The sequence below is a fragment of the Enterovibrio qingdaonensis genome (assembly GCF_028683135.1).
Taxonomy (GTDB): Bacteria; Pseudomonadota; Gammaproteobacteria; order Enterobacterales; family Vibrionaceae; genus Enterovibrio; species Enterovibrio qingdaonensis.
In genome coordinates, this window is sequence record NZ_JAJUBB010000008.1 from 1 (window position 1) to 57,671 (window position 57,671).

At 48.5% G+C, this 57,671-nt stretch carries 45 protein-coding genes and 5 tRNA genes (1 of these 50 running past the window's edge); 28 read left to right on the forward strand and 22 right to left on the reverse strand.

From position 1 onward, the window contains the following. Positions 1–73 precede the first annotated feature (73 nt). Positions 74–367, reverse strand: a complete 294-nt coding sequence (locus tag LRP49_RS12260) for a SemiSWEET transporter (protein ID WP_274142497.1) — start codon at positions 365–367, stop codon at positions 74–76. A 108-nt stretch (positions 368–475) separates the two neighbouring features. Then, entirely contained in the window at positions 476–1,360 is an 885-nt protein-coding gene (gene ilvY / locus LRP49_RS12265) for an HTH-type transcriptional activator IlvY (RefSeq protein ID WP_274142498.1), read from the reverse strand. A gap of 155 nt (positions 1,361–1,515) precedes the next feature. On the opposite strand from ilvY, the gene ilvC reads away from it, so the two are divergent. Beyond that, positions 1,516–3,000 carry a ketol-acid reductoisomerase gene (ilvC, locus tag LRP49_RS12270; protein ID WP_274142499.1) on the forward strand — a complete coding sequence of 495 codons (1,485 nt, stop codon included), beginning with the start codon at positions 1,516–1,518 and terminating at the stop codon, positions 2,998–3,000. A gap of 74 nt (positions 3,001–3,074) precedes the next feature. Here the strand turns inward: ilvC and ubiK are convergent, their stop codons facing one another. From ubiK to LRP49_RS12290, 4 genes are all read right to left on the reverse strand, one after another. Then, positions 3,075–3,335, reverse strand: coding sequence for a ubiquinone biosynthesis accessory factor UbiK (ubiK, locus tag LRP49_RS12275; RefSeq protein ID WP_274142500.1), 261 nt, complete (start codon positions 3,333–3,335; stop codon positions 3,075–3,077). Positions 3,336–3,487: 152 nt separating this feature from the next. After that, the gene (locus LRP49_RS12280; protein ID WP_274142501.1) at positions 3,488–6,571 is read right to left on the reverse strand and encodes a multidrug efflux RND transporter permease subunit; all 3,084 of its coding nucleotides are present in this window, start codon (positions 6,569–6,571) and stop codon (positions 3,488–3,490) included. A gap of 9 nt (positions 6,572–6,580) precedes the next feature. Beyond that, positions 6,581–7,684, reverse strand: a complete 1,104-nt coding sequence (locus tag LRP49_RS12285; protein ID WP_274142502.1) for an efflux RND transporter periplasmic adaptor subunit — start codon at positions 7,682–7,684, stop codon at positions 6,581–6,583. After that, positions 7,681–8,271, reverse strand: coding sequence for a TetR/AcrR family transcriptional regulator (locus LRP49_RS12290; protein WP_274142503.1), 591 nt, complete (start codon positions 8,269–8,271; stop codon positions 7,681–7,683). The genes LRP49_RS12285 and LRP49_RS12290 overlap by 4 nt, the downstream gene beginning before the upstream one ends. Before the next feature lie 163 nt (positions 8,272–8,434). Here LRP49_RS12290 and rep point away from each other — a divergent pair, with 163 nt between their 5' ends. Further along, the gene (gene rep, locus LRP49_RS12295; protein WP_274142504.1) at positions 8,435–10,453 is read left to right on the forward strand and encodes a DNA helicase Rep; all 2,019 of its coding nucleotides are present in this window, start codon (positions 8,435–8,437) and stop codon (positions 10,451–10,453) included. A gap of 50 nt (positions 10,454–10,503) precedes the next feature. Here the strand turns inward: rep and LRP49_RS12300 are convergent, their stop codons facing one another. Beyond that, positions 10,504–10,926 carry a c-type cytochrome gene (locus LRP49_RS12300; protein ID WP_274142505.1) on the reverse strand — a complete coding sequence of 141 codons (423 nt, stop codon included), beginning with the start codon at positions 10,924–10,926 and terminating at the stop codon, positions 10,504–10,506. Positions 10,927–11,268: 342 nt separating this feature from the next. Between LRP49_RS12300 and LRP49_RS12305 the strand changes: the two genes are divergently transcribed. From LRP49_RS12305 to LRP49_RS12355, 11 genes are all read left to right on the forward strand, one after another. Next, positions 11,269–11,345, forward strand: a tRNA-Arg gene (locus LRP49_RS12305). A gap of 33 nt (positions 11,346–11,378) precedes the next feature. Continuing rightward, positions 11,379–11,454 (forward strand) — tRNA-His (locus LRP49_RS12310). A 2-nt stretch (positions 11,455–11,456) separates the two neighbouring features. Next, positions 11,457–11,533, forward strand: a tRNA-Pro gene (locus tag LRP49_RS12315). 118 nt (positions 11,534–11,651) lie between these two features. Then, positions 11,652–11,727, forward strand: a tRNA-His gene (locus LRP49_RS12320). Positions 11,728–11,729: 2 nt separating this feature from the next. Then, positions 11,730–11,806 (forward strand) — tRNA-Pro (locus tag LRP49_RS12325). A 1,109-nt stretch (positions 11,807–12,915) separates the two neighbouring features. Beyond that, positions 12,916–14,508 (forward strand): ABC transporter substrate-binding protein, encoded by a 1,593-nt coding sequence (locus LRP49_RS12330; protein ID WP_274142506.1) that lies wholly within the window; start codon positions 12,916–12,918, stop codon positions 14,506–14,508. Positions 14,509–14,588: 80 nt separating this feature from the next. Next, positions 14,589–15,602, forward strand: a complete 1,014-nt coding sequence (locus LRP49_RS12335; protein ID WP_274142508.1) for an ABC transporter permease subunit — start codon at positions 14,589–14,591, stop codon at positions 15,600–15,602. Positions 15,603–15,613: 11 nt separating this feature from the next. Then, positions 15,614–16,519: a dipeptide ABC transporter permease DppC gene (dppC, locus tag LRP49_RS12340; protein WP_274142509.1), complete on the forward strand. Its 906-nt coding sequence runs from the start codon at positions 15,614–15,616 to the stop codon at positions 16,517–16,519. Positions 16,520–16,528: 9 nt separating this feature from the next. Further along, positions 16,529–17,509, forward strand: a complete 981-nt coding sequence (gene dppD, locus LRP49_RS12345) for a dipeptide ABC transporter ATP-binding protein (protein WP_274142510.1) — start codon at positions 16,529–16,531, stop codon at positions 17,507–17,509. Further along, entirely contained in the window at positions 17,506–18,492 is a 987-nt protein-coding gene (locus LRP49_RS12350; RefSeq protein ID WP_274142511.1) for a peptide ABC transporter ATP-binding protein, read from the forward strand. The genes dppD and LRP49_RS12350 overlap by 4 nt, the downstream gene beginning before the upstream one ends. Before the next feature lie 120 nt (positions 18,493–18,612). Further along, positions 18,613–19,518 (forward strand): SPOR domain-containing protein, encoded by a 906-nt coding sequence (locus tag LRP49_RS12355; protein WP_274142512.1) that lies wholly within the window; start codon positions 18,613–18,615, stop codon positions 19,516–19,518. A gap of 565 nt (positions 19,519–20,083) precedes the next feature. Here LRP49_RS12355 and cspE read toward each other — a convergent pair. From cspE to LRP49_RS12380, 4 genes are all read right to left on the reverse strand, one after another. Continuing rightward, positions 20,084–20,302 carry a transcription antiterminator/RNA stability regulator CspE gene (gene cspE / locus LRP49_RS12365; RefSeq protein ID WP_274142515.1) on the reverse strand — a complete coding sequence of 73 codons (219 nt, stop codon included), beginning with the start codon at positions 20,300–20,302 and terminating at the stop codon, positions 20,084–20,086. Between the two features lie 373 nt (positions 20,303–20,675). Beyond that, positions 20,676–22,043, reverse strand: coding sequence for a hypothetical protein (locus tag LRP49_RS12370; protein WP_274142516.1), 1,368 nt, complete (start codon positions 22,041–22,043; stop codon positions 20,676–20,678). A 185-nt stretch (positions 22,044–22,228) separates the two neighbouring features. Then, a complete protein-coding gene (gorA, locus tag LRP49_RS12375; protein WP_274142517.1) occupies positions 22,229–23,584 on the reverse strand; it encodes a glutathione-disulfide reductase in 1,356 nt (451 codons plus the stop codon). Between the two features lie 138 nt (positions 23,585–23,722). Continuing rightward, entirely contained in the window at positions 23,723–24,562 is an 840-nt protein-coding gene (locus LRP49_RS12380) for a 23S rRNA (adenine(2030)-N(6))-methyltransferase RlmJ (protein ID WP_274142518.1), read from the reverse strand. 182 nt (positions 24,563–24,744) lie between these two features. On the opposite strand from LRP49_RS12380, the gene prlC reads away from it, so the two are divergent. After that, complete coding sequence (gene prlC / locus LRP49_RS12385; RefSeq protein WP_274142520.1) at positions 24,745–26,787, forward strand: oligopeptidase A; 2,043 nt, start codon at positions 24,745–24,747, stop codon at positions 26,785–26,787. 137 nt (positions 26,788–26,924) lie between these two features. Continuing rightward, positions 26,925–27,785: a hypothetical protein gene (locus LRP49_RS12390; RefSeq protein ID WP_274142522.1), complete on the forward strand. Its 861-nt coding sequence runs from the start codon at positions 26,925–26,927 to the stop codon at positions 27,783–27,785. A gap of 66 nt (positions 27,786–27,851) precedes the next feature. On the opposite strand, the gene LRP49_RS12395 is transcribed toward LRP49_RS12390, so the two are convergent. Then, on the reverse strand, positions 27,852–31,055 hold the full coding sequence (locus tag LRP49_RS12395) for a hypothetical protein (RefSeq protein ID WP_274142523.1): 3,204 nt from the start codon (positions 31,053–31,055) through the stop codon (positions 27,852–27,854). 313 nt (positions 31,056–31,368) lie between these two features. Here LRP49_RS12395 and traF point away from each other — a divergent pair, with 313 nt between their 5' ends. Beyond that, positions 31,369–32,523, forward strand: a complete 1,155-nt coding sequence (gene traF / locus LRP49_RS12400) for a conjugal transfer protein TraF (RefSeq protein ID WP_274142524.1) — start codon at positions 31,369–31,371, stop codon at positions 32,521–32,523. A gap of 60 nt (positions 32,524–32,583) precedes the next feature. On the opposite strand, the gene gppA is transcribed toward traF, so the two are convergent. Then, positions 32,584–34,068 (reverse strand): guanosine-5'-triphosphate,3'-diphosphate diphosphatase, encoded by a 1,485-nt coding sequence (gene gppA, locus LRP49_RS12405; protein ID WP_274142526.1) that lies wholly within the window; start codon positions 34,066–34,068, stop codon positions 32,584–32,586. A 21-nt stretch (positions 34,069–34,089) separates the two neighbouring features. Continuing rightward, positions 34,090–35,391: an ATP-dependent RNA helicase RhlB gene (rhlB, locus tag LRP49_RS12410; protein WP_274142805.1), complete on the reverse strand. Its 1,302-nt coding sequence runs from the start codon at positions 35,389–35,391 to the stop codon at positions 34,090–34,092. Positions 35,392–35,504: 113 nt separating this feature from the next. Between rhlB and trxA the strand changes: the two genes are divergently transcribed. From trxA to fre, 6 genes are all read left to right on the forward strand, one after another. After that, positions 35,505–35,831, forward strand: coding sequence for a thioredoxin TrxA (trxA, locus tag LRP49_RS12415; protein WP_078753266.1), 327 nt, complete (start codon positions 35,505–35,507; stop codon positions 35,829–35,831). A 185-nt stretch (positions 35,832–36,016) separates the two neighbouring features. Beyond that, positions 36,017–37,282, forward strand: coding sequence for a transcription termination factor Rho (gene rho, locus LRP49_RS12420; protein WP_274142529.1), 1,266 nt, complete (start codon positions 36,017–36,019; stop codon positions 37,280–37,282). Between the two features lie 233 nt (positions 37,283–37,515). After that, on the forward strand, positions 37,516–38,514 hold the full coding sequence (locus LRP49_RS12425; protein WP_274142530.1) for a hypothetical protein: 999 nt from the start codon (positions 37,516–37,518) through the stop codon (positions 38,512–38,514). Between the two features lie 97 nt (positions 38,515–38,611). Further along, entirely contained in the window at positions 38,612–40,495 is a 1,884-nt protein-coding gene (gene ubiD / locus LRP49_RS12430) for a 4-hydroxy-3-polyprenylbenzoate decarboxylase (protein WP_274142532.1), read from the forward strand. Continuing rightward, on the forward strand, positions 40,496–40,777 hold the full coding sequence (locus tag LRP49_RS12435) for a 2Fe-2S iron-sulfur cluster-binding protein (RefSeq protein WP_274142534.1): 282 nt from the start codon (positions 40,496–40,498) through the stop codon (positions 40,775–40,777). Then, positions 40,767–41,486, forward strand: coding sequence for an NAD(P)H-flavin reductase (gene fre / locus LRP49_RS12440; protein ID WP_274142535.1), 720 nt, complete (start codon positions 40,767–40,769; stop codon positions 41,484–41,486). The genes LRP49_RS12435 and fre overlap by 11 nt, the downstream gene beginning before the upstream one ends. A gap of 66 nt (positions 41,487–41,552) precedes the next feature. Here fre and LRP49_RS12445 read toward each other — a convergent pair whose 3' ends face one another. Continuing rightward, positions 41,553–42,431, reverse strand: a complete 879-nt coding sequence (locus tag LRP49_RS12445; protein WP_274142537.1) for a carboxylate/amino acid/amine transporter — start codon at positions 42,429–42,431, stop codon at positions 41,553–41,555. Between the two features lie 104 nt (positions 42,432–42,535). Beyond that, a complete protein-coding gene (locus LRP49_RS12450; protein WP_274142538.1) occupies positions 42,536–42,961 on the reverse strand; it encodes a universal stress protein in 426 nt (141 codons plus the stop codon). A 681-nt stretch (positions 42,962–43,642) separates the two neighbouring features. On the opposite strand from LRP49_RS12450, the gene uspB reads away from it, so the two are divergent. From uspB to LRP49_RS12470, 4 genes are all read left to right on the forward strand, one after another. After that, complete coding sequence (gene uspB, locus LRP49_RS12455) at positions 43,643–43,984, forward strand: universal stress protein UspB (protein WP_274142539.1); 342 nt, start codon at positions 43,643–43,645, stop codon at positions 43,982–43,984. Between the two features lie 135 nt (positions 43,985–44,119). Then, positions 44,120–45,244, forward strand: coding sequence for a mechanosensitive ion channel family protein (locus tag LRP49_RS12460; RefSeq protein ID WP_274142540.1), 1,125 nt, complete (start codon positions 44,120–44,122; stop codon positions 45,242–45,244). 74 nt (positions 45,245–45,318) lie between these two features. Next, positions 45,319–46,503, forward strand: coding sequence for a BaiN/RdsA family NAD(P)/FAD-dependent oxidoreductase (locus tag LRP49_RS12465; RefSeq protein ID WP_274142542.1), 1,185 nt, complete (start codon positions 45,319–45,321; stop codon positions 46,501–46,503). Positions 46,504–46,618: 115 nt separating this feature from the next. Then, complete coding sequence (locus LRP49_RS12470) at positions 46,619–48,616, forward strand: methyl-accepting chemotaxis protein (protein ID WP_274142543.1); 1,998 nt, start codon at positions 46,619–46,621, stop codon at positions 48,614–48,616. 54 nt (positions 48,617–48,670) lie between these two features. Here LRP49_RS12470 and LRP49_RS12475 read toward each other — a convergent pair whose 3' ends face one another. The 3 genes from LRP49_RS12475 to LRP49_RS12485 form a co-directional block, all read right to left on the reverse strand. Beyond that, positions 48,671–50,113 carry a coniferyl aldehyde dehydrogenase gene (locus tag LRP49_RS12475; protein WP_274142545.1) on the reverse strand — a complete coding sequence of 481 codons (1,443 nt, stop codon included), beginning with the start codon at positions 50,111–50,113 and terminating at the stop codon, positions 48,671–48,673. Between the two features lie 86 nt (positions 50,114–50,199). Further along, complete coding sequence (locus LRP49_RS12480; RefSeq protein ID WP_274142547.1) at positions 50,200–50,811, reverse strand: tRNA-uridine aminocarboxypropyltransferase; 612 nt, start codon at positions 50,809–50,811, stop codon at positions 50,200–50,202. Between the two features lie 42 nt (positions 50,812–50,853). Further along, positions 50,854–52,398, reverse strand: coding sequence for a COG3650 family protein (locus LRP49_RS12485; protein WP_274142549.1), 1,545 nt, complete (start codon positions 52,396–52,398; stop codon positions 50,854–50,856). 73 nt (positions 52,399–52,471) lie between these two features. Between LRP49_RS12485 and LRP49_RS12490 the strand changes: the two genes are divergently transcribed. After that, positions 52,472–52,936 carry an EVE domain-containing protein gene (locus tag LRP49_RS12490; RefSeq protein ID WP_274142550.1) on the forward strand — a complete coding sequence of 155 codons (465 nt, stop codon included), beginning with the start codon at positions 52,472–52,474 and terminating at the stop codon, positions 52,934–52,936. A 69-nt stretch (positions 52,937–53,005) separates the two neighbouring features. On the opposite strand, the gene LRP49_RS12495 is transcribed toward LRP49_RS12490, so the two are convergent. The 3 genes from LRP49_RS12495 to LRP49_RS12505 form a co-directional block, all read right to left on the reverse strand. After that, a complete protein-coding gene (locus LRP49_RS12495; protein ID WP_274142552.1) occupies positions 53,006–53,803 on the reverse strand; it encodes a Cof-type HAD-IIB family hydrolase in 798 nt (265 codons plus the stop codon). A 151-nt stretch (positions 53,804–53,954) separates the two neighbouring features. Then, complete coding sequence (locus LRP49_RS12500) at positions 53,955–54,965, reverse strand: alpha/beta fold hydrolase (RefSeq protein ID WP_274142553.1); 1,011 nt, start codon at positions 54,963–54,965, stop codon at positions 53,955–53,957. Between the two features lie 146 nt (positions 54,966–55,111). Continuing rightward, positions 55,112–56,713, reverse strand: coding sequence for an AbgT family transporter (locus LRP49_RS12505; RefSeq protein ID WP_274142554.1), 1,602 nt, complete (start codon positions 56,711–56,713; stop codon positions 55,112–55,114). A 235-nt stretch (positions 56,714–56,948) separates the two neighbouring features. Between LRP49_RS12505 and LRP49_RS12510 the strand changes: the two genes are divergently transcribed. Continuing rightward, on the forward strand, positions 56,949–57,671 hold the 5' portion of the coding sequence (locus LRP49_RS12510) for an acyltransferase (protein WP_274142555.1). 279 nt of this gene lie beyond the right edge of the window; only the first 723 of its 1,002 coding nucleotides appear in the window; its start codon is at positions 56,949–56,951; the stop codon falls past the right edge of the window.

Genomic DNA, 57,671 nt, shown 5'->3' on the forward strand with positions numbered 1-57,671 from the left:
CAATAGCAGGGCTTTCTTTCGTCTGCGATTTGTAAAAAACACTTAGCGTGCTTTTTACATGGCCGAATGTCGTCTAAAACGTTATCCCTACTCGCACAATGATCCCTGCCACCATGGCGAGATACATCAAAAAGCCTAGCCCGTTGCCAACCCAAATGGTCGGGTTCTTGTGGTAAAGTCCGTAAATAGTCCAAAGCATAGCGATAAATGAATAGAGCACCCAGGTCGTGAGTGACAAACCTGCGGCATGTTCGGTGTGCGAGAAGTAAAGTTTGTAGATCTGAGGTAGCGTTGCGATTGGGCTGACTAGCCCCATTACCAGCATCAACGGTTCTAATGCTTTTCCTATTCGTTCTATTACGCTCATGACCTACCTCTCTTATGCCTCGTTATAAAGAGAGGATAGTCATCAGTAATTTATATCGGTGTGGCTAAGAATCGCGATGCTGAGACAGTATCGAAAGTGAGCGAAAGGTTAGATGGACTTTTCCTCCGCCACCTCCCAAAGCGCGGCAATCAGCGGATTTTCCTTTTGTGAACGTAGGCAGCAAACGCCCAGCTCAAACGGTTTGATCGGCGCGACCTTTAAGCGCTCAATCTTTTCTCTGACTGGACTGTTATTGATCACCACATCCGGCGCAATACCGACTCCACAACCGAGAGCTACCATACTGACGATGGCTTCATGGCCGGACACTTGTGCGTAGATGCTTGGCTTTATCTTCATTTTCTTAAACCAAGTATTCGCACGCTCTCTTGCTGTTCCTGCCTCAGGCACAATAAACGGCACCGATGACCAGTCAGGTGTTGGACTGTGAAGCGTGTCAGCGAAGCTGCTAACGCCAGCTGGGGCGATTACTGACAATGGAATATCGCTGATAGGTTCGAACGCGATTTTCGCAGGTAGCTGCTCTGGGCGCGCGGAGATTGCTATATCTGCGTCATCTGACAGGACTTTATCAATCGCTTGTGCGGGATCACCGGTCGAGACTTTCAATTCAATGCGAGGATGACGAAGCCTGAACTCTGAAAGTAGCTCAGGAAGATGGCTATAGCTTGCCGTGACCGAGCAGAATAGGCGGATTTCACCGACGAGTTCGTTCTCTGATGTATTGAATTGGGCTTGGTATTGCTGCCACTCATTCAAAATTTTGAGTGCGATAGGCAGAAGCTTTTTGCCAGCAGCAGTAAGCTCGACACTGCGATTATCCCGTTGAAAAAGCTGTTGCTCAGCTTCTTGCTCCAGCCTTTGAATTTGACGGCTCAGTGCGGAGGGGCTGACATGCATCGCCGCTGCCGTTTTTGAAAAGCTTTTGCTGTCGCATAAATGTATGAACAACTGCAAATATTTAATGTTCATCGCAAGACTTCCATGTTGCAAAAAACGCAATTACTTGTTGTGAATATATCACTTTAAGCAACTAAATGCCTGATCTATGATGGGGACAATTCGATAACACAGCTTGTCATGTGGTTATCGCTCAAGGACAACATTTTCTTCACGGAGTATTCGACATGTCTAACTATTTCAATACCTTGAACCTGCGCGAGCAACTTGCTCAGCTTGGTGTTTGCCGCTTTATGGACAAAGCAGAATTTGCGAACGAAGCAGATTTCCTAAAAGGCAAAAAGGTTGTCATCGTAGGTTGTGGTGCGCAGGGTTTGAACCAAGGCCTTAACATGCGCGACTCGGGTCTAGACGTGTCTTATGCTCTGCGTCAGGCTGCGATCGACGAGCAGCGCCAGTCATACAAAAACGCCAAAGAAAATGGCTTCAACGTAGATAACTACGAAAACCTGATCCCGCAAGCGGATTTGGTTGTTAACCTTACCCCAGATAAGCAGCACACTGCAGTAGTTACCGCAGTCATGCCTCTGATGAAAGAAGGTGCAGCACTGGGTTACTCTCACGGTTTCAACATCGTTGAAGAAGGCATGCAAATCCGCAGCGATATCACCGTGGTGATGGTTGCACCTAAGTGTCCAGGCACTGAAGTACGCGAAGAATACAAGCGTGGTTTCGGTGTACCAACGCTGATGGCTGTTCACCCAGAAAATGATCCGAAAGGCGAAGGCCATGAGATCGCGAAAGCATGGGCGGCAGCAACTGGCGGACACCGTGCTGGTGTTCTGGAGTCTTCTTTCGTAGCGGAAGTGAAATCTGACCTGATGGGTGAGCAAACCATTCTGTGTGGCATGCTTCAGGCGGGTTCTATCGTATGTTACGAGAAGATGGTTGCTGACGGTATTGACCCAAGCTATGCCGGTAAGCTGCTGCAATTCGGTTGGGAAACTATCACTGAGGCCCTGAAGTTTGGTGGTATTACCCACATGATGGATCGCCTGTCTAACCCTGCGAAGATCAAGGCATTCGAACTTTCTGAAGATCTGAAAGATCTGATGCGTCCACTGTACAACAAACACATGGATGACATTATCTCAGGTCATTTCTCTTCGACCATGATGGCTGACTGGGCGAATGATGATGCAAACCTGTTGGGCTGGCGCGCAGAAACTGCTGAAACGGCGTTCGAGCAATACCCAGATTCAGACGTGAAGATCTCTGAACAAGAGTATTTCGACAACGGTATTTTGATGGTTGCTATGGTTCGCGCGGGTGTTGAGCTAGCGTTTGAAGCGATGACTGCTTCTGGCATCATCGAAGAGTCTGCTTACTATGAATCTCTTCATGAGCTGCCATTGATTGCAAACACCGTTGCACGTAAGCGTCTGTACGAAATGAATGTGGTTATCTCAGATACTGCAGAATACGGTAACTACCTGTTCGCAAATGTTGCTACACCTCTGCTACGTGAGAAATTTATGCCGGGTGTAGGCACAGACGTTATCGGTAAAGGCTTGGGCGATGTTGGTAATGATGCCGACAACGCAACCCTAATTGCGGTTAACGATGCACTGCGCAATCACCCAGTGGAGTGGATTGGTCAAGAATTGCGTGGCTACATGACTGACATGAAACGCATTGCTGTTGGTGATTAATCCTCAGTAAAGGCTAAGAAAAACCCGGCTAAGGCCGGGTTTTTTGTGTCTGTCTTTTTTAGCTGAAGCGGCGATTAGGCGTCGCTTTTCTCATTCAGCTTTTGCTCGAACTCGGCCAGTTTCTGTTCCATTTCTGTCAGCTTTTGACGGGTGCGAAGCAGAACTTGAGTTTGCACATCAAACTCTTCACGGCTTACTACATCCAGCTTCGAAAGTTGAGATTGAATTACTTCACGAACTTTCTGTTCAACATCGTTGCCCAGATCACGCACCGGCTTTGGCATAGATTCATGGATTTGCTTGGCAATTTGCTCCAATTTCTTTGGGTCGAACATGCGTTACTCCTTATTTTGATGTCGTTATTCTAAGCAACCCCCGACCTTTTGTCGAAAGTGTCTTGCATGCCTTATGGCGGCCTACAACACAGAAATGTACGTTTGAAAATGAAAAAGGCCTCAAACGAGGCCTTTTAGATCAGAACGCCAAATCAGTGAGCTGGCTTTTCCAGCTGTGCGATGTCTTGGTCTTCTTCAAATTCCGGCAACGGTTCATGCTTGCTAGCCAGGTAGGTATAAATGACGGGAAGTACAAACAGCGTAAACAGGGTGCCGATTGACAGGCCTGCCACGATTACGATACCGATACTGAAGCGCTGTGCGGCACCTGCGCCTGTCGCATACATCAGTGGAATTAGGCCCGCAATCATTGCCGCTGTGGTCATCAGGATTGGACGAAGACGCACCTTCGCTGCCTCCATGACTGCTTCCATCTTCGACATGCCACGTAACAATTGTTCCTCTTTGGCCACTTCACAAATCAAGATACCGTGCTTGGTGATAAGACCAATCAGGGTGATCAGGCCGACCTGAGAGTAGATGTTCATTGTTGCAGCGCCGGAAGCCAGAGCAATCAACGCACCACAGATAGCGAGAGGTACCGAAACCAGTATCACGAGTGGGTCACGCAGTGATTCGAACTGGATAGCCAGAACAAGGAAGATCACCGCCAGTGCCAACATGAAGGTACCGACCAGAGCACTGCCTTCTGTCACATACTGACGGGACTCACCCAAATAGTCATGTTGGTAGCCCGCAGGAAGCTTCTCTTTAGCGACGTTTTCGAACCAGGCAATGGCATCACCCATTGGCATACCTGCTGCTGCAACGCTGATAGTGGCAGAATTTAGCTGGTTGAAGTGTGGCAGAGCACGAGGTTCAGCAATAACATCAATGGTGACCAATGACCCCAGAGGGATGGCATCACCATTGGCTGCGCGTACATAGTACCCTTCAATCGACTCTGGATTCTGGCGGTATTTACGTTCTACCTGTGGAATCACTTCATACGAGCGGCCATCAAGGTCGATGCGGTTTACGTAACCATCTGCCATCATGGTGCCCAAGGTGATACCGATATCTTGCATGGTTACACCGTATGCGCCAGCTTTGTCCTTATCGATATTGATTTTCATCGTGGCAGAATCGAAGTTCAAATCCATGTCTGAATAAACAAACTGCGGATTGCTCTTCACTTCAGCTAGCACATCAGAGGCAACTTGGAACAGGCTTTCGAAGTTGTTCGGTGTGGTGATCACGAACTGAATAGGTAGACCAGATGAAGCACCTGGAAGCTCTGGCATTTGGAATGTCGTTACCGCCATGCCAGGAATGTCTTTCACTTCCTCTGCCATGCGGGCAACCACTTCGGCCTGACTCGCTTCACGCTCGCTCCATGGCACCAGTGATGCGATACCAAATGCCTGGTTTGACTTAGGTACACCTGAGAATACTTGAGAAAACGCCACTTCTGGCTGTTCGGCAAGCTTCTTGTTCACCTCATCCATGGTGTTTTCGATGTAATCAAGGTTAGCGGTCGACGGTGCCGTACCCATCATCACCAGTACGCCTTTATCCTCCGCTGGTGCTAACTCACTCGGGATGAGTTTGAATAGCATTGGAAGGCTAAGGAAGATAATTACTGCGAAGGTAATAACCACTGGGCGCATACTCATGATAGTACCCAGCATTTTCGCGTAACGTTCTGTCATTCCATCAAGGAAGTGGTGGACTTTCGATTCGAACTTGCTGGGTTTCTCATTGGCTTTCAGCATCTTCGAACACATCATTGGAGACAGTGTCAGTGCAATAATGCCTGAGACAAATACCGCCCCCGCAAGTGTCAGGGCGAACTCTTTAAATAGAGAGCCTGTAATACCGCCCATCAATGCGATTGGGGCATACACCGCAGCCAATGTCAGTGTCATTGAAATAACGGGCACTGCAATTTCACGGGTACCAATGATGGCAGCCCTGAAAGGTGATTCGCCAAGCTTTATGTGTCGGTCGACGTTTTCTAGAACAACGATCGCATCATCCACCACCAGACCGATGGCCAGTACCATGGCGAGCAGAGTCATCAGATTCAGCGAGAAGCCGAACAATTCCATCATCATTGCCACGCCAATCAATGAGAGTGGAATAGTGATGATAGGAATAAGTACGGCACGGAATGACCCCAAGAATAGGGTGATCACGACAAGTACAATCAAAGCGGCTTCAATGATGGTTTTAACCACCTCATGAATCGATTCATTGATAGCGACAGTGGAGTCATACATCACCTTCATGGTGATGTTTTCCGGCATATTGCTTTCTAACTCAGGCAATTTCGCCAGAATATCAGCGGCAATGTTGATCGGGTTGGCTGTCGGAGCGGCATTGATTGCTGCGACTACAGCTTCAGAGCCGTTTGCAGTCGCACGATATACATCATGGCTTTTCTCCAGAGATACTGAGGCAATATCACCCAGTCGAATGACCTGTCCTTCTTGTGTAGCCACAACCAGACGTTTCAGCTCATCAGTATCAGAAACCTGCGTGTCTGCCGCACCGTTATAAACCATGTAGGTGCCAACGGCTTGACCCGTCGCCGACTGGAAGTTGTTTGCATTCAACACACCCATGACGTCGGTTGCGGTGAGGTTAAACGCCGCCATTTTTGCGGGATCCAGCCATACACGCAATGCGTATTTCAAACCGCCGTACAAGTCGATACTGGCAACGCCACTAACGGTAAACAGCTGTGGTTTAGTCACACGCTCCAAGTAGTCAGTGATTTGGCTGGAATCGAGGTCTTTAGATGTAAAGCCAATGTACATGACAGCGGTTGTTGAACCTGTCGACATCGACACTGACGGATCTTCTGATTCACTTGGCAACTGTGCACGTACCGAGTTTACCTTGGCTAGAATATCTGCCAGAGCCGCATTTGGATCGGTATTGAGCTTCATGTATGCCGTAATGGTGGATTTACCCAATACGGATTCAGACGTCATGAAATCAATGTTGTCCGCTTGCGCCACTGCTTGTTCCAGAGGTGTGGTAATAAACCCCTGAATAAGGTCGGCACTGGCACCGTAGTACCCTGTACTAATGGTGACCACAGTGTTGGTCATATCCGGGTATTCCCGAACCTGCATCTTAAACATCGACTGCAGGCCAAGCAGGGCGATAAGAAAGCTTATCGAGATCGCCAATACCGGACGTTTTATAAATATATCGGTAAATTTCATTGCGATCCCTTACAGCTGTGGCAGCTCGGCTGGTGGGTTCAGTGCATCGCTCTCGACCATTCGCACTTTCGATTTGTTACTCAGACGTACTTGACCAGATGTCACGACGCGGTCGCCTGCTTTCAGGCCTTCCACAATGTGTGCGATGTGACCTTTACGTTCTGCTACCTTCACAACCTGCTGTTTCGCACGGGTTTGACCTTCTTCGTCTTCGTACAGCACGAACACATTATCGCCATACAGAGCAAAATTGATGGCAGTTTGGTCGACAACAATTTGATCTTCGACGGTCGGCAGAATGATGTTTGCGCGAGCAAACATGCCCGAACGAAGCTGTCCATGGTTGTTTGGGATACTCGCTTGAACCTGAATCAAACCGCTTTGGAAGTTAACCGCAGGCTCAATTGCGCTGATCTTGCCTGTAAATGGTGTATTCGGGTACGCGTCAACGGAGATATCAACTTGCTGACCCAGTGTGATTTTCGCGATGTCAGTCTGCGGAACGGTAAAGCGAAGACGCATCACTGAGGTATCTTCAAGGCGAACAATTTCATTGCCTGGTTGCAGATATTCACCCAAATAAACGTTACGCAGACCCACGATGCCGTCGAATGGGGCATCAATGGTTCGGCGTTCGATTGAGGCTTTCAGGCTTTCTACATCTGCTTGTAGCGAGCGGAAATTTGCTTCCGCTTCATCCAGTGCTTCTTTAGAGATGGAACCTTGACGGAACAGGCCTTGATAACGTTTAAACTTGGCTTCTGCTGCAGGTAAGCGGGCTTGCGTACTTTTTAGGTTCGCCACTTCTACTTTGGAGTCGAGTGTTAGCAGGACATCGCCTGTACGGACAGTTTGCCCTGATTCAAAGTTAATCTTATCGATGATGCCGCTCACTTCCGTAGTGAGGGTGACACCCTGATTAGGTTCAACAAAACCGATAGCTTCAATGGTTGGTACCCATTGAGCGGTTTCCAAAGTGGCAACGGTCACCGGGAATTCCGGTTCAGGCATGTTCTTAAACTGTTCAAACTTCGCCATGTTCTCATTCAATTTGTAGAGAACAGGTGCTGCCATAGCGGCAACAATAGCGAGCATGATTACCCATTTCTTCATTGTTTAGATAACTCCGATTCTGTATGAAGGCTGATAGCGTCCCAACAAGCGTTAATAACGGCTTCCAAAGAAGAAGCGTCAAGGTTTATAACCCCTCGAACCTGTTTGCGAGCTAAACAGATGGCAGGTTCTATGCCGATACTGGATAGCACGTCAGCGCCCAAAGGTTTGAATATTCCATTTGCGATGCCGTGTTGAAAAAAGTGGTGAATAGGGGAAAAGACTTCGCGCTCTGTCATTTTTTGTTCGCGCGTGTTCTCATACGGCAAGCTGTCGAACTGTTCACGGTTAATCGCGTTGTCGTCTCGACTGATTGTCAGTTCCCACGCGTTACGCCAAAAAATGTTGAACTGTTCACGTAGTGGTAGATCGTCTGAGTACCCGACCATCATCTTTGCGGCACAGTGGCTGACGACATGGGTACGCAGTTGAACCAAAAGGTCGTTTTTGTCTGTGAAGTAGCGGTATATCGTGCCTGCGGCAACCCCTGCTTCTTTGGCGACCATCTGCATCGATAGGCGATCAAAGCCATGTTTTGCCAGCAATCTTTCTGTTGCTTCCAGAATTTGTGTTTTTTTATCTGACATAAAACGAGACAAGTGAATGAACGTTCATTCATTGTATTAATATTGATACACACTTCAAGACAAAACTGTAAAAGATTTGTTCATTTTTTTTGAGTAATGAACTGAAGAACCTTTCCTTTTACAATACTCAAGCAAATCGCATTAAAGAGATGATGAGGACACCATGAAACTGAACCCTGCCCAGAATGATGCTGTGCACCATGTATCGGGCCCGTGCTTAGTGTTGGCAGGAGCGGGATCGGGTAAAACGCGCGTTATTACCAACAAAATTGCGTACCTCGTCCAGAAGTGCGATTACAAAGCACGCCATATTGCTGCAGTCACATTTACCAATAAAGCGGCAAGAGAAATGAAAGAGCGTGTCGCTCAGACCTTGAGTAAAGAGGAAGCTCGCGGCTTGATGGTCTCTACATTCCATACCCTAGGTCTGAATATTATTCGACGTGAATACAAGGTATTGGGATTAAAAGCGGGATTCTCTTTATTTGATGACCAAGACCAAATGGCATTGCTCAAAGAGCTGACGGAAGATGAACTGGACGGCGACAAAGATCTTCTGAAACAGCTTCTCCATAAGATTTCCAATTGGAAAAACGACATGATGACGCCCACGATGGCTGAATCGTCGGCGATCGGAGAGCAAGACCAACTCTTCGCGCACTGCTATGGCATGTATCAAAAGCAAATGAAAGCCTACAACGCGCTGGATTTTGATGACCTGATTTTGATGCCAGTGATCTTATTAAAAACCAACCAGGATGTTCGTGAGCGTTGGCAAAGTAAGATCCGGTACCTCTTGGTGGATGAGTACCAAGATACCAATACCAGCCAGTATCAACTGGTAAAGTTGCTGGTGGGCGAACGGGCGCGATTTACCGTGGTGGGGGACGATGACCAGTCAATATATAGCTGGCGTGGTGCTCAGCCTAAAAACCTGTTAATGCTGAGCCAGGATTTTCCAAGCCTGAAAGTCATCAAATTAGAGCAAAACTACCGCTCGACCAGCCGCATTCTTCGATCCGCAAACATTTTGATTGCCAATAATCCGCATGTGTTCGAAAAAACGCTGTTCTCAGCATTGCCTGATGGCGAAATGCTAAAAGTGCTGAAGGCCAACAATGAAGACCATGAAGCAGAGCGTGTAGTCGGTGAAATTATTGCGCATCGCTACATGCATCGCTCCGACTACAAAGATTACGCGATTTTGTATCGAGGAAACCACCAGTCTCGTTTGTTTGAAAAAGCCCTGATGCAAAACCGGATTCCTTATAAAATTTCTGGTGGGACGTCGTTTTTTGCCCGTGCAGAAATCAAAGACATCATGGCCTACCTTCGTCTCCTGACCAACCAAGACGATGACAATGCATTCCTGCGCATTGTGAACACACCGCGCCGAGAAATAGGACCGGTGACACTGGAGAAGTTGGGAACCTACGCTAACATGCGCGGTAAAAGCTTGTTTGCGGCTAGCTTTGAGTTGGGTCTTCAGCAACACCTCAATGGCCGAGGCCTAGAATCCCTCCAACGGTTTACGCGGTGGATTGTAGAATTGTCAGATGAGTTTGAGCGCGGTAATGCAGTCGAAGCCGTGCGCTCATTGGTGCGTGATTCACATTATGAAGATTGGCTGTATGAGACTGCATCGAGCCCTAAAGCTGCCGAAATGCAGATGAAAAACGTGTCTGATCTCTACAGTTGGATTGTTGCTGATCTTGAAGGTGATAACTACGACAACGAGCCTAAAACATTGCGTGAAGTGGTCCAGCGTTTGACGCTTCGCGACATGATGGAGCGGGGTGAAGACAGTGATGATGCCGACCAGGTGCAACTAATGACGCTTCACGCTTCAAAGGGGCTGGAGTTCCCGTTTGTTTATCTGATTGGGATGGAGGAAGGTCTGCTACCTCACCAATCCAGTATCGATGAAGACAATGTCGAAGAAGAGCGACGCCTTGCATATGTTGGTATCACTCGGGCGCAACGCGAAATGACGTTCACCCTTTGTAAAGAACGCCGACAATATGGCGAGCTAATTAAGCCGATGCCAAGCCGATTTCTTGAAGAGTTGCCTTACGACGATGTGGAGTGGGAAGAAAAGAAAAAGCCCCAGACACAAGAAGAGCGAATGGCAAAAGGGCAGGCGGCAATTGCGAACCTTCGTGCCATGCTGAAAAAAGACTAATCGAAGACTAAAAAAGCGACCTACCGGGGTCGCTTTTTTGTTCCGCTTTGCTACTGAGCAATCATGTAATCAATGGTCGCTATGATCTCGTCATCAGAGCAATCCATACAGGTGCCTTTCGCTGGCATCCCATTGAAGCCGTTGATCGCGTGATCATTTAGGATGTCGCGACCTTGAGCTAAACGTGGCTCCCATGCAGCAGCATCACCGATCTTAGGTGCGCCAGCAACGCCAGTAGAGTGACAGGCCATACAGAAGGTATTGTAAATGGCTTCGCCTGTTCGCGGACCGGATGGTGCTGCCGCTGTCTCGGTTACCGGTGCTTCACCATCTAAGTAAACAGAACCAACCGGGGCGATACGTTCAGCAATGGCTTCTTCGGACATATCGGCAGCGTGTGCTGCACCTATCAGAGACAGAGCAGTGACGGCTGACACGGCTAGACGACGTAAAAAAATTCCCTTTGCGCTCACGATTGCACTCCCAATTTCATTTATCGCTCCGATAGAACGGGCGTTTTTTATGCAGTTAGCTATTTTTATCACAATTTTTTTTACGGGATCCGTAAGTGGGACGACCTTTTTCACAATTGTGATGAAGTAAACGACGAAGTTAATCACAAATTACGTTAACTCCGTGTAAACATTAAGTGATTATAGCTCTTTAGATTGTTGCAGGGAACCGTTATGATGGCGACTCCCCGCACTGTTTTACGCCTGATTGTGTAAAATTGAACCGTTCAGGAAAAAAATTAAAAAAAGTGCTAGACGGCATGAGTCGATATCCGTAATATTCGACTCCGCCGACAGGGGCAAGCGCCCGTAGCTCAGCTGGATAGAGCGTTGGCCTCCGGAGCCAAAGGTCGCAGGTTCGAATCCTGTCGGGTGCGCCAATCCGGAAAAGAAATTTTGGCGAAATATTTGTGGTGGCTGTAGCTCAGTTGGTAGAGTCCCGGATTGTGATTCCGGTTGTCGCGGGTTCAAGTCCCGTCAGCCACCCCACTCGGTGAATAGCGCAGTTTGGTAGCGCATCTGGTTTGGGACCAGAGGGTCGGGGGTTCGAATCCCTCTTCACCGACCACATTCAGAGAGCCCGCTAAATTAAGCGGGCTTTCGTCGTTTTAGACTGTGTTTTGAGTGTTTGCTCGTAAATGCGGACGGGGAGCCAGCCCGGACAAGAAACTCGGCAAAATATTGTGGTGGCTGTAGCTCAGTTGGTAGAGTCCCGGATTGTGATTCCGGTTGTCGCGGGTTCAAGTCCCGTCAGCCACCCCACTCGGTGAATAGCGCAGTTTGGTAGCGCATCTGGTTTGGGACCAGAGGGTCGGGGGTTCGAATCCCTCTTCACCGACCACATTCAGAAAGCCCGCTCAGTAGAGCGGGCTTTCGTCGTTTTGAACCAATAGAAAGTCGTGAATTGTCATGCTTTCAGCAAGATGGGTCGGGTGCGGAAGGCCGCCCCGTACTAATCTCTCTTCATCGACCACATTTAGAGAGCCCGCTCAGTAGAGCGGGCTTTCGTCGTTTTGGGCAAATGGAAAGTAATAGATTGTCATGCTTTCAGCATGATGGGACGGGTGTGAAAGGATGATCTATCATCCTTATTAACCGTTACAATCCAATTTGCTTCAATCTTCCCTCTTTACTACTCAGCGAGTTTCTCTCTATTTATCCTAGACCGCGTTTTTACGTGCACTTACTGGGTTCGATATCGATGTTGTTAACACGTTAGTACAAGTGGTTAGCTGTCCTCTATCTCGTTCTTCAAATAGGCAGTGAAGAAATAGAATAAGTCATCATGGCTCTGGCTTGCTGTGACTGACAGACTCACGATGAGTGTTCTATTTTTGACCGCTTCAGTAGTGCTTTATAGGAAAATTGTCGTTTTTTTGAAGTGAGTCATGCTGAAAAAGCATCATTGATGGGGGTTTAATGCATAAACATCTCTCTATTTATGCATTAAGACACATTCACTTTTATCGAGTATTACTCGACCAGTTGGTTATAAACTGGCGAAAGATTCTGCAAATTATGTAAGAACTCATATCATTGATTAACATTTAAATATTTTATTCTGTTTCCTTCTCACTTCGTGACTGGTTTGTTTGGGTGGCGTCATTGTCGCGTGATTGTAACTAGTTAATCTGCAATGAAAACATATACATATATCCATTCGTGGCTTGTTTTTATGTGTTCTGTAATCGATTGCAATACTGACTAGTTATGCGATTCATTGGTTTAAATATCGAACTTTGTGCTGCTTTGTTGATTTTTTGTGAAATCTTTGCCAGATTCTTCTATCAACAAATTGCGTCGATTTTGCGCAATTTCTAACGGCCGCTACGCAGTATCAACCTTCCACCATTACATGTTTGATTGCATGGGAATGCGAAAATGTCATCCATTCCTGGATGTGGGTTGATCGGGCGGCCATTTATCGTTCAAACCACATGGAGTCAAACGATGAAAACAGGAATGTTGAAGCTGAGTGCAGCTTTAATTGCGTCAGCTCTGGCTGCTGGAGTTCAAGCGAAAACACTGGTTTATTGCTCTGAAGGATCTCCAGAAGGATTTAACCCATCGCTCTACACCTCTGGCACCACGTTCGATGCAAGTTCTCGCCAAATATTTAACCGATTAGTTCAATTTGAGCGCGGTACCACCAAAATTGTCCCTGGGCTCGCAGAATCCTGGACGGTCTCTGACGATGGTCTTACCTATACCTTCAAGCTCCGTGAGGGCGTGAAGTTTCACAAAACAAAAAACTTCAAACCGTCTCGAGACTTTAATGCCGACGATGTGATCTTCTCCTTTATGCGTCAGAAAGATGAAGGGCATCCTTACCACAAAGTTTCCGGCGGCTCATACGAGTACTTCAATGCGATGGAAATGGGCGATTTGATCGACTCCATCGAGAAGGTTGATGACTATACGGTGAAATTCAACCTGACTCGCCCAGAAGCTCCTTTCATCGCGAACTTGGCAATGGATTTCGCGTCAATCATGTCAGCAGAGCAAGCAGATCAAATGCTTGAAGCGGGTACGCCAGAAAAACTGGACTTTGAGCCAGTAGGTACGGGGCCATTTGCACTCGCTGGCTATAAGAAAGACTCAACCATTCGTTATAAAGCCCATCCTGAGTATTTCGAAGGCAAGGCACCTATCGATCGTTTGGTGTTCTCCATTACGCCGGACGCATCCGTTCGCTATGCAAAACTGCAAAAGGGCGAGTGTCATGTCATGCCTTATCCAAACCCTGCAGATCTCAAACGCATGCAGTCTGATGAAGTCGTGAACCTGATGAGCCAAGAAGGCCTGAATGTGGGTTATTTAGGTTTCAATACGCAGAAGAAACCGTTTGATGATGTACGTGTTCGCCAAGCGTTGAACATGGCAGTGAACAAAGGTGCGATCATTGATGCGGTATTCCAAGGTGCGGGTAAAGAAGCGAAAAACCCAATCCCACCTACGATTTGGTCATACAACGATGCGGTAGTTGATTACAACTACGATTTGGACAAAGCCAAAGCTTTGCTGAAAGAAGCGGGTTTGGAAAACGGCTTTGAAACCAATATCTGGGCGATGCCTGTTCAGCGTCCATACAACCCAAATGCACGCCGTATGGCTGAAGTTATTCAGGCAGACTGGGCAAAAGTGGGTGTGAAAGCGGAAATCGTGACTTACGAATGGGGTGAGTACCTCAAGCGTTCAAAGGCCGGTGAGCACGATACAGTGCTGTTAGGTTGGACAGGGGACAACGGTGACCCAGATAACTTCCTTGCGGTATTGCTTGGCTGTTCAGGCGTTGGTGGTTCTAACCGCGCACAGTGGTGTTACCAACCGTTTGAAGACTTGATCCAGAAAGCGAAGAAAACTGCAGACGTCGAAGAACGTACCAAGTTGTACGAACAGGCACAGGTGGTTTTCAAAGAGCAGGCACCATGGGTAACCATTGCTCACTCTGTTGTTTTCGAGCCTGTACGTAAAGAAGTGAAAGACTACAAGATTGACCCATTTGGTGGTCACATCTTCTATGGCGTAGACATCCAAGAATAATCACGTCATTCAAAAGTACACCGCGGTCGCAGGACGTGACCGCGGTTTTTGCGTCACCACGCAATTGAGCGAGTCGATTTATGTTGCAGTTTATTCTCAAACGATTGGGGTTGGTGATCCCGACGTTTATCGGCATTACCTTGCTGACCTTTTCCCTTATCAGGATGATCCCGGGAGACCCAATTGAAGTCATGGCGGGTGAGCGGGGTGTTTCTCCCGAACGTCATGCTCAGCTAATGGCAGAATTGGGCCTTGATAAACCTATGTTAGAACAGTACTTCATCTACATTGGTAACGTTCTACATGGGGACCTCGGTACCTCACTTATCACCAAAGAACCTGTCATGAAAGAGTTCATGACGTTGTTTCCCGCGACGATGGAGCTTGCGCTCTGTGCTGCTTTGTTTGCCATTGCTGTTGGGCTTCCCGCTGGGGTTATCGCCGCCGTTAAGCGAGGGACCTTCGTTGACCACTCGGTCATGGCTGTCTCGCTGACAGGTTATTCCATGCCGATATTTTGGTGGGCACTTTTGCTCATTCTCTTCTTTTCTATCGGGCTAGATCTCACACCAGTGTCTGGTCGCATGGATGACGCCACCTACTGGGTGGATGAAGTCACCGGATTTATGTTGATAGACAGTTGGCTGTCCGATGAAGAAGGCGCGTTCGGCGCAGCCGTGCACCACTTAATACTACCCGCCATTGCACTTGGAACGATTCCTTTAGCCGTGATTGCCCGCATGACGCGATCTTCCATGTTAGAAGTGCTGGGCGAAGATTACATTCGAACTGCACGAGCGAAAGGCCTGATGCCTTGGCGTGTGGTATTAATTCATGGCCTTCGCAATGCACTTATACCGGTTATTACGGTGATTGGCTTGCAAGTGGGTATTTTGTTGTCAGGTGCTATTTTGACGGAAACCATTTTTGCGTGGCCAGGGATTGGGAAATGGCTAATTGAGTCCATAGGACGTCGAGACTATCCCGTGGTTCAAGGCGGAATTTTGCTGGTGGCCACCATCATAATCGTTGTTAACCTTATCGTAGATATTCTCTACGGTGTCGTTAACCCACGTATTCGTCACGGTAAATAGGAGGGGGAACGATGTCGGAAACCACACAAAATACGAACCTTCCTCAAGAGCGCGAGCCGCTGTCGCCGTTTGCTGAATTCTGGGGATACTTCTCAGTCAATAAAGGTGCATTAGCAGGGCTGATATACATTGCCTTTGTTATTGTTGTTGCGGTTCTTGCACCTATCGTGGCACCGCACAACCCTGCGGAACAATTCCGTGATGCGCTATTGGTGCCTCCCGCGTGGATTGAAGGCGGAAGCTGGAGTTACATTCTTGGCACAGACGACGTAGGCAGGGATATTCTGTCTCGCTTGATTTATGGTGCACGCTTGTCACTCTTGATAGGTTGCCTCGTGGTCGTACTGTCGCTGGTGTTAGGTGTCGCTCTTGGGTTAGTCGCCGGTTACTTCGGTGGCATGGTTGATACTGCCATCATGCGCCTTGTTGACATCATGTTGGCCCTGCCAAGCTTGCTGTTGGCGATAGCGATTGTCGCGATTCTAGGCCCTTCCATCTTTAATGCATCCCTTGCGATATCTTTCGTTTCCCTGCCTCACTACGTGCGCCTAACTCGCGCGTCAGTGTTAGCAGAAATAAACCGTGATTACGTCACTGCATCCCGTGTGGCAGGTGCTGGGCATCTTCGTTTAATGTTCTCTGTGCTGCTTCCCAACTGTCTTGCGCCGTTGATTGTTCAGGCGACGCTCGGTTTCTCAGCTGCGATTTTGGATATGGCTGCATTGGGCTTTTTGGGCCTTGGGGCACAGCCTCCTACACCAGAATGGGGTGTGATGCTGGCAGATGCTAGGCAGTTTATTAACTCTGCATGGTGGGTTGTTACCTTCCCTGGATTGGCGATTTTGGTGACAGTGCTGGCGTTCAACTTAATGGGTGATGGCCTTCGGGATGCACTCGACCCGAAACTGAAGCAGTAGGAGAGCAAGATGGCGATATTAGAAGTAAATCAGCTCTCTGTGCATTTCGGTGATGAGAGTGCGCCGTTTAAAGCGGTTGATAAAATCAGTTATACCGTTGATGAAGGCGAGATACTTGGCATCGTCGGTGAGTCAGGCTCGGGCAAATCCGTCAGCTCGTTGGCGATCATGGGGCTGATAGATTACCCAGGACGTGTCAGTGCAGATTCGGTGAACTTTTACGGTTCAAACTTACTGGAGATGCCGGACAAAGAGCGTAAAAAGCTGACGGGTGCAGATATATCCATGATTTTCCAAGACCCCATGACCAGTCTGAATCCCTGTTTTACAGTGGGATATCAGATCATGGAAGCGTTGGAAGTGCATCAGGGCGGCAGCAAGAAAGCACGTAAAGCGCGAGCGGAAGAGTTGCTGCGTCTGGTTGGGATCCCTGATCCCGGTTCACGATTAAAGGTGTACCCGCATCAGCTCTCCGGTGGTATGAGTCAGCGCGTGATGATTGCGATGGCAATTGCTTGTAACCCTCGCTTGCTTATCGCAGACGAGCCAACAACGGCACTGGATGTCACCATTCAGGCTCAAATTATTGATTTACTGCTCGACTTGCAAAAAGAGCAGAACATGGCACTGGTGTTGATCACGCATGATTTGGCGCTGGTGGCGGAAGCTGCGCACAAGGTTATGGTGATGTACGCAGGGCAGGTAGTAGAAACAGGGGCTGCAGCTGACATATTCAGTGCGCCAAAGCATCCTTATACACAGGCATTGCTGCGTTCACTGCCGGAATCTTCAGTCGGAAAGAGTCGCCTTGATTCGCTAGCGGGTGTCGTCCCTGGTCTGTTTGATAGACCTCAGGGCTGTATGCTGAATCCGCGTTGCCCGTATGCGACTCAGACCTGCCGTACGGAAGAGCCTGTCATTCAGGGGCCTTCAGAGCGTGCGGTTAAATGCCACTATCCGCTAAATGAGCATGGAGAGCCAACGCGATGAATCAAGAGCAATCACCGCTGCTCCATGCAGTGGATTTGAAAAAATACTACCCCGTGAAGCAAGGGTTGTTTAAACCCGATGCTGAAGTCAAAGCCTTGGACGGTGTGTCGTTCACGCTTGAGCGTGGTAAAACCTTAGCCGTGGTCGGTGAGTCGGGGTGTGGTAAATCGACACTCGGTCGACTGTTGACCATGATCGAGGAGCCGACTGGTGGGACATTGGATTTTAAGGGGCAGGATTTACTCAAGCGTGATCCGGAGTCGGATAAACTTCGGCGCCAGAAAATCCAAATCGTGTTTCAAAACCCCTATGGGTCGCTGAATCCAAGGAAAAAAATAGGGCAAATTCTTGAAGAGCCTCTAGAGATAAATACCGAGATGAATCGGGATGATCGCAAAGCCCGTGCACTGGAAATGATGGCGAAAGTTGGCCTAAAAACGGAGCATTATGATCGCTATCCGCACATGTTCTCCGGGGGGCAACGTCAACGTATCGCGATCGCGCGAGGTTTGATGTTGAATCCAGAAGTCGTTGTCGCGGATGAACCTGTTTCTGCTTTGGATGTGTCGGTACAAGCCCAAGTATTAAACCTGATGATGGACCTGCAGGAAGAGCTTGGTCTTTCTTATGTATTTATTTCACACGATCTGTCGGTGGTAGAGCATATTGCGGACGAAGTCATGGTGATGTATTTGGGGCGCTGTGTCGAAAAAGGGCGAGCGGATGAAATTTTTAAATCTCCTCAACACCCTTATACGCAAGCGTTGTTATCCGCCACGCCTAGGCTAGACCCAGAGCATCGACTGGAGCGCATTAAGCTAACGGGAGAGCTGCCCAGCCCTCTAAACCCACCCAAAGGGTGTGCGTTTCATGCGCGGTGCCGACATGCAAAGGATAAGTGTCATAATGAACAGCCAACATTAAAACGCTATGAGCAACGGCAAATCGCGTGCTGGGTTGTTGATGAAAACCAGACATCATAACCAAAATCAAAGGGCATCAACTGATGCCCTTTTTCTTTTCAATTCGTAGACAGTTGAATTTGGGTCTAAGCTAACTATCTAACAATTAATAATAAAACACGCCAATTTGGGAGAGGCACCATGGCTTCGAAACCCCTCGTGCTCTTGTGTTTTCTGCTGTCGTATTCGACATCCTTACTTGCCAAGGTGAATGTCTGCGTACCGGAAACCGAGTCGGGATGGAATGTGGTTTCAAATGGTTCTTGCCCAATAGGTGAAGGCTTGTGGGAGAGTGAGCCTGAATCAAACAAAGGGCAGTTTTGGGTGCAATGTGGCATGTTAACCAGCCTGCCCGAAAAGTGGTTTGCGACTGACATTAAGCGCTCAGTGCTTCAAGACCAGATCATCTTGTTACAAGAAGGTGGCTATTACCGCTGTCTAGCCGGGCCTTATGACACTTTCTCTACCGCGCACAAAGTACGAAATGCCATGCGTAAGCAACCGGCACTGAAAACGGCGTTTATCCGTGAAGTAAAAGTGCCTTTGACCCACGCTAAGTCCCCTAGCAATGCAACGCCAATAAAGGCGATGACCGAACCTACGAGCGAGAAAGAGGCGAGTGTTGAAGCGATTGAAGCCGCAACATTGGCGGTGCTACCTGAGGCTTTGCCTGAGCCGGCGATAAAAGACGCAGTGCCGAAAAAAGTTGTGAGGAAAGTGCCGCGAGATAAACGGAGCCGTAAGTACTTTGATGTGGCTGGTCTTCAAAGTCCTAAACCTAAAAGCCAAGAGCAACGGTACACTGATGGCGAACGCTCTTGGTGGCGTGCTACGTATGACGAAGCGTTTTCCGCATGCGAAAGAGACGGTATGGAATTGGTTTCAATGGAAAAACTCAGGTCACTGGCTCGAGATTCAGAAACCCGTGCAGCATTCCCTAAGCGCTTGCCGTATTGGGTAAAAGAGCAGAAGGCTTTCGACATTGTCATGATGGTTCCAATGCCGCTCAGGGAAAGCTCGTTGATACATGTTTTGTGTGAGGAATAGCTGGATAATTGTGTGAAATAAGCGAGAGGATTGGGTGTTAATTGAAGGGGGAGAGTCGATGATTTGAGATAGGTATTAGCTATTAAAAGACTGAAAACTCCCCAATAAAACTATCGTTACTGATGATTCTTCCTTTACCTGACGCCTCACAAAACGAGAAGTTAAGGTCGGTACTATCAATATTTCCTTTCACCAAAATATGGCGAGCGAGAACGTCGCTATTTAGCTGGTGGATAGTGGAATTCCATGTTTCTTTATTTTTAAATATTTTGAAATTAATAATCAAAAAATCACCTTACTGTTTGAGTTTTATTTTTGTGGAACCAAAAGCGTTTGCGCCCATTAGATCGAGACATATATGACCCTTAATAATTAAATTAATATAAGATGGCTACTATAAGCCAGTGGTAGATGGAAATTTAAAATTTGCTAATGCGGAAAGTAAAAGCGTATCTACAGGATAAGATATTTGTTGTGCTTGATATTTTCGAAGAGAATAGACTAATCGCGAGCAGAGATTGTAGTGGCGTAAATTTCAACAAATAAACCTACGCCACATTTCGAATTAAAGTGCTACGACGTTAGCCGCTTGCAGGCCCTTCTGGCCTTGCTCTACTTCGAAAGAAACCTTTTGGCCTTCAGCCAGCGTTTTGAACCCTTCAGACGCAATCGCGCGGAAGTGTACAAATACATCTGCACCGCCATTGTCTTGAGAAATAAAACCGAAGCCTTTCTCTTCGTTAAACCATTTTACGATGCCAGTTGCTTTGTTTGAATTAGACATTATGTGTCCCTTATATGAAATTAAATTAATCGCGATAAATATGCGATGCGCTGAAAGCTGGAATTATTTAATGTTTTGATTAAGCTAAGGGAAACACTGAGGATTGCAACATTTACGAAGATATTCTGAGGGTTTTACTTTTACTATATTTTGCATTTAATAACTCTGAACAACAGAGCAACGCCATTATTGTCTGCCAAAAACATATTGTAAAGACATTTTTTGAACAAAAATTAAAAGTGCCTTAGGTTTTGATGTCATCGCCGCCTATTCGTCGAAACGGATTTTGATGCCCAAAAGGCGACGTATGGACACGGCTATCCAAACCGTTGATTGCCGTCAGGTGGCACCGTAAATCATATAAAAACATGTTTTAATACAGCATGGTAACTGCTTGATTGTAATTCACGGTTTCCAGCCCAATGCCACCGCTTCCACTGAACGTCAAACCAATGAAATTTAACGGGTAGTAGCTAAACCATGCTGCACTGCCAATATCAGCCACACCCAGAGGAACACTGATACTGGCCCCCCTTGCGTAACCGCCAATATTGGCCTCACTGCTTTCTATGCCGTCTTTCCAAATCCCAAGCGTTAGGCCAATACCTGCACTCAAAGACACACCTTTGGAAATCGCAACGCTACCATACGGGCGGCTATTGCCGTGCCAATCGAGTGCGATGCCATATTCTGTTGTTGCGCCGATACCAACCTCAAGCTCTGGCCCTCCACCTAAGGTCATTGAGCGATAACCATGGAGAAGGGCGGTTGCTCGAAGTTGTTGGTAGCTTTCCATGGCCGAAATAATCTGATAGGCCGCGTCACCGTCTTTGTCTTTAATCGCTCGCTTTAACGCACTGTTTGTTGACGCTTCAGCCAGAAAGGCGGCGGCAGCTTGGTTGATTTCCATGTTGGCATTCACTTCTTCGCGAGCAAGCTTGATTACTTCGGATTCAGCATTAAACGGTTCGCCACAGATTCTGTCATAGGGAGGACCAAAGTTTTGCAATGCTTCGGGTGGTGCGGGCATGAGTGCCAAATCATCTTTGCAGTAAAACTCGGTTTTACATTCTGCGCCGGGGTTAAATGCCCATAGAAAGCTAACTTTAGAAGAGCCTGTAGGGCAGCGATAACATTCGCCTCCTTTTTCAAATTGACCGTCCTCACAGCCATACACAGAACGTTCAAATGTGGCATCGGTTCTTTCTTTGTTGAAGCCAAGCCCTCGTTCTTTACAGCTATCGGGCTTGTGGATTGGTGTCCATGTACGTCGGTAACCATCTGGGCATCGCCAGCATTCGCCGCCGTTATGTGGTGTGAAGTAGAGGTTTTTTCCTTTGCACCCCCAATTTGTTGCGTCCCCAACCAAAATCGCATCGATTTTTATTTCATCGCCACAGGGCTCATAGCCTACCTCTCCACAGACAAAGTCAGGTGGGCCAGGTGAATCATCGCGTGGCTCAACAATCACCGTAGTAGGTACTGTCGAGGGTGTGGCTTCGCTGGAAACGTCTGGAGAGGGCTGGGTTCCAGTGATCTCCTCTGTTGTCTCTTCTTCCTGTGATGGTGGCGTTATCTTAGGTGGCATTACAGGAATTGAATAAAGGGAGTCGTCGGATATCGTTGGCGTGTCTTTCGGTGTGTCGGAAGGTACTGAGGTCGAGGTGTGCGTTGATTCGCAGCCAAACAGAGCGATTACCAGCAGAGCAATCCAGAGGTGGTGAACCCGAAACCATGTCATACCCACACCTTGGTGTTTGATGAGTTGTGGTGTATTTAAAGGCAAATACAGTGGTTGAGTATAGGCATTGGAAAAGGCATTACGGTTCTCACACTTGCGAAGCGAGGCGTGAGGAAGGGAGCTTTAGAAAAATAAAAAGCCCCGCTAACTCGCGCTAACAGGGCTCAAATCTTTGCGAGGGGTGATTAACGCATCGTCACGAACTCTTCCGAGCCCGTTGGGTGGATAGCAACCACACTGTCGAAGTCTGCTTTTGTGGCACCCATCTTCATTGCAACGCCGAAGCCTTGGATCATTTCATCCACGGCAAACCCGATACCGTGCAGACCAACGACGGTTTCTTCTTCTCCCGCGCACACCAGTTTCATCTTACATGGCTGACGGTGTTGGGTAACCGCTGTGTACATCGCGGTGAAGCCAGAGGCGTAGACTTTTACATTCTCGTCGCCGTACTGGGCTTTCGCTTCTTGCTCTGTCAGGCCAATGGTCCCAATAGGTGGGTGGCTAAACACGACAGTAGGGATTAACGTGTAGTCCATTTTGGCGTTAGCTTTACCATTGAACAGACGCTCTGACAGTTGGCGACCCGCTTTAACGGCAACAGGTGTCAGCTCAACACCGCCTTCCATGATGTCACCAACGCAGTAGATACCTGGCACATTGGTATTCTGGTATTCATCCACTTTGATGTAGCCTCGGTCGTTGGTTTCCACACCCGCTGCCGCCAGATTGATTTTATCCGTGGTTGGGTGACGTCCAATCGCCCAGATCAGTAGATCGGTGTTGTGTGTTTGACCGCTTTCAAAGTGCAGCGTCAGCGAGCCATCAGACTCTTTTACCACTTCTTTTGGTACTGAGTGGGTATGCAGTGCTGGGCCTTCTTTTTCCATGACTTCGACAAGGGTGTCGATGATCATTGGGTCGAAGGTGCGAAGCGGTGATTCTTTACGAACAAACAGGTGAGTTTCAGTGCCTAGTGCGTTTAATACACCTGCAATCTCAACGGCGATATAGCCTGCACCCACGACAGCCACACGCTTAGGCTGCGCGTTTAGTTCGAAGAAACCGTTAGAATCGATGCCGTGTTCTGCACCCGGGATGTTTGGAATGGTTGGCGTGCCACCCACTGCGACTAGGATATTGTCCGCGGTGTAGTGCTCACCGTTCACTTCCACGGTTTTGGCATCAACAAACGTACCAAAGCCTTCAATCACTTCAATGTTGTTCTTACCCAGCACGTTTTCATAGGCAGCGTGGATACGGCCGATGTAGGCTTCACGGTTTTCAACCAGCTTTGCCCAGTCAAAGTTATTGATGGTGGTGTCGAAGCCGTAATCAGGGCCATACATTTTGATAGCTTCGGCCACTTGCGCGCCATGCCACATGACCTTTTTCGGCACACAGCCGACGTTGACACAGGTACCGCCAAGATGACGCGCTTCAATCAACGCGACTTTTGCACCGTACATCGCCGCACGGTTTGCTGATGCAATACCGCCGCTGCCGCCACCGATACAAATATAATCAAAATGCTTGGCCATGATTTTCTCCATGTTTTTAATTTTTATTCCCGATATGAGGGATTTCTGACTTTCCCTCATGTTATCAGACCTGTCTACTCAAGCTAGCCGAAGATAATCAAAGTGAAGTGCTCGGTTAGCTGGCAGTGTTACTGTTTCTTATTCTGGAACGATCCACTCGACGACATGGTGACCCGTTTCTGGCGCGATCACCGATTGTAGCCAAGGCAGGATATCTTTCATTTGTTGTTCGAGCTTCCACGGTGGGTTAATGACAATCATGCCGGATGCCGTCATGCCGCGCTCTTCCGTGTCGGGTGCGACCCCCAGTTCGATTTGGAGGATCTTACGGATGCCGAGCTTTTCCAGACCCTTAGTGATGAGGTCGATATTCTTACGATAAACCACAGGATACCAAATCGCATAGGTACCCGTCGCCCAACGTGCGACGCTCTCCTCGATCGCATCGACCACATCTTGATATTCGGTTTTCAGTTCATAAGGTGGATCAATTAAAACCACCCCACGGCGCTCTTTTGGCGGCAAGCTGGCTTTCAGGCGCGCATAACCGTCTTCTTTGTGCATTTTAACTTGGCGGTCACCGCGAAATTCTTGCAGAAGAAGTGGAAAGTCACTCGGGTGGAGCTCAGTAAAAATCGCTCGGTCTTGATCGCGTAAAAGGTTTCTGCCAACACGCGGCGAACCAGGGTAGTAGCGTAACGCCTCACCTTGGTTCAGTGATTTTATGGCTTGGATATAAGGGGCAATGTCTTCGGGAATGTCGTTGCGATCCCAAATCAGGCCGATACCTTCCTTGTACTCGCCAGTTTTCTCTGCGCGCTCATCAGACAGATCGTAGCGACCCGCACCGCTGTGGGTGTCGTGATATACAAATGCTTTATCCTTTTGCTTTAGCGACTCAATGATAAGACTTTGTACGATGTGTTTTACCACATCCGCATGGTTGCCAGCGTGAAAGCTGTGGCGGTAACTGAGCATGGTGAGACCTGCAGAAATACGAATATGAAAGTAGAGGGTATTATCACCTATTGAGAGGAGATCCCCAAGCTACGTGAGCGTTCGTTGCTTCGAGTTGCAATGCGATATTGGTGACTGAGCATTGAAAATGGTCGTAAATGCCGCCATAAATACTAAGACTAAAGATTATCAAGGAACTCATTATGTCCAACCCGCTGCTGTCGTTTAACGATTTGCCTCCTTTTTCTGAAATCAAACCGGAGCACGTTCAGCCTGCGGTTGAGCAGGCGATTGCAGATTGCCGCGCGGCGATTGAAGCTGTCCTAGAGAACAATACCGATCCAAGCTGGGACAGTATCTGTGCGCCGCTAGCTGACAGTGATGACCGCTTGAGCCGCATTTGGTCGCCAATTGGGCACATGAACGCAGTGGTAAACAGTCAGGCGTTGCGTGATGCGTATGAAGCGTGTCTGCCGATGCTGTCTGATTACTCAACCTGGGTTGGTCAGCACAAGCCTTTGTATGACGCCTATAAAGCAATTAAAGCGCGTGATGATTTCGATTCACTGACACTGGCGCAGCAAAAGACCATCACAGACTCGCTGCGTGACTTTGAGTTGTCTGGGATTGGTTTGCCGCCAAAAGATCAGCATCGCTTTGGTGAAATCAGTAAGCGTTTGTCTGAGCTTTCTTCGACATTCTCAAACAACGTGCTGGATGCCACCATGGGGTGGACCAAGCAGGTCAATGATGTCGCGGATTTGTCGGGTATGCCGGAGTCAGCTTTGGCCGCAGCACAAGCGCAGGCTGAAGCGAAAGAGCTGGAAGGCTACCTGCTGACATTGGATATTCCTTCTTACCTGCCTGTGATGACTTACTGTGAGAATCGCGAACTTCGCCGTGAAATGTACGAAGCGTACACAACTCGTGCTTCGGATCGCGGCCCAAATGCAGGCAAGTGGGACAACACGGACCTGATTAATGAAACCCTGCTGCTGAAAAACGAAATTTCGCGCCTGCTGGGTTTTGCTACCTACAGCGAATTATCACTGGCCACCAAGATGGCAGCGTCTACCGATCAGGTGATGACCTTCCTGAACGAGCTCGCGGAAAAGGCGCGTCCACAAGGTGAAAGAGAGTTTGCCTTGCTCAAGCAGTTCGCGAAAGAGAACTTCAACGCTGATGATCTTGAACCTTGGGATGTGGGTTATTACGCCGAGAAACTTAAGCAGCACCAATTCAGTATTTCAGATGAAGAGCTGCGTCCTTACTTCCCAGAATCGCGTGCGGTATCTGGCCTATTTGAAGTACTAAAACGTGTGTTTGGTATGGACGTAAAACGTCGCGAAGGTGTGGATGTTTGGCATGAGTCAGTGTCTTTCTACGATATCTTCGATGCAAATGGCGAACTTCGAGGCAGCTTCTATCTTGACCTGTATGCGCGTGAACACAAACGTGGTGGCGCATGGATGGATGAGTGCCGCGTTCGTCGTGTGACCGAATCTGGAGAGGTTCAAACGCCCGTTGCGTACCTGACGTGTAACTTCAACAAGCCAATTGGTGGCAAGCCTGCGCTATTTACCCATGACGAAGTTGTCACCTTGTTCCATGAATTTGGTCACGGTATCCACCACATGCTGACCAAAGTGGACATCTCGTCCGTGTCTGGCATCAATGGCGTGCCGTGGGATGCCGTTGAGCTGCCAAGCCAATTCTTGGAAAACTGGTGTTGGCAGGAAGAGGCACTGGCGTTTATCTCGGGTCATTACGAGACGGGCGAGCCGCTGCCAAAAGACATGTTGGATAAGATGCTGGCGGCGAAAAACTACAATTCCGCGATGGGCATCTTGCGACAGCTCGAATTCGGTCTTTTCGATTTCACCCTGTTCACGCGCTTTGACCCAGAAGAAGGCGCGAAAGTGCTGGAAACTTTGGCGGATGTGAAAAGCCGTGTAGCGGTGGTTCCATCTCCAGAGTGGAATCGCTTCCCGCATTCATTCAGCCATATCTTTGCGGGTGGCTACAGTGCGGGTTATTACAGCTACTTGTGGGCAGAAGTGTTGTCATCTGACGCATTCAGCCGCTTTGAAGAAGAGGGTATCTTCAACACGGAAACTGGCAAGTCGTTCCTTGAGAATATTCTTGAGCGTGGTGGCAGTGAAGAGCCAATGGAGCTGTTCAAACGCTTCCGAGGTCGTGAGCCATCACCGGATGCATTGCTACGTCACAGCGGCATTGGTGTTTAATTCACCACTCAATAAAAAAAGCACGCGAATGGCGTGCTTTTTTTATGCTTTATAGAATAAAGAACTGCACCAGAATGTATAATGCCCGGCTTTTTATTTTCTTATATATTTCAATAAAATAGTTGGGTTTTGCAACAATGAATAAAGCGGTATTAGCGTCGGCAGTAGCGTTAGCAGTGACTGGCTTTGCTTCAACATCTGCAATGGCAGGTGAGAAAGAAGCGAAAGGTGGGTATTCGTATTTTCGTGGTGGCTTTGAACACGTTACTTACGATGAAAAATACCCAGGTATTTCATCATCAGTTACTGTCGTTAGCCCAGTGGTTAACACCGGCGGTCTTTACTACGTGAATGAGATGTTTGATTTCTCGTTGGAAGCCCTTGCGACCTTCTCGCCAGGCAGTGCAGAAGAAAACTGGTATGACTCAAAAGGTCTGTCACAAACCAATAAATATCAGTACATCCGAGCATCAACCAATGCGCTGCTGCACTACAAAATGACGCCAGAATGGCGTTTGGTTGCAGGCCCAGCATTCAGTTATCAAACCCACAAACGTTTCGGTAAAGAAAGCTACCGTGAGTTGCCAGAAGGCCAACACGAGTTCTTCACCAATACGTGGGAAGAAACGTCTACTGATATCTTCCTCGATATGGGCGTGATGTACGATACGGGTACATTGCATAACGAAAGCCCATGGCACTACAAGTTCAGCGCCATCGTTGGTGTGCCAGTGTGGAGTTACACAACCAATACCGCAGCGGGCCTAGAAGACCAAACCTTCTATGAAATGGGTTATCGCGGTGCGTTGGAAGCCGCGGTGGCATACCGCGTTTACCCAGGTGTGAGCATTGGTGGCTTTGTGACGGCAACGTACGAAAACCGTATGGAAAGTGATGGTGTGATCGTGACTGTCGATGACAAGCGTTACCACGCCGTTGTACCGGAAGGCGACACCATTCACTACAGCGCAGGTGTGCAGCTTCTTTGGAGCTTCTAAAGGTAAGCATTTAGAAAAAAGAAAGGCGACCGATTGGTCGCCTTTTGTGTGCTTGAACGTGTGAATTTATTTCAGACGAACCCACTCAGACTCATGATAGTCTTTGTGACGCCACATTTTGTTAGGGTTAGTGATTGGATCCCACTCCCATTTCGCTTGAGCTTGTCCATTATCGTCGACAAAGCTGTTACTCTGATTCAACTGTTCGAATGAGCACGTATGAGGGGCTGTATCACGACAAGGAAGATCGCTGTTTTCCGGTGTATATGGATATAGTGTTGCTTCACCGGCTACGTTATCCTTGTACTCGACAATAGACACACCGTTTTGTTGGTAAGTGAACTCAGCGTAATCCCATTTTTCAGAACCTGCAGTGATAAAGGTTTCCTTCCATACCGAACCGACGAAACTGATTTCTGAGCTCACTACTGCTTCTACCGCAGCTTGCGCTTCTGCCAGCGAGTAGAAGATTTTCTGATCCCAAATTTCAGCTCCAGGAGCTACATCTTTACCAAACATCACATCGGCACTGTTTGCCCAAATGGTGAATGACTCATCAGAGTTGTATTGTTCGCCCTCATTGAAGAACTGGTAAGCGTGGTTGCCGTTGCTCGCAACGTATTGGGTAATTAACTGGCTGTCACCAAATGGTTGCCAAGCACCCCAAACGCCGTTTTCGTATGACATGCTGCGCTCAAGGAACGTGTAAGTGCCATTCGCTTCGGTACGGTAGATGTTGCTTACAGATGTGCCATCAACGAAGTAGATTCCAATACCGTCGATTTGTAGATCGTGTGCTGGCGCGATGGTGTAGTCACGGTCGATAAAGGTGTTGATAATGAATTCTTCATCGCCAATATTTTCTGCCTCTGATGCATGCACTGTCAGTGTTTGACCTGCTTTGAAATCAATCGCAAACGGTGTGGCATTTGTATAGATAGGCAGGTGAATCGAGCACTTGTCACTCGATTGGAATGCTTCGAATCCTTGGCTGTTAGTATTGAAGAAAAGCGCATTGCCGTTCAGTGCATCACCAGTTACACGGAACCCCTTGTAGCGAGAAGTCGCCGTTGGCAAGTAGTTACCGTTATCACCTTGAGCAAGTCCTAAGTCGGTACATTTCACGTTAATGAAATTTAGGCTAACACCTAAGTACTGATTGGCATCTTGTTGGTGTAAGTCAGCCGTCAGACTAATTGCTGTGTCCTGATCCAGTACCCATGCAGAGCCTTTCGCATCATTCCAGTAATTGTTTGCAGACGCTTGGCCTTTAAACAGCGTGGAACCGCTTTCGAAGGTGTTGGTCTTCATGCTCACGTTGTCATTCGACTCACGCGTTAACGAAGTTTTTTGCTCAAGTTCAAATGCGGTTACGCGTGGCTGGCGGGCATCGTTTTCATGTTGAGTCAGGGTGCGTGTGAAGGTCAGGTTACCTTCACCTGGTAGTGACCAAATCAGGTGGCCATCTGAATTGACTTCCCATGTACCATCTTGCTTGGTGACGTCTGACTCTTGTGGACATTGTTCGCCTTCAGCAAACAAAACGGTGCCTGAGTTCGGGTCGCTGCTCTCTACAAATTGAAACGCCATACAGTTGGCGAAGTTGTAGTAAGAGTTACCGCCTTCGTTTTGCTTGCTCTCGCCATTCCAGCGGTACCAAGTTTTGTGTGAACCTACAAGAATGTCTTTGATTTCGCTTGGCGTAACAGACGTTACTTTTGGAACAATAATTTCTGCGGTGTCACTCAAGCCGCCGAGATCTTCTACGCCTAGTGTCAGTACAGAAGGCTCTTGTGCCATTGCTGGGGTACCAGTGATAGTCAACTCACTAGTATTACGTAGGACGATTTCAAGACCACTAACTGAGTAGGCTGTCGACAAATGATCGATGTCGTTTTCGCCATTTCTATCGAAGATGAGTCCTGCAATGTTGAACGACTGATTTACAGGTACGCCTACCTCTAATTTCAGAGCGTCGAATTGCGTCTGAAGTGCCGACAGTTTAGATGGTGAAAATTCAGGTGCGTAGTTGAAGTTTTCTACTACAAAGTCAACGGTAGTTGCTGACGCAACGAATGAAGGCAGCGCATCACCTTTGCTGTTCAGGTCGTTAGACGCAAGCTGAATGTTGTGAGTGCCCGCGGCAACATCTTTAGATGTATCTACGCGTGATACAGTCAGTACGCCTTCGATCAAGCTAACGGCGATGTTTTTCTCTGCCAAGGCTTTAGTGTTTGCGATGATAACGGTGTTTTGCTTACCCAGAGCGGTTGCATCGCTGTCGTTTACCAAAGACTGCACGTCAATATTCTGAACTGATTGATCCAGCCATTTGTCAGCATCACCGTAGAATGCGCCGTGCTTAGCCAGTTCGGTAGTCAGAGCTTCAATATTTGCTTTGTTGAACGTTACTGCGAAGTTGGTGACGAGAGCGGGTGGCTCTGTTGGCTCTTCAACAACAGGCACGTACGGCTTGTAGGTTTCGTCTTCCAGATCTTCTGGAGCCATTTCTGCAGTTGCTTCAACGGTTGCTTCAACTACTTGGTCAAGTTGTGCATCAAACGCTGCGTCAGACGATGCGTTCGCTTTGGTTTCCGTCAGGATTTGCGCAGTTTTGTGGATTTTTGCTGCCAGCTCTTTGCTTGCATCATCACCACTTTCTTTAGCAACGATGTAGTCACTGTAGAGAACGTCTTGAGTCAGTTCACCGTCGGTGTTCAGGCCGCCAAGAGAGGCGATAACGGCTTTCTCTGCGTCTTCTTTTGAAAGACCGACAGTGGTGTCAGTTGATTGCATCTTAGACACAACCAAGTCGGTGATCGGGCTTGCGATTTCAGAGCCAGCTGGTGCACGTAGGGTTACGGCCTTCATCGCTTGACCTGGCAAGTCCATATCTTCAGTAATCACTTCTGAATCAGGATCTAGAGATTGGATAGTTGCGATCAGACGCGCTGAGGTTTCAAGGCGCTTTTCATCGTCGAGGCTGATTTTTGCGTCGATATGGCCTTTTTCATCGGTCCGTAGAGCGTGACCGTCAGTGTCTTTGATCACTTCTCCCGCTTCACAAATGCCGTTGCTGTTGTCATCCGCACAAAGAAGCGCATTTTTTAAGTAGCCGTCCATTGCAGTGATGATGACACCACCTTGCTGAACAACGCCACCGCCACCACCCGGAGTGCCACCTTCGTCACCGCCGCCACATGCAGACAAGGTTAATGCAGAAGAAATCGCTACAGCGAGAACTGTATGCTTAGAGCTTAACTTTCTCATTTTCATATTTATAAAATGTTTTAAAGACCAAAAAGACAGCGGATTATGCTTATAAAGCAATTTGCTGTAAATGCACATTTATACAGATATTTGCGCTCAGTCTTGTTTTTGATTATTCGCAATAAATGGTGATGTTGATTCAAGAATTCTTTATATTTGTGCAGGCTATATCGACTTTTGTGTGCTTTTTAAGCGGGAAGGAAAGCAGAATTCTTACTGATGCCATCCGGAAGTGCATCAAAAAGTATACAGGTTCAAATTTGAACATTAAGAATAAAGCACTACTAATTTCATGTTCTCAGAATAAGATAAAATGAAAAAGAAACTTATATCTCTCGCGGTGGCATTGGCGACCATTTCTACACAGGCTGCGGCATTTGGTGCGTCAGATGCGCGTTCAGCGGCGATGGGTGGCACGGGAGTGGCATCTGCGTCATACCTAATGGCACCATTTCATAACCCAGCTCAAGCGGTTAACTACGGTGGTAGTGACGACTTTGGTCTGTTGCTGTCGCTAAGTCTTGGCGCGCATGATGGTGATGATCTGTACAATAAAATCGATCACTTTCAGAGCATCGATGAAGAGTTGGAATACAACCCAAATGATGTAAAGCTTCAAACTGAGTGGAAGTCAGCACTGAAAGCGCTGGATAACGGCACGCTAAATGTAGACTCGACAATTGGTTTAGCTGCTGCGATTCCTAACCAGTATTTGAGCATCAATGTGTTTGCACAAGCCAGTGTAGCAACCATTGCGATGACGAATGTGGATGAGCGTGACTTGGTAGGCACGCCAGACATGGACTCCATGCAGTCGACAGTACAGGGTGTGATCGGCGGTACGGTCGATGCAGGTGTCGTATTAGCACGCTCGTTCGAGTTGCCGTTCGAAGGCCAGCGTTTGTCTGTCGGTGTGACCCCGAAAGCGCAGCATATTGTGACGGTGAACTACAAAGATACGGTTTCTGGCTTTGAAGATAGCGAGTTTGATTTGGGCTCTGAGTACCAAAAGAAAACGGTATTCAATGCGGACTTGGGTCTGAGCTACTTACCAACTGACTCTATTACTTTGGGCTTTGCTGCGAAAAACCTATTTGAGCAAGAATTAGAAACCAACACTAGCATGGGTTCTAAAGCCACCTTTATCGTAGAGCCTAAGTACACAGTGGGTATGGCGTACAGCAACAGCTTCTTGACCGTTGCAGCGGACTACGACATTTCCACGACCCGTTACTTCCGCGAAATTGCGCACGAAACCCAGTACGCGCGTGTCGGTGTTGAATTGAATGCGTGGGATTGGGTGCAGCTTCGTGCGGGTTACAGCGCGAGTATGACTGACTACGCTGATGACACCATTACAGCGGGCTTTGGTCTCAAACCGTTTGGTGCATTTGGCTTTGACCTTAGTGCTTATTACAGCGAGGACAACCAATACGGTTTGTCTGCACAGTTTATTTTGACGCTGTAATACCGAGTGAAGAAAAAAGCACGCCTTGGCGTGCTTTTTTGTCTTTAACCGAATGCATGCTTAGGCAATGACGGTCAGTGGCCAGTAGTTATCACTCTGACGCTGCTCTTCGAGTGTCAGTTCGTTGGTCATCAAGGCGTTGTTTTTCAACCAGCCATTTTCCAAACTCAACGTTAGCACATCATCTTTTGCTTTCAACTGGAATGTCGGAGTCGCCGCTTTTTCACGACGATGGCAAAGGATCACGGCTAATCGCAACAAACGCAATAAGCGGTTGGCACTTGTCGACGACAAGGCATTTTGACCATTGATCGGTACCAATTGTTCGCGATAGTGACGCACAAGTTCTGCCAACAACTGTTTTTGCGCCAGCGTAAAGCCAGGTAAATCTAAATGGTTGAGTAAATACGCGGCGTGTTCACCATCGCGTTTAAAGCCCAAGGTCATACCGATTTCATGAAAAGCTGCAGCGGCCGTGAGAAGCGTCTGCGCCACAGGCTCTTTTACCCAGCCTTCACCGCATTGAGCAAGCAAAGACAGTGCAGTTTGTGCCACATTGTCAGCATGTGTTGTGTCGAGTTGAAAACGGGACTGTATGCTTTGAATGGTACGCTGACGAATATCTTGCTGCTGCATTGTATCCATCATGCCATACACCAAGCCCTCACGCAGGGCACCGCCAGCCAAGGTCATGGATTCAATGTCCAGCTCTTCAAAGATAGCGATGAGGATAGACAGACCACTTGGGAATACTAGTGCGCGTTCAAGCGTCAGGCCATCAATGTCGAGCTCTTCCACTTGCCCAAAGCCAATGGCTTGTTTGCGAAGACGGTGCAGCTTTGCCAAGGTAATGGTTTCATCCATCCCTTGGGTGACCATGATTTCCTGCAGAGCTTGAACCGTACCGCTGGCTCCGACACAGATTTCCCAGCCGAGCTCTTTATACTGCTGAACCATCGGCTCGAGCACGTCTTTGGCTCCATCGATCGCACGTTGGAAGCTCGCTTCCGTCAATGAGCGGTCTTTGAAGTGTTTTTCGAGCCAGGTGACACAGCCCATATCGAGGCTGGTGAGTGCCGCAGCCTCAAACCCTTTACCGATAATGATTTCAGTGCTTGCCCCACCAATATCGACGACCAAGCGTTTACCTCTACCACCGGATGTATGCGCTACGCCTTGATAAATGGTGCAGGCTTCTTGTTCACCGGTAATCACGGTGATTGGGTGGCCTAAAATCTGATTGGCTTTTGCGATAAATACATCGGCGTTTTTTGCACTGCGAAGTGCGGCAGTTGCGACGATGCGGATATTGTTGGGAGGAATGTCTTGGAGCCTTTCTGCAAAAAGAGACAGGCAGTCCCAGCCACGCTGCATGGCTTCATGAGACAAAATAAGGTTATCGTCCAAGCCCGAGGCGAGACGAACTTTGCGTTTAATCTTTGCCAGCGTTTGCACGCTGCCTTGAACTTCTCTAACGACCAACATGTGGAAGCTGTTTGAGCCAAGATCAATGGCAGCGAACAGGGGCGAACGCGCGTTATCCATGCTTGGTTACCCCTGATTATATTACGCTTTTGGTGTCGAAGGACGACGGCGACCACGGCCACGTGGTTGAGAGCCTGACGTTTTCCCTGTCGTGTTACGACGACTGTTTACCTGACGAGGGCGCTGAACCTTGATCGGTGCAGGCAGGTCAGTCATCAGTGCATCTTGGTTGTACTCTGACACTGGGATCGCGTGGTCAATATATTCTTCGATCGCAGGTAAGTTAACCGCATATTCTTCACAGGCGAAACTGATAGAAGAACCGCTTGCACCCGCGCGGCCAGTACGGCCAATGCGGTGAACATAGTCTTCGCAATCGTCAGGCAGATCGTAGTTGAATACGTGTGTCACCTGAGGAATATGTAGGCCACGGGCTGCAACGTCAGTTGCCACTAGAACATCGACGTTACCTTTGGTGAATTCTTCCAGAATCTTCACGCGCTTCTTCTGAGGCACGTCACCCGTTAGCAGACCAGCACGAATGTCATCGGCAGCTAAATGGCCCCAAATCTCTTCACAGCGGTGTTTGGTGTTTGCGAAAACAATCGCGCGCTCAGGCCATTCTTCTTCAATCAAGGTTTGAAGCAGTTGCATCTTGTCGGTGTTCGATGGGTAGAACAGCTCTTCTTTGATGCGGTGACCGGTTTTTTGCTCTGGCTCGACAACCACATGCTCTGGGTTGGTCATGTGTTCGAATGCCAACTCTTGAACGCGGTAAGACAGCGTGGCAGAGAACAGCATGTTTAGACGCTCTGAAGGAGCAGGCATGCGACGGAACAAGAAGCGGATGTCTTTGATAAAGCCCAAATCGAACATACGGTCGGCTTCATCAAGCACAACGGCCTGAATCGAGCGTAGGTCAATTACACGCTGCTTGTAGAAGTCGATAATACGGCCACAGGTACCGATAAGAATATCAACACCGTTATCTAGCACTTCTTTTTGCTTGTCGTATGCTTCACCGCCGTAAGCAAGGCCTGCGGTCAGTGAGGTTGAGGCCAGCAACGGTGCTGCGTCATTGTAGATCTGGATCGCAAGTTCGCGTGTTGGTGCCATAATGATGGCACGCGGACAGTTTTTCTTGCGATCAGCAGGTGCTTCCGTTGTCAGCAGGTGATGGAAAGTCGCAGTCAGGAATGCCAGTGTTTTACCGGTACCCGTTTGGGCCTGTCCTGCAATGTCTTGGCCGGTGAGCAGGACCGGCAATGCCAAGGCTTGGATAGGGGTGCAATTATGAAACCCTTTTTCTTCCAAACCCTTGATAACATCGGCGTGAAGTCCGAAGTCGGCAAATTTCTGCTCTGTGAGATGCGTCATTTTCATCTGCATAGAATATCAGCTTAGGCTTGCAATACGATAGTGAATACATTCAAATAGTGCGATGATTTGCTGGTTGGTATATCACCAGTGACAAAAAATAATCATTGGAGTGAAAGATGAGCGACAAGATTTTGCAGCTGACCGACGCCAGCTTCGACGCAGATGTAATTAATGCCGCAGGCCCAGTACTGGTAGATTTCTGGGCTGAATGGTGTGGTCCATGTAAAATGATCGCCCCGATTCTTGACGAAATCGCTGAAGAATACGAAGGCAAAGTCACAATCGGTAAATTGAATATCGACCAAAACGCAGGTACACCACCTAAATTTGGTATTCGCGGTATTCCAACACTGCTTCTTTTTAAGGACGGCGGTGTAGCAGCAACGAAGGTTGGTGCTCTGTCTAAGACTCAACTGAAAGAGTTCCTAGACGCAAATCTGTAATGTGATCCATAAGCCGTGTACTACCCTGACACGGCTTATTTGTCCCTACCAACTAGACACACTCCCGATCTGGTGCTAATTTATTGCACGTAAATTGTTCATCTGTTCATTTCTTGATCACATCCGTGATTACTAAACCCTAACTAAATCAGATCTCAACTTTGACTGACAAGACACCTACCACTATGAATCTTACCGAACTGAAGAATCAGGCCGTTTCCGAGCTGGTCGCTTTGGGCGAAAGCATGGGCCTTGAAAACCTTGCCCGCCTCCGTAAACAAGACATTATTTTCGCAATCCTTAAGCAACACGCGAAAAGTGGCGAAGACATCTTTGGTAACGGTGTGCTGGAAATTCTTCAGGACGGTTTTGGCTTCCTGCGTAGCGCAGACAGTTCTTACCTTGCCGGCCCAGACGATATCTATGTATCACCAAGCCAGATCCGCCGCTTTAACCTGCGTACGGGTGACACCATTTCAGGCAAAATTCGTCCACCAAAAGACGGTGAGCGTTACTTCGCACTGCTGAAAGTGAATGAAGTTAACCACGACAAGCCTGACAATGCGCGCAACAAGATCCTGTTTGAAAACCTGACTCCACTGCACGCGAATGAGCGTATGGTAATGGAGCGTGGTAACGGCTCTACAGAAGACATTACTGCTCGTGTCCTTGATTTGGCATCGCCAATCGGTAAAGGTCAGCGTGGTCTGATTGTGGCTCCGCCAAAAGCGGGTAAAACCATGCTGCTGCAAAACATTGCACAGAGCATTGCATACAACCACCCTGAGTGTGAGTTGATGGTACTTCTGATTGACGAACGTCCAGAAGAAGTGACCGAGATGCAACGTCTGGTTAAGGGCGAAGTGATTGCATCTACGTTCGATGAGCCAGCAAGCCGTCACGTTCAGGTTGCCGAAATGGTGATTGAGAAGGCGAAGCGTCTGGTTGAGCACAAGAAAGACGTGGTTATCCTGCTGGATTCCATTACGCGTCTGGCACGTGCTTACAACACCGTTGTCCCTAGCTCAGGTAAAGTCCTGACGGGTGGTGTTGATGCGAACGCACTGCATCGTCCTAAGCGTTTCTTTGGTGCTGCACGTAACGTTGAAGAGGGCGGAAGCCTGACTATCATCGCGACAGCACTGGTTGATACTGGTTCGAAGATGGATGAAGTTATTTACGAAGAATTTAAAGGTACAGGTAACATGGAACTGCACCTTTCTCGTAAGATTGCTGAGAAGCGTGTCTTCCCTGCAATTGACTTCACTCGCTCTGGTACCCGTCGTGAAGAGCTGCTGACTAAAGCAGACGAGCTACAGAAAATGTGGATCCTACGTAAGATTGTTCACCCTATGGGCGAAATCGAAGGTATGGAATTCCTCATTGATAAGTTGGCAATGACCAAAACCAACGATGAATTCTTCGAAGCGATGCGTCGTCAAAAATCGTAACGACGCACTTCGCGAGACAAAAAAGCACCGTCATGACGGTGCTTTTTTCATATTTATAGAAATAAGAAAAACATGTGTTGTGTCGTTTTCAGCGATATCTGGCTCACCGACAGGGCTAGCTGCAACATCTGCTAACGATTCTGTGAGTTGCTAAAGGGACACGCGAGCCGCAAACTTATGGCTTACCGCAACACGTTTGGCTCAATCGGATGAGCTGACTTAGGATTTCTAGGATGAAACGGTTTCTGGTTTTATTTTTGTTGTTTGGCCTTGGTGCATATAGTGGCGCGTTACGTGCCATTACACTCACCCCAAACGACGTTGCTGCACACATGGCGGAGCCAAGTCATGTGGCCGTTGTGTTGCATGCGAGGCAGCTCTTCGAAAGCAACCAGTTAGATGCGCTCAACACCTACCTTGCCACTCAACCAGAGCTTCTTCGAGAGGAAGTCCTGACGATTCTTGCGCGCAGAGCATTCGATTTTTCGCGAATGACAGCCGAGCGCGAAGCGTTTTTGGAGACCATCAGTGAGCAGCAGCCTAAGTATATGGTGAGAAGCCAAGGAGACGGATTCTGGGCGACTATGCCTGCGTTTAATTATGCAGGGGAAGCCAAGTGGGTATTGAACCATTGGCAAATACACCAGTTGCAAGCCGAGGCTCTTCAGTTGCTCGCAGCTGATCAGTTGTCTTTAGCCAGTTGGCTTGAGTTCTCCTCGCCAGATTATCCGCTGCATCGCCAGGCCATCATTGACGCGATTCCAACAATGCTCCCCGCTGCGCTTAACAAGCTTGAAGCTGTTTACTTGAATGACAAGAACATGGTCTGGGTGCCGGATAATGCTATTTTGGCAACACTTGGCGAGCACACGAAAAGTGCTGCTCTCTACGAGCTTTTATGGCTTCGACGAACGGATGGGTACAGTCTCAAGGCGTTGCAAAATCTAGGCGTATCCCCCGTGACGCCTGATGCGATTACGCAAATGATGGCGGCGACAATAAACCCAGTACTGACGGATACCGCAAATCGACAGTTAGCCGAGATCCACCCCATGCCAGAAAATGTGAAAGCGTTTATGGTGAAGCAACTGGCCAATCGCAATTACGGCAAAGACGTGGCTACGATGCTGGCACAGCAAGGGCACAAAACGTGGCTCACCGAGATGTTGCAAACCACATCAGGGGTAACGCAGCGAAATATTGAAAAAGGACTCGAGACGCTAACCCAGTAAGCGTGATAGCCTCATTGTATTGAGGCTTTCGTGCGCCTTTGCACCTATCCCGTTGTTTGGGTGAACCATTCAGCTGATAACTCTGCCCAGGAAGGTTATGAAATTTACTGATCTACGTGTATTCCTCGACCATTTGGAAGCCATTGGCGAACTAAAACGCATCTCGCATCCGGTCGATCCCGACCAAGAAATCACTGAAATCGCTGACCGCGTTCTGCGGGCTGGCGGGCCTGCCTTGTTGTTTGAAAATCCTGTCGGGTATGACATGCCTGTGCTAGCGAACTTGTTTGGCACGCCAAAACGTGTGGCAATTGGCATGGGACGTAGCGACGTCAAAGAATTACGTGAAGTTGGAAAGTTATTGGCTTACCTCAAAGAGCCAGAGCCACCGAAAGGCTTCAAAGATGCCTTGGAAAAGTTGCCAGTTTTTCGGCAAGTACTGAATATGCCGCCTAAAAGGCTGCGAAAAGCGGCTTGTCAGGAGATTGTCTGGCAGGGTGCCGAGGTGGATTTAGATAAAATTCCTGTGATGAGCTGCTGGCCCGGAGATGTGGCACCGCTGCTAACATGGGGATTGACTATCACCAAAGGGCCAACAAAAAAACGCCAAAACTTAGGTATCTATCGCCAACAGAAGATAGGCAAAAATAAAGTCATTATGCGTTGGCTTGCCCATCGCGGTGGCGCATTAGATTTGCGTGATTGGATGGAAACCCATCCTGGAGAGCCGTTTCCAGTGAGTGTCGCATTCGGTGCTGACCCTGCCACCATTTTAGGTGCAGTGACGCCCGTACCCGATACCTTGTCTGAATATGCGTTCGCGGGCTTGTTGCGTGGCAGTAAAACCGAAGTGGTGAAAAGTCTGAGCAACGATTTGGACGTGCCTGCCAGCGCAGAAATTGTGATGGAAGGCTATATCGACCCGAATGAGTATGCCGATGAGGGCCCATATGGCGACCATACCGGTTACTACAACGAGGTTGAACGCCATCATGTGTTTACCGTTACGCATGTGACTATGCATCAAAAGCCGATTTACCATAGTACCTACACTGGCCGTCCGCCGGATGAACCTGCGGTACTTGGCGTTGCTTTGAACGAAGTTTTTGTGCCGATTCTGCAAAAGCAATTCCCCGAAATCGAAGACTTTTATCTTCCGCCGGAAGGCTGCTCGTATCGCATGGCCGTGGTCACGTTGAAGAAGCAATACCCCGGGCATGCAAAGCGCGTAATGATGGGCGTATGGTCTTTTTTGAGACAATTTATGTACACCAAGTATGTGGTGGTGTGTGATCACGACGTGAATGCCCGTGATTGGCAAAGCGTGATGCAGGCAATGACCACCCATATGGATCCGAAACGCGATACCTTGTTCATTGAGCACACGCCAATTGATTCGTTGGACTTTGCGTCACCCGTTGCTGGGCTTGGCTCTAAGATGGGTCTTGATGCCACCAGAAAGTGGGAGGCGGAGAATGTGGGTTATGCGTTTCCAACGCCTCGCGTTGCGGAGTCTGAAGCCTTGAACGCTTGCGTGAGTGCGTTAAAGCAGGCTCACCCTGAGTTAGTGGACATTCACTTGCCGGCAGAAGCGAATGCTAACAGTATGGTATTGGCCAGTATTCGCAAGCAAGCGGCAGGCGATGGTCTTCGTATTATCAGAGCAATAGAGGACGCATTTAAACAACACGTAGACCTGAAGTTTGTCATGGTGTTTGATGAAGATGATGTGAACTTGCGCGATTGGAACGACGTAATTTGGGCGATGACCACCCGAATGGATCCCGCTCGTGATACCCTTATGAGCAGCAGTAAAGCAGATGAGCAAGAATCGCCTGTCTTAACTGTGGGGTCTAGAATGGGATTAGATGCCACCAATAAGTGGCCGGGTGAAGCAACACGCGAGTGGGGCACGCCCATTACCAAAGATCCCGCTATCGTCGCCAAAGTCGACGAAATGTGGAACAAACTGGGTTTATAAATGATGTATCGGGTACATCTAATGCCATCTGGCATAGCGTTTGATGTGTCAGCGCACCAAACCGTTTTACAGGGTGCGTTGGCGGCAGATGTCCCTTTTCCTAACCGATGTCAGATCGGAGCATGTGCGTCCTGTTTATGCAGGTTAATTGAAGGTGATGTACGTTATCACTTAGAGCCAATGCTTACAGAGCAAGAAAAAGAACAAGGCTGGATATTTGCCTGTCAGGCGATCCCATGCAGCGATCTGGTGGTTAGTTTTGAGGAAAGCGATGACTATTAATTGTGAAGTCTTGTCAGTGTCATCACTGACTAACAACACCTACCGAATTTTATTGAAGCCTGAGCAGCCAGTTGAGTACAAGGCGGGTCAGTATTTGTTGGCCGTCATGGGCGAAAAAGACAAACGCCCGTTCTCGATTGCCAGCAGCCCGTGTCGACAAAACGGCCATGAGCTTGAACTACACATTGGTGCGGCAGATGAAAACGCGTATGCATCAGAAGTGGTGAAAGCGGCACAGGCAACGCAAGAGAAAGGGGATAACTCTTTCTCGATTGAGGCACCGCATGGCACCGCATGGCTGCGTGATGAGCGTCAGCGTCCGCTGGTGTTGATTGCAGGTGGTACCGGGTTCTCTTATGTTCGCAGTATGCTGGACCATTGTTTGAGCCAAGGGTTTGATCAGCCAATCTTCCTGTATTGGGGTGGCCGCGATCTAAGCCAGTTGTATGCCAATGAAGAAATGGAAGCACTGGCACTGAAAAATAGCCAACTGACCTACATTCCGGTTGTTGAAAATACGCCAGAAGGTTGGAGTGGCAAAGTGGGCAACGTGCTAGAAGCGGTGATGGAAGATTTCGTGTCTCTGTCGGCTTATGACATCTACATTGCTGGTCGCTTCGAAATGGCGGGTGCAGCACGTGAGATGTTCTGTAACGAGCGTGGCGCAGAGCGCGACCACCTGTTTGCAGACGCTTATGCGTTTTTGTAACACGCTCTGACGATAAACAAAAACACCGCCCGCAGGCGGTGTTTTTTTATCTATGCAATTAGGCAATCAGACGTTTGCTGTTTGTGCCTCGATTTTCTTTTTTACCCAGGTTTCGTTGACCCAAAGTGAGGCCAAAATCACCGCACCGCCAATAGCGAGCGTGACCAGATCGGCGTTACGGTTCCAGATAAGTACGTTCACGACAATCCCCGCGGGCACCAGTACATTATTCATTACCGCAAGCGCACCTGCATTCACCAATGTCGCGCCTTTGTTCCAAAGGAAGTAGCCCACACCGGACGCGATGGTGCCTAAGTAGATCAAGATGCCCCATTGCAGGTTGGTGGTTGGCAGCTTGTCAGGGTTGCCCAACAAGAGAAAGGCAGGAAGTGCGACACATAAGGCACCGAGGTAAAACAAGCCGAAAATCGTGTGCTGAGGTATCGACTTATCCGCTTTTTCCATCACCACCTTGTAGCTGACTTGTCCGATTGCAAAGCATAGGTTTGCGCCCTGAACAATTAAAAAGCCCAGCATAAAGTTTGGGTTTACCGACGCAAACTTGATCACGACAGCACCGAGCACGGCAAGGGCCGCGGTCATAAGATACCAAGGCGAAAAACGGCGATGCATTAAGTCATAAGTCAGGGTGACATATACGGGCGTGAACACAGTAAATAGCAGGACTTCAGGAACGGAAAGATACAGGAAAGATTGGTAGTAAAAGCAGTACATCAATCCGAGCTGAATACCGCCGATGGCCATGAGTTTCGCCATCAATGGTCGCGGGATGCCTTTTAAACGCAGAAACGGTAAGAAAACGATGCCAGCTAATGCAACGCGGGTGACAACAGAAAACCAGGAATCGACCTGCCCAGCAAGGTAAACACCGATCAAGCTGAACGAGAATGCCCAAAGAAAGGTGACGAACGAAAGATAGCCCATCTTGAATCTCTAAAAAACACAAAATTGCCGCCAAGTTTACTGCATTTGGCGGCAACGTGTCGCTATCGTCTCTCTGGACGGAGGAGCTTACAAAAATCCTGCGATCAGCTTGGCAGGGGAACCATCAGCATATCAACAGGGGTTTTGTTGATAAGTTGCTTAGCGGAAGAAATCAGCGTGCTCCAAAAATCTTGATGATGTCCGCATATCACTAGATCGATACCAAAATGACCAATGGACTCGGTGATTTCGTCGGCAAGATCGCCACTAGCAACCAAAGTATGAGTGACTGGGATATTGCTTAATTTAGCCAGTTTGTTCAGCTGTCCCTGTGCTTCTTCGACGATTTGGTTTCTCGTCTCGACCATATTGATATCGATAAGGCCTGTGTAGAGTTGCGCATAGTTCACATCAATATGAATAAGAGAGAGCTTTGCCCCTAAAGGACCAGCTAACGCGGCCCCTTTTTGAATCAGTTTTTCACTGTCCGCAGACAAATCGACCGCGACAAGTATGTGTTTATAGCCCATGACCAAACTCCCTAAATTGCTCGGAATGGATTAGACAAAGATACCGAGAAAGATTTACAAAAAGTAGCATTGTCTTTGTATTAAGACTGTCGAGCAGATCTCACTGCTGACGTGCACTTCGAGAACCTGATTTTGGGGTTAAATATTGCAGCCAATAATGTTAATGTAATGTAGCGGCCGAGCCTAGTGGATTGATAAGAAAGGGAAGATCTTCTGGGTGGAATTCGCATAGAACGAGAAATGAACAGACAGATTGACTTGGCACTTTCTTCATCATTTCTATACTTAACGTATAGCACTTCTCAATTGGCAACCTTTCTTGCCATCGGAAGGGAGTGACAATGCTTTTGCTGTCAGTGCACTTTTTTACTCTGGGCGGCGTATGCAATTCATTACTGAGAAAGTTGGTGAATTGGCACACATTTTCTTTGCAGTTGCGGAGTAAGCTAGTGGAGAGCCCTCGTTGTTAAGTGCACAAGCTAAGAAGATAAAACGTCTTAGGGGCATCGAGATATACGGTAATTGGTTAGGGTGATGGAAGCACCCTGTTATTGAGAGATAAAGGTTTGGTGATTTAACGCCAAAGCGGCATCAACTTCTGTAATGGACGGCCCAGAAAGAGATGACACTAACGTTCACTCATCGCTGGGTTCCCCATCGGTAACTATGGGAGAAGAGACCATGAGCGGAGACGCATTAATAATTGCGATATTTTTTGTCATGCTGGTGAATATCATGCGCTATATGAGTTCACTGAGAGCATTGCTTTGTATGATGCGGGAGGCGAACCCTCTTCTGTACCAGCAGGTCAATCGCGGCAGTAACAATTTCTTTTCACCGCAAGGTGATATCAGTCGGCAAAAACGTTTGTTTCATTACATACGTAGCCAAGAGTACATGCATCATCACGATGAAGCCTTTATTGCGAAATGTAATAAGGTCCGCCACCTTTTCATTCTTTCAATCGCCTTGGTCATTGCCTTGGTGGTATCCCTCTTTTTTGTGGCATTTGCAGGACTCTAATTCCGTGTGATGGAAGCGTCACCTTACAGTGACAGACTTTGTAGACAATCCTATTTTTCATAAACGCTGGCTTTGGTCAGCGTTTTTTTTGTTACTCTCGACCCAGAAAAACAAAATCAAAATTAAGGGGAGTACGTGGACAAGTTTCTCGCTTGGTGGCATAGCAGTTCACCGGATCTGAATTGGAACTGGATTGAGCATATTGGCTTATTGCTTGGTGCTGCGGCCGTCGCTTGGGTGGTGTGGCGGGTTGTCATTACAAAGCTACTCAATGTTGCCCAGACAACAAGAACGGAGTGGGACACCATTCTGCTGACCGCCGTGAGTTCACCAATCAGTGTTTTGATCTGGTTATGGCCCTCAAGTTACGCAATCGACAGCTTGGTGGAGGCTGTGACTAAAGTTACGACTGACTGGTTTGTCGTGTCTCGTCGCGTATTGGTATTTGCGGTCGCACTGTGGGCGATGCTTCGTTTAGTCAATGGCATTGAAGCCTACCTGATGAAGTCAGATAAACGCGATCAAACCACGGTTGCAGCGATGGGACACATTATGCGCCTAATGTTGGCGGTCATAGGTGTGCTGACCGCGCTGCAAGAATTTGGTATTAGCCTGACAGGTTTGCTTACCTTTGGTGGCGTAGGTGGTTTGATTGTTGGTCTGGCGGCCAAAGATTTGCTTTCAAACTTCTTCGGCGGCTTGATGATTTATTTTGACCGCCCGTTCAAAGTGGGTGATTGGATAAGCTCGCCAGACAGAAACATTGAAGGCACCGTAGAGCGTATCGGCATGCGCATGACCATGATCCGTACCTTCGAAAGTCGGCCGCTTTATGTACCGAACTCAGTGTTTAGTAGCATCGTCGTACAAAACCCATCGCGGATGCAGCACCGCCGTATAAACGAGACGATAGGGCTTCGTTATAAAGATGCGGACAAGATAGCGGGTATTGTCGCCGATGTGAAAACCATGCTGGAGAAACACCCAGATATTGAACACAGTGCGACGCTGATGGTTAACTTCGATGCCTTTGCGGGTTCGTCGCTTAACTTTTTCATTTATACCTTCACCAAAACCGTGAATTGGTCGAGGTACCACGATGTAAAGCAGGACGTGATGTTGAAAATTGTCGATATCGTGCATGCACACGGTGCGGATTTTGCCTTCCCAACCCGCACTATTGCGTTTGAACGTGATGATGCGATTGAGGCTGCGATCCCCATGAATGCAGAAGCGGAATTTTCACAGAATAAAAACTAAACAGGTTTCATGCTGGTTCAAAACCCGTCGGGCGGCTACAATGCCGCCCGTTTTCGATGTCGTGAGTTAGAAAGATGAAGCAAGTTGACGTAGTGATCATTGGTGCAGGTGCAGCAGGCCTGATGTGCGCAGCCCAAGCGGGCAAGCGCGGTCGTTCTGTGCTGGTGGTCGACAATGGTAAAAAGCCGGGACGTAAAATTCTGATCTCTGGTGGTGGCCGTTGCAACTTCACTAACTACGACGTGACGGCGGCGAACTACGTTTGTCGTAATCCGCATTTTGCCAAATCTGCACTGGCGCAATACAGCCAATGGGATTTCTTTTCCATGGTCAATGAGTACGGCATTGCATGGGAAGAGCGTGAGCATGGGCAACTATTCTGCATCGATTCGGCGAAAGATATCGTCGACATGCTGCTAAAAGAGTGCGATCTGCCGAACGTTGAGCAGCGTTACCGCTGTGATGTTCACGACATTGAAAAAACGGATGATGGTTTTACGTTAAAACTGGATACCGACACGGTGGCGTGTCAATCGCTGGTGGTCGCGACTGGCGGTCTTTCGATGCCAAAACTGGGTGCGACACCGTTTGGTTATCAAGTTGCCGAGCAGTTTGGTCTTGCCCGAATCCCAACGACGGCGGGTCTGGTACCTTTTACTTTGCACGACAAAGACAAGGCAGCGTTTGCGGATTTATCAGGCATTGCATTCCCAGTGACCATTACCACTGAAAGCGGCGTGTTGTTTAAAGAAAATTTACTGTTTACCCACCGTGGCTTGTCAGGGCCAGTGGTACTGCAAATCAGCTCTTACTGGAAGCCGGGCCAGAAAGTTTCGGTGAATTTGTTGCCGGATTTGGATGTCGTCGAGACGCTGAACGCGATGCGCGATAAACATCCGCTACAAAGCGTTAAAAACAGCTTGGCGCGTCTGCTGCCGAAACGCTTGGTAGAAGCCATGATAGAACGTGGCGATATGCAGGACAAACCGCTCAAGCAACTGAACCCGAAAGACATTCAGGCAATGGCGGATTACCTGCATAGCTGGAACATCGCACCGAATGGCACCGAAGGCTATCGCACGGCGGAAGTAACCTTGGGTGGCGTGGACACCGATGAGCTGTCTTCGAAAACCATGGAAGCTAAGAATGTGCCGGGTCTGTTTTTTGTCGGTGAAGTCATGGATGTATCTGGTTGGCTTGGCGGTTATAACTTCCAGTGGGCGTGGAGCTCAGGCTGGGTTGCGGGACAGAACGCTTAAGACTCAGTTTTTAAGTTGATCTTATACCGGACAGAACACGCATAATTGGCCTTAAAACACACACTTTTATTGTGGTCGTCTAACATTTAAGACGAAGAATAATAGAGGTGATGTGATGATAGATTTCTTAAGAAAAACAAAAATAAGCCACAAGTTACTCGTGTTGGCTGGCTTGCCACTTATTGTCATCACGGTGCTTGGTTGGGGAGAGGTCGCGAGCAGTCGTGATGCAGTAACGAATAGCTTACGCACTGAGGAGACCACCATCGCGTATGGTCTCCTTGATGCGATCGCACATAACTTTGCTATTGAGCGTGGCCTTACCGCCGGATTTTTGGGGTCAGGTGGCAATGCTGATATTAAAAAGAAGCTTGATGTTCAGCGTCTAAATGCAGATCAGGCCCAGAGGACATTGACCAGTTTTCAACCGCAATACATCGACCCTGAGCTTTGGAAGAAGGCGTTACGGGAGATAAAGGTTTCGCTGGTAAAAAAGGCCTCAATACGAGGCCAGGTCGACAGCCTTAGCCCTAAAGACTCTCCGTTTGATTTCTATTCGACGTTAAATCAACACGCACTCCTTGCTGCTTCTGCCATCGTGTCACAATCATCAAACCCCGAAGTCACTGAATCTCTGAATGCGTTGCTAGCGATCATCACAATGAAAGAGAAAGCGGGCCAATCTCGTGGTGCGTTAAATGGTGTCTTTGCGAGAGGAAGTACCACTCTGGATGTTTACACGAGGGTTCAGAGTTACATCGATGGGTTCAATTTTGCCAGTTTTGCAGCAGAAACATCGTTAAAGGGTGACAAGCTCTTTGCGTTTCGCGCTCTGGGTAAGGCACCGGTTTGGGCTGACGTGAATGCGGTTGAGCAGGACTTCCTCAGACAAAAAAATACACTTAACAAGGTTTCAGGCCCGAGTGCGCAAGAATGGTTTCCACTGGCGACCAAGCGCATCGCTGATCTTAACCAATATAAAAATGCGTACCTCAGTGAGTTGCAAATGAACATGCAGCAACAAGCTGAAACGGTAGCCCGAAATAGTACGTTACTGCTGTTGGGGTTGGGCGTGGTCGTGATATTTGTGGTGGTATCTTCTACGTTGACGATTTATTCCATTCGCAATCGTGTGTCGGATTTTGGCCATCGGCTTGATGCCATGGTGTCGAGCAAGGATATGTCACGACGATTAAATCGTGGCGCATCAGATGAAATTGGAGAGATTGAGCAGCATGTTGATTCGTTTGTCAGCAGCTTAAAAGGCATATTGGTTGAGGCAAGTACACTCGCCACTGAAGCGGATAAGTCGATTGAATACCTTACGACTATCGCGGGGAATGATTTAGCGTCCGCTAAGCAAACATCGGCACGTTGTGAAACCTTGGCTGCCGCCATGACCCAAATGTCACAAAGCAGTGCAGAAGTTGCGTCTTACGCACAAGAGGTCGAAGGGGCGACATCCACTGCGCGGGATGTAACTTCTCAAGCTGTTATCTCGGGAGAAAGCTCTGCAAAAACCATGGACTCTCTGATTTCGAGCATCGATATCACGTTCACTAAGATGGAAGAACTTCAAAGTCAGACAGCAAATGTAAAAGAGATCCTCGACAATATCACCAGTATCTCAGAGCAGACCAACCTATTAGCATTGAACGCCGCCATTGAAGCTGCAAGGGCTGGCGAAATGGGAAGAGGCTTTGCGGTGGTTGCTGATGAGGTAAGAAACCTTGCGCAACGTAGTAAGCAATCTACACAAGAGATTGGAAATATGTTGGATGAGATACGCATCAATACCGAAAGCTCATTCAGCAATATGGGAAAAAGTCGGGATGTCAGTTATGAGTCGCAGCAATCGGTTCAAACTGCCAAAGGGTCGTTAGCAATCTTGGGCGGCAATATCAATAGCATGGCAGATCAGAACGTGCTGATTGCTGAATCTGCGCGACAGCAGGCTCAGACGGTGTCGAGTGTATCAATGGAGCTGGAGGCGTTGGTTTTGATCTCCAACGAGTCAACCCGCGGCTCTCAAGAGATTGAAGAAAAACTCCTCTACCTTCGCGAAAGGATGAGTAAATTGCATACGAATGTCACGCAATTTAAAACGGTGTGATCACGGCTATGTAAGTAAAAACGCTCCTTCGGGAGCGTTTTTTTGTTGAGGTGATTATCTCAAAAACAGCTTAAGCGCAATTTTTTGCCACCACTTTCCGTATGGCGGAGCAAACAGTTTTCCAGGGTTGAATTTGCCGCGCTGGAACACGGTTTTTGCATGGCTAAAAGTGCGAAACCCTTCAATGCCGTGGTAATGCCCCATGCCGGAAGCTCCCACGCCACCAAATGGCGCATCGTCGACAGCGACCTGCATGATGGTGTCGTTCACTGCAATCGAACCCGAATGGGTGTGCCTTATGACATGCTGAATGAACGTCTTATCAAAGCTCATCAGATACAATGCCAGCGGCCTAGGTTGGTGATGAAGTGTATGAACGACATCATGCACGTCTTTATAGGTGATGATGGGCAGTAGAGGGCCGAAGATTTCCTGCTGCATAATGCTGCTGTCTGCGGGTGGGTTCACGACCAAGTGCAGAGCCAATTTTCGCTGAGTAGGCAGTACCGCTGGGTCTGCCAGTGGGATAACGGTTAATCCGCGTTGCTCGGTCTCTTTGATGATGTCGGTAAGGCGCGAGAACTGTCTGTCATTGATGATGGCGGTGCGGTCGTCACTTTGCAGGCCTTTCGGATACGCTTTTTGCCATTGCACCCTAAGTGCTTCAACGAACTCATCCAGTTTATCTTCGTGAACAAAGGCATAGTCCGGTGCCACGCAAATTTGTCCCGAATTTAGATTCTTGCCAAACACCACGCGTTCAGCGGCAAGTGTCATGTCGACATCAGGAGTGACAATGACCGGCGACTTTCCACCAAGTTCTAGCGTGACAGGGGTCAGATTGGCAGACGCAGCTTCCATCACTTTCTTGCCAACGTCGGTGGAGCCCGTGAACAGCAAGTGGTCAAACGGCAGCTTGGTGAACGCCGTCGCTACCGCAACGTCACCGTCTACGACGCACACTTTGTCGTCTAGCAATGCGTCGGTGAGCAAGGTGCGTACCGCTTGGTTTGTTAGTGGTGTGAATTCGCTCATTTTTATCATCACGCGGTTACCAGCTGCCAAAGCGGTGATCATCGGGATAAGGCTTAGTGTGATGGGGAAGTTCCACGGTACGATGATGCCTACCACGCCCAATGCCTGATAATGTACGTCGACTTTGGCGGGGGCGAGCAAAAGGCCTGCTGAGCGACGAGATGGCTTCATCCACCTCTTCAATTTACGCTTGGTGTAATGCAGGGTTTGAAAGCATGGCAGTATATCTGCCATCAGCGAATCTGTTTCACTTCGATGACCATAGTCCTGCGAAAGGGCGGTCACGATGCCGTCGTAGTGCTTCTTCAAGGCGTGTTGAAGTTTATTCAGATCGTCAATGCGCTCGTCATAAGCAATATCTGGTGTCTGGTTACTCAACTCGTACATGCGGGCGAATTGCGTTTCCAAGGTGCTTATTTGTTGCTCGAGAGGGACACTGGCTGTCATGGATACCACGGTCATGGGTGCGCTTCCTATATGCACATATTCACCAATAAACATAAGGTCAGACCAGAAGAAAGGCAAGCTCTTGACCTGAGTGAGAATGCTTACTGTGACAGGGATTGATGTTGTCTGTCGGCCTCAAACACTTGCATGAATTGATGGAAGTAATTTGTCATAGCAAGGGCGTTATCCGTCTCTTTCATCGCTTCGAGCAGCAAAATGCCAACTTCACAGGTACATAATCCGCCGTCGGGTTGATTACGTCTTAGTTGGTAGGCTGTTGTCAGGTTATCCGGTAGACAGACGGTTGGTACATCTTCAAGCCATGGGCTCTTTCTCAACATCTTGCGCGCCTGCTGCCACGTCGCATCAATGATGATGAAGTGGATTGGCTTGGCTTCTGGCTTTGACGTGGTTCTTCTCACCGCTGTATCCAGCGAAATAGCGGTCTCACCCGGAAACACAAGATAAGGCTCGGCGGCGGGGTCGGCGAGCAGCGTCAGCAATTCCACCGGCGGTGCTTTGCGATGCCAGATATGGCGACGACACTGTGGCAGGGCTTTTTCAAGAAGCTGGCCTGTGTTGGTGGCACGGTCGGTTTCTGTTTCGTGCATTAATAGCTCAATACGCACATTGCTGGACAGCGAGGGAGCATGGTCGCAGAGACAGTTGTAGTGAAAGCCACATTGAGGACAAGGTTCAGGTTTGGTGCGCAATGTGGCTCTCCTTTTCGGTATTTACATGGTTATGTCACGGGGTTATTTCAACGTCACCCCTTCTCGCTGAGGGTATAGCCCGTCGGCGAATAGCTGGGTGTCAGAAGTATCTGGGATTGAGACTTTTGGTGCAACGGATGGATTGCCCGGATAACGCACGCCGTTAAACTGCAATACATGGCTGGCGGGTTTTGCGCCCCCACCGCCCACTGGGAAGATAAGATCGTGCCAGCCGTTGGTCGTGGCATTGCTCATTTGAAACGGCACATGCGCCAGTGTGATGCGGCTGTTGAACTGCCAGTGACCATTCTGGTTAGCGAATATCAGCACGGTACAACCGCCGCTGCCGCACCAGTCAGTAAGTACTAACAGTTCTTTGTTGTTATCACCGTTAAGGTCTTGTGTCAGCCAGCGATATTTTGTGTCAGGCACTTCATCGATGGTGTCACCTAGGTAGGCGTTCAGTGCGGCATTGACCTTAGGGTTGAAGTCAGCGCGGCTTTTTACCTCAGCCCCGGGTGAGGTCAGATGTTTTTCAGTGCCAACCACCAGGCTCAGTGAAAGGCCGTCAGGGCCGAGGCTGTACTTGCTGCCATTCACGATTTCACTGTCTGCAGTGAGCACGAAGCCGTGGCGCGTAAACTCACGCTCGCTGATGAGGTACTGGCCTTGGTGGCGGCTCATCATCACATGTACCTTGTTGTCACTGCTTTGCTGCCACACACCGGTTTCAGTTAGCGGTGCGCTACCAACTTGCTCGTAAACCGTCGTCGCCGAATGATCAGCATTCAGCGTCAACGTTGTGGTGAGAGTCGTGTCACCAAGGCGTGTTTGGCCACGGTACTGTGCCACCCAATTCTGTGTTGGGTCATCAGCGGAAAGCGTTGCACAGCCTTTTCGCGTTTCTCCGTCTTGGCTAAAGGTCGATTTCCATCCGTAGATGCTGTCGCTCATGGTGTCGTTGCAAAGCGCAGGAGTGAGCGTCAGAGATGCATTTTCAGCATCATAGACACGTGCGGCAGGCGAGATTGAGCGCGCGGTCAACGGATAAGTCTCCGATTGCTCACCCATTTGTTGATATTTAAGTGTATCGCCTGACATAGACACTGACCAGAATGGCTCATTGCCTGACGCAACGGTTTTGTCTCGTGCTTGCTTGCAACCGCTGATCTCTGCTGACATCAGATTAAGTTGTGTGACTTTGAAGGTTGCTGGGTAATCGGCGGCAAAGCCATCTACTGCAGGTGGGACAAACTCGCCAATCACTTCGCCATAAATGGCACTGTAAGGGCTTGAAGACAACGCCATGCCTTCTTGGTTTAGGTTCGCAGGAAGTTGTAACCAGTACTGGGTATTGCTTCCGCATGGGGTGATGGTGCGTACTTCGTGTCCCAAGGTGATATCACCGCGTAGCATAAAGCGTTGTGCCGTGATGGTATCTTGTTGTGTGGCTTTGCTCTCGCCTAACAAATCGTCAGAGTTTCCCAACTCAACGGGCCCAGAAGGTGAAGTGCTACATGCTGAGAGTAATGTAGCGAGGGTCAAGGCAAGCAACGTTTGGGGAAGGCGATGATTCAAACTAAACAAATGAGATTCCTCTTCTCTTTCAGTGGCGTTCGCGTTAAAACCTTTTACAGGATATCGCTGAAACGGGGAAATTATGGCGTATTGGCTACTGAAAACCGAGCCTGACACATTTTCTATAGACACCTTAAAACAGCAAAAGGTCTCTTGCTGGGAAGGTGTTCGCAATTATCAGGCACGAAACATGATGCGTGATGAGATGAAAGTCGGCGATCTGGCGTTTATCTACCATTCATCGTGCAAGGATGTGGGCGTTGTGGGTATTGCCGAGGTGGTAAAAGAAGCCTACCCGGATCATTTCCAGTTTGACCCTGAAAGTGACTACTTTGACCCGAAAAGTTCACCAGAGAACCCACGCTGGATCATGGTCGATGTGGGCTACAAGCAACACCTGAGCTATGTGTCGCTGGCGCGCATCAAAGCAAACCCTGCGCTAGATGATATGCCGCTGGTGAAAAAAGGCAGCCGTCTTAGCATCATGCCAGTTACAGAAATGCAGTGGAATGAAATTCTTGCGATGTCGGAAAAGCGAGTGCGTTAATATTCGACGATATAATAGAAAACGGCAGCGGAGAACGCTGCCGTTTTTACATAAACCGAAATCGAAGCGTTACAGCAGGTGCTTCTCTAAGTAGCGAGCAACAGCTTCGTCAGCATGGCTGCCGATCACTTCATTGTTTGGCAAGGTCGCTTTCACGCGTGGGTGCGCCGTTTCCATGATCAGGCCTTTTTTCGCGGCACTCAGCATTTCAACGTCATTCATGCCATCGCCGAATGCGATACACTCTTCTAGGCTAAAGCCTTTCAGTTCAGCAACAGCTTTCAGTGCTTCACCTTTTGATACGCCAGCGGCCATTACTTCCAGACAGAATGGGGTAGAGAACGCGACGCTGACTTTGTCACCGAAGGTGTCGATAAACTTCTTCTCGTACTCTGCCAGGTAATCGTGGTCGTGGCGGATAAAGAAAATTTTCGCGACGTCTTCCAGTGGCGGGTTTTCAGTGTCGAATTCGGAGAAGCTGAAGCCTGATTCTTTGTGGAATTTTGCCAGATCTTCATCAACGCGATTCAACAGCCAGTCGTTTTCACGATAAATGTGAATGGTGATAGTTTCGTCGTCTTTTACCATGTTGATCAGCTCAGCCAGAATTTCGGGCTCGACGTTGCGGCTGAAAATCAAATTGTCATTTTCATCGTGCACGCGTGCGCCGTTTGAGGTGATCATAAAAGCTGGAATACCCACGTTTTTACGGATATGAGCAACGTCGATGTTATGGCGGCCAGTTGCAAACACAAAATGCTCACCTTTTTGATGCAGACGCTGAAGCACGTCTTTGGTGTAAGGGGCAATGCTGTGCTCTGGGGTTAATAAGGTGCCGTCGAGATCGGACGCAACGATTTTGTACATGGATACCTCTGTAGGGGGCAGAATTTCTATAGTTGTTTCACGTAGCAGATGACCAGACTCGCGTCTGAACCACCCTAAGTGTATCCAACAAAAGGGGAAAGAAAAGGGAATAAGTGCGGGTCAGCTTTTTCCCTTTTTTTGATGATGTTCGTTACGCAGTTTGTTCTAGATGAATATCTGAGTCATGAGCACCGAAGAAAGTCACAACTTTATCAAGTGCCTGATTTCGAATGCTATCTTTTTCAAATAAAAGCTCATGGCGGGCATCTGCCATGATATCAAATTGAATAGGTAACCCTGCTGCTTGCCGATCACGATAGAACTGGAACATGGCATTGTTACACACAATTTGATCGCGGGCCGCCTGCATCAACAGCACGGGTACTTCTATCTGTGTCGCGGCTTGCATCATGCGTTCGCAGGCCGTCAGGCTTTGCCAAATCCATTGCGCGCTAGGGCCGCCGACCTTTAGTGTCTCGTTAGATTCATACAGCTCACGAAACCACTGATAACGCGCTTCTGATTGAGTGAGCAGGTTGTGCTTAAACGGCTTCGCCCAATAAGGCACCTGACCCGGAGCGAAACCAGCTGGGTGCTGGCACTTGGACAGTAGGTGACACAATGGCTTGGCGACCTTCTGAAGCAGTGGTGACAGATGGATACCTAGCATAGGAGCACTGAGTGCAAGAGCGTCAATCGCATTGGGTTTACGAGCGGCGTAAAGCACAGAGATAGCACCACCCATGGAATGGGCCAGTATCATGCGCTGCTGGTGGGTTTTCTGCGACACAACGTCGTTGATGAAAGTCTCTAAATCATCCACATAGTGCTCGAAGTCGACGACATGACCGATATCGCACCCCATAACCAAACGGTGGCTTTGACCTTGACCGCGGTGATCGTAGCTGTAGACGTCATATCCCTGACGGAATAAATCAAAGAACACTTCCTGATATTTTGCCGTTGCTTCAATGCGGCCATTGACGACCACAATCGCTTTTGTGTGCTCAGGTTTAGTAAATGCGCACCAGTTAAGACGCAATCCGTCATGACCGATTAATTGGCCCTGCTGTCGAGATGCCCAGAAAGGAGAAATCTGCTCGACCATTGTCGAGGTCAGCGAATTCTCACTGGAAAATAAAAAAGGGCGTTCAATTGACATGTGTAATCCGGCTCGGTTTTTTTATTTAGCATACCACAGTCGTGCGGAGAGCTTGGTTTAGTTGATGATTCAGGTTGGGTGGGTCTAACGTAAACGAAAACAGCCAGCATTTGCTGGCTGTTGGGGTTAACGTTCAATCATCGCTGTTACTGATTGAAGTTAAAGTAAGTTTCTGCACCCGGGCCCACAGGGAGGCCTGCGACGAATACCCACAGGTAGAAGAAGACACTCCAACCTACCAAGAAGATCAGGCTATAAGGCAGCATGGTCGCTATCAAGGTACCAATTCCGAGGTCACGCTTGTAGCGTGCGGCAACCGCAAGGATAAGGCCGAAATAGCTCATCATCGGCGTGATAAGGTTAGTCACTGAGTCACCAATACGGTATGCAGCCTGAATGGTTTCAGGGGCATAACCTACCAACATCAACATCGGCACAAAAATCGGTGCGGTAACAGCCCACTGTGCAGATGCTGAACCCAGGGTAAGGTTGATGACACCACACATGATGATGAAAGCAAAGAACAGCATTGGACCAGTCAGGCCGATATTTTGCAGGAAGTCCGCGCCGCCTACAGCAATCACTTGTCCGAAATTCGTCCATTTGAACAGGGCAACGAATTGCGCTGCGAAGAACACCAGAACAATGTATAGACCCATGGCACTGATGGATTTCGCCATCGCATCAATCACATCACGATCGTTCTTCATGGTTCCCACGGTTTTACCGTAGACAAAACCTGGGATAGCAAAGAACACCAGAATGAAGGCAACGATACCTTTAAGGAACGGCGAGCCTGCAACTTCACCTGTAACAGGGTTACGCAAGATGCCCCATTCCGGCACGATAGTCAGTGCAAGAACACCCGCGACAGCAAGAGCGGCAATACCTGCATTTCGCATACCGCGTTTTTCCAATGCCGTCACACGGCCTGCTTCTTTGGCCTCGAAATCTTCGGCTGCCATCGACTGATCGTATTTACCCAGTTTCGGCTCAACTATTTTCTCCGTAACCCATGCACCCATGATGGTGATCAGGAAGGTTGAGGCAAACATAAAGTACCAGTTTGCTTCAGGGCCAACCGTGTAGGTAGGGTCAATCATCTGCGCAGAAGTTTCAGTGATCCCTGATAGCAAGGGATCGACGGTGCCCAGCAGAAGGTTGGCGGAGTAACCGCCTGACACGCCCGCAAAGGCGGCAGCAAGACCTGCCAAAGGATGACGACCCAATGAGTGGAAAATCATCGCAGCCAGCGGGATAAGCACCACATAGCCAAGCTCTGACGCGGTATTCGAGACGATACCTGCAAAGACGACCGTAAGCGTTACCATGCGGGCGGAAGCACCCATCACCATTGAACGCATAGTGGCGGACAAGAGACCCGAGTGCTCAGCAACGGCCACACCCATCATCGCCACCAGTACAGTACCGAGTGGGGCGAAGCCAGTGAAGTTTTTCACAAGGTTAGTAACAATGAGCTGCACGCCTTCGGCATTGAGCAGACTGTTGACGTAAATCATGCCGTCAGCGGCGCGACCTGCTGCACCTTCCGGACGTGGGTCGGCAACAGACAGGCCAAAGTAACCCGCGACACCCGATGCAAAGAAGATAAACACACAAAGCATGGCAAACAGGGTGACCGGATGCGGGAGCAGGTTACCGAGGAATTCGACGGTATCGAGAAAACGGGAAAAAAACGATTTGTTCGGCTTCCCGCCAGATTGGTATTTCGAAGTTGATGATTGCATCACTTCCTCCATGTATTACAACGTATCCATTTCGTTTCGTAAGCATGCTAGGCGAATCAAATGATACTTTGCAACACAAGTGACCAGCAATTGGCCTCTAAGTAGTGGTAAAAGTTAATGATCGATTAACATTTGAAGCTAAATATTGTTTGTTTCGTGTTCGATTTGGTTGGGCTGGCATCAAGGATATTATCTGAAAGAGGGGGCCCAAATTTGGCAGGTATTAAGCAGAAGTATGCAGAAAAAAATCTTTTATATTGAGATGCTTCGTGTCATTGCTGCGGTGGCTGTTATTGCGATTCATGTTTTGGGGCCTTATCGCTATCTATCCGGCGGCATTCCTGACGTTGACTGGGTGACAGCGATCGCCATTAATGGTGCCAGTCGGTGGGCTGTTCCTGTGTTTATTATGATTACAGGTGCATTATTGCTTTCAGACACCCGGCCGTTTTCTGCGTCGCTCTTTCTTCGCCGCCGAGTGATGAAAGTGTTTGTTCCGTTTGTCGTATGGTCGATTTTTTATGCGATCCTTGCGGGCATTTCGTTACAAAATGTAAATTGGACGGAAACTGTACAGCGATTGGTGCATTTTCCTGTTGAAGAAACCTACTATCATCTCGGTTTTTTTTACTATTTTATTCCGCTTTATTTGCTTGTTCCTGCTCTGCGTCCCGTCGTTCAGCAAGGTGAACACAGCCTATTTCATACATTATTGGCGTCTTGGTTGGTTTTATGCGCCGCGAGATTGCTTGGGTTCTCACTCGGTTGGGTTGAAGACTTGGTGCTCTATGGTGGGTATTTGATGTTGGGGTGGGGGCTGCACAACGGTATCTTACCGCTTCGCTACTTGTTGTTTGTGGGGGTGATTGCATTGGTTTTTACTGAGTACACTGCTATCTCACAAAGTGTCTCTTCCGGTGCATACACCAGTGCGGGCTGGTTTTCTTACAAGACCATC

Bases quoted from the DNA above. Each gene is read 5' to 3' on its own strand.
- LRP49_RS12260 (WP_274142497.1), bottom strand. From the start codon at position 367: ATGAGCGTAATAGAACGAATAGGAAAAGCATTAGAACCGTTGATGCTG.
- ilvY (WP_274142498.1), bottom strand. From the start codon at position 1,360: ATGAACATTAAATATTTGCAGTTGTTCATACATTTATGCGACAGCAAA.
- ilvC (WP_274142499.1), top strand. From the start codon at position 1,516: ATGTCTAACTATTTCAATACCTTGAACCTGCGCGAGCAACTTGCTCAG.
- ubiK (WP_274142500.1), bottom strand. From the start codon at position 3,335: ATGTTCGACCCAAAGAAATTGGAGCAAATTGCCAAGCAAATCCATGAA.
- LRP49_RS12280 (WP_274142501.1), bottom strand. From the start codon at position 6,571: ATGAAATTTACCGATATATTTATAAAACGTCCGGTATTGGCGATCTCG.
- LRP49_RS12285 (WP_274142502.1), bottom strand. From the start codon at position 7,684: ATGAAGAAATGGGTAATCATGCTCGCTATTGTTGCCGCTATGGCAGCA.
- LRP49_RS12290 (WP_274142503.1), bottom strand. From the start codon at position 8,271: ATGTCAGATAAAAAAACACAAATTCTGGAAGCAACAGAAAGATTGCTG.
- rep (WP_274142504.1), top strand. From the start codon at position 8,435: ATGAAACTGAACCCTGCCCAGAATGATGCTGTGCACCATGTATCGGGC.
- LRP49_RS12330 (WP_274142506.1), top strand. From the start codon at position 12,916: ATGAAAACAGGAATGTTGAAGCTGAGTGCAGCTTTAATTGCGTCAGCT.
- LRP49_RS12335 (WP_274142508.1), top strand. From the start codon at position 14,589: ATGTTGCAGTTTATTCTCAAACGATTGGGGTTGGTGATCCCGACGTTT.
- dppC (WP_274142509.1), top strand. From the start codon at position 15,614: ATGTCGGAAACCACACAAAATACGAACCTTCCTCAAGAGCGCGAGCCG.
- dppD (WP_274142510.1), top strand. From the start codon at position 16,529: ATGGCGATATTAGAAGTAAATCAGCTCTCTGTGCATTTCGGTGATGAG.
- LRP49_RS12350 (WP_274142511.1), top strand. From the start codon at position 17,506: ATGAATCAAGAGCAATCACCGCTGCTCCATGCAGTGGATTTGAAAAAA.
- LRP49_RS12355 (WP_274142512.1), top strand. From the start codon at position 18,613: ATGGCTTCGAAACCCCTCGTGCTCTTGTGTTTTCTGCTGTCGTATTCG.
- cspE (WP_274142515.1), bottom strand. From the start codon at position 20,302: ATGTCTAATTCAAACAAAGCAACTGGCATCGTAAAATGGTTTAACGAA.
- LRP49_RS12370 (WP_274142516.1), bottom strand. From the start codon at position 22,043: ATGACATGGTTTCGGGTTCACCACCTCTGGATTGCTCTGCTGGTAATC.
- gorA (WP_274142517.1), bottom strand. From the start codon at position 23,584: ATGGCCAAGCATTTTGATTATATTTGTATCGGTGGCGGCAGCGGCGGT.
- LRP49_RS12380 (WP_274142518.1), bottom strand. From the start codon at position 24,562: ATGCTCAGTTACCGCCACAGCTTTCACGCTGGCAACCATGCGGATGTG.
- prlC (WP_274142520.1), top strand. From the start codon at position 24,745: ATGTCCAACCCGCTGCTGTCGTTTAACGATTTGCCTCCTTTTTCTGAA.
- LRP49_RS12390 (WP_274142522.1), top strand. From the start codon at position 26,925: ATGAATAAAGCGGTATTAGCGTCGGCAGTAGCGTTAGCAGTGACTGGC.
- LRP49_RS12395 (WP_274142523.1), bottom strand. From the start codon at position 31,055: ATGAGAAAGTTAAGCTCTAAGCATACAGTTCTCGCTGTAGCGATTTCT.
- traF (WP_274142524.1), top strand. From the start codon at position 31,369: ATGAAAAAGAAACTTATATCTCTCGCGGTGGCATTGGCGACCATTTCT.
- gppA (WP_274142526.1), bottom strand. From the start codon at position 34,068: ATGGATAACGCGCGTTCGCCCCTGTTCGCTGCCATTGATCTTGGCTCA.
- rhlB (WP_274142805.1), bottom strand. From the start codon at position 35,391: ATGAAAATGACGCATCTCACAGAGCAGAAATTTGCCGACTTCGGACTT.
- trxA (WP_078753266.1), top strand. From the start codon at position 35,505: ATGAGCGACAAGATTTTGCAGCTGACCGACGCCAGCTTCGACGCAGAT.
- rho (WP_274142529.1), top strand. From the start codon at position 36,017: ATGAATCTTACCGAACTGAAGAATCAGGCCGTTTCCGAGCTGGTCGCT.
- LRP49_RS12425 (WP_274142530.1), top strand. From the start codon at position 37,516: ATGAAACGGTTTCTGGTTTTATTTTTGTTGTTTGGCCTTGGTGCATAT.
- ubiD (WP_274142532.1), top strand. From the start codon at position 38,612: ATGAAATTTACTGATCTACGTGTATTCCTCGACCATTTGGAAGCCATT.
- LRP49_RS12435 (WP_274142534.1), top strand. From the start codon at position 40,496: ATGATGTATCGGGTACATCTAATGCCATCTGGCATAGCGTTTGATGTG.
- fre (WP_274142535.1), top strand. From the start codon at position 40,767: ATGACTATTAATTGTGAAGTCTTGTCAGTGTCATCACTGACTAACAAC.
- LRP49_RS12445 (WP_274142537.1), bottom strand. From the start codon at position 42,431: ATGGGCTATCTTTCGTTCGTCACCTTTCTTTGGGCATTCTCGTTCAGC.
- LRP49_RS12450 (WP_274142538.1), bottom strand. From the start codon at position 42,961: ATGGGCTATAAACACATACTTGTCGCGGTCGATTTGTCTGCGGACAGT.
- uspB (WP_274142539.1), top strand. From the start codon at position 43,643: ATGAGCGGAGACGCATTAATAATTGCGATATTTTTTGTCATGCTGGTG.
- LRP49_RS12465 (WP_274142542.1), top strand. From the start codon at position 45,319: ATGAAGCAAGTTGACGTAGTGATCATTGGTGCAGGTGCAGCAGGCCTG.
- LRP49_RS12470 (WP_274142543.1), top strand. From the start codon at position 46,619: ATGATAGATTTCTTAAGAAAAACAAAAATAAGCCACAAGTTACTCGTG.
- LRP49_RS12475 (WP_274142545.1), bottom strand. From the start codon at position 50,113: ATGACCGTGGTATCCATGACAGCCAGTGTCCCTCTCGAGCAACAAATA.
- LRP49_RS12490 (WP_274142550.1), top strand. From the start codon at position 52,472: ATGGCGTATTGGCTACTGAAAACCGAGCCTGACACATTTTCTATAGAC.
- LRP49_RS12495 (WP_274142552.1), bottom strand. From the start codon at position 53,803: ATGTACAAAATCGTTGCGTCCGATCTCGACGGCACCTTATTAACCCCA.
- LRP49_RS12500 (WP_274142553.1), bottom strand. From the start codon at position 54,965: ATGTCAATTGAACGCCCTTTTTTATTTTCCAGTGAGAATTCGCTGACC.
- LRP49_RS12505 (WP_274142554.1), bottom strand. From the start codon at position 56,713: ATGCAATCATCAACTTCGAAATACCAATCTGGCGGGAAGCCGAACAAA.